Genomic DNA, 57,671 nt, shown 5'->3' on the forward strand with positions numbered 1-57,671 from the left:
TTCTCTTCTTTCACTACTCGACCAGCAGCACACCAAGCAATACAAGATTGTTTCGCTTTTGATTTAAGTTTTATATGTAAAAGTTCAAACTCTACCTCTCCAATTTTGAAAGAGTCTGAATAGGCCGTACCATACATATGTTGATCAAAAAGATCATTTAAATTAATAGTTTCTTCTTGATCTTTAATAAAAATATTAGGTGCCCCATTTTCTCTAACAAAGTACCATAGACAATGTTCAAGTAAGCTTTCAGCGATATTTATACAAGATTTAGGCGCTCTTTTTTCATATTTATCTATAAAATCTTCTAATGTAATCACAGTTTTATTTTCTTCTAAAATAGCTAACTTTTTCTCTTCTAGTCGATATACCCCATTTTTTGCATTAAATAAGAATGTCTTCAATTTCGGATCATGATTTTCATCAATAAATTCACTATAAACAGAAACATTCGTGAAAGCTTTTAGCCACATTAAACGACCAATACCTCTACATCCTTGACTAGCTTTATACTCGCTGTCTAAAGTTTCGAAAGACAACATATTGTTCTTGGTAAAGCCAATACCATTATCAATAATTTTAAAACCGTAAATAGGCGTAGATTTTTCTTCTTGAGGTACAGCAACATTCAATGTATTTTGAATTTTTCTCATAATTTCTATTGTTATTGTACCAGTTGCTAATATTTTAGCTTCATCTATAGCATGAATAGAGTTTACAACGGCTTCAAATAAAGGCATTAAACTTTGACTATAAGGTAAAGTTGTATTACGTAAACGACCTTGTAAAGATGTATTCAGAGCCATGCCTATTCCAAGCGAACATTTATTATTGAGATGAGTATAGGCTATTAAAATTCATCTATTCAATAATAGTAATTCATATAAAGTTAAATCTTTCCTTAAAATTTTGCTGGACATCAGTCATCTAAAACATAATTCAAATAACTCTCAAGTCTTTATAGCGGAAGACTTACTTCAACTTTTCTTAAAAAGAATTTCGTCTAGCTACGTCTAGCAAAAATTAGTCTTATGGCGCTATATCTTTGGATACCAGAAAAATAGGTTCTAACCTATAGATTGCAAGCTTTACGTCTATTTTGACAAATACTGTTTCGTAAGGCTACGTAAGAGTAAATAAGTACAAATTCATTTTTAGATTTTGTATGACTACGTATAACAAAAGTGAAAACTTTAACTCGAAATCACTTCTCATTTCCTTGATGGTCAACTTATAGAAAGATCATTAAATTGCTCTCAAAAGTCCATGAATAATACATCTTATTAATTTTTGATAATCGAAATTTCATCAAGGGACATCAAGGAAACTTCTAATTTTTACTTATACGAAGTGCTTGCAATTTACCTTGACAGACTATTGTACTAAAGCTGACTATTTTTCTTTTAAATCTTTTATATACCAATGGTTACAGACTATTTTTACAAGCTTTAAAAAATTGAATTTCGTCAAGGTACGTCAAGGAAGCTTTTACTTTTTGTGTATATAAAGGGTTTGCAAGTTAGGTTTATATAGAACTCCTAAAAAAAGAAGACCTATCTCAAATTTTTATATAGCAAGGTTTGCAGGCAATTTTAATAGATTAGAAAAGTTGAATTTCATCAACGTACATCAACGTAAAATGGCATCTTAAAATTTAATCTTTAGTTATTTATCTAATAAAGAATTAGCTGTACAGCAATATTTGGAGGAAATAACTTCTATGCTAGGCAGTGCAAAGGTTTCGGCTCTTTTATAATTTTCATTTTGTACAGCTACGTACAACAAAAAACATGATTTATATTCGATTCTGTCTAAGTATGTCTAAGTAATTTTGCTTTACGTCCATTTATATAAAATACGCCGTAAGCTATGTGCCATAAGGGTTCGTAGCTTTTTTCAAATATTCATCTCGTAAAGCTACGTAAAGCAAAAACATGATTTTTATTCAATTCTATCTAAGTACATCTAAGTAATTACTTGGACGGCTTAGCCATCGAAGATAATTTAAAATGCTCTATAAGCTATGTATATCAATGGATGAAGCAGATTTCTAGAAAGTATATTTATCTAAACCTGTCCAAGTACGTCCAAGTAAATTTTGCTTTACAGCGTTTTATGAAAAATACACCGTACGCTATGGGTCAGTAGGGTTTTAGTTTTTCTAAACCTCCATCTAGTAAAGCCACGTAAAGCAAAAAACTTAGCTTTTTGTTTGACGGCGGTTATCTTTAATTTCTTTGAAAAACTAGATATAGAAAGGCCTTGACTGAATTTTGAAGCATTGAATTTGTCAAACTACGTCAAACAAAAAATTATTTTCTTTATTGATTAAAATTTTAATTCTTCAGGAGTCACTTCTTTAATAAAATTCAAATGAGAAAAACTCATAGATAGAATACTTTTACTCACTTTTTATTAAATTATATTTATGAGATTTTAGGGCTTTCCTGAGAAATGGATCATAATTGAAGAAATTCAAACCATTTATGCCGAGAATATCTGGTTTATTCGCTATTAGTATGTTCAAAAGACAATTTTCATAGTAAATAGCGGAATAAAAGAACTCGAATTGGAAAAGAGTTTTTAAGGAAATAGGACAAATTAGGAGTGTCCATGAAAATTAAGCCATTGCCGCCAATGAACAGCTTAATTGTATTCGAGGCAGCCGCACGCCACCTCAGTTTTACAAAAGCTGCAAACGAATTGAATGTTACTCAAGGCGCTATCAGTCGACAAATTCGACAGCTCGAAGAATATTTAGGTAAGGAATTATTCCTAAGAGCTAATCGAAATATTTCCCTAACTCCTACTGGATTGCAATATTATCAAACGATCTATAGTGCTTTATTAGATGTCGCCCAAGCTACTGCTGAAATCAAGAAATGGCAAGGAGAGCATCAAATAACTGTGGCTACGACTAATGCTATGGCTGCTCTTTGGTTACTCCCGAAAGTGGCTGCTTTTCAACAGAATAATGAGGGCGTTGATTTAAGAATTTTAACGACAGACAATATTTCAGATTTGCACAAAATGGACTTCGATCTGGCATTATTTTATTGTCGTGTCCCTCCAGCGGGAATGAGAGTTACTACACTATTTCCTGAAGAGGTTTTTCCTGTTTGTAGTCCAAATTATCTTGCTCAATTTAAAGACGATACCTCTCCCGAAGAGATTTTTGGAAAAGCTCTATTATATTTAGATGACGCTCAAAAAGATTGGATTACTTGGTCTGAGTGGTTTGAAGCGGTAAATTATCCTATTGTAAAACCAAAAAATAGGGTGAATATCAACAACTATCCAATGCTTTTGCAGGCCGCAATTAATGGTCAGGGTGTGGCTTTAGCGTGGGGTTCACTCGTGGATGATTATTTACAAAGTGGTGCTTTAGTTAGACCTGTTGAGACTGTTCTTCGTACTCAAGCAAATTTCAGTATGCTAGAACCAGCAGATAGGGGAGTTATTCCTTCTAGTGTTAAGCATTTCCGCAGTTGGCTGCTAGATCAATTACCAGGGCAAGTTGGACAAAAAGGTCTAAATTAATTTTTTAGTAATAATTTTCTCTTGAAAACTAGGAATTTTGATATTTCTAGTTTTCAAGACCTTCAATTAATTTGATAAAAGCTTAGTTTCAAAAGGATATAATGTTAAAATTTCAGGACCCTTTTCTGTAATTAAGATCTGATTTTCAAGTTTGACACCTGGTCCACCAGCTTTATGACCTACATAACTTTCTACACACATCACCATTCCTGGTTCTAATACGCCATCATAGCCATAGCTATCCCAAGCCTCTTTAAAGTAGATGCCAGGTGCTTCATCACATAATCCAACCCCATGATAAAGGAATGAATAGTGGTTATATTCATTTGGATCATACTGTAGAGCCTTATGAGTAAGTTCTTTATAAGTTATGCCAGCCCGCAATAATTCGGTATTAAAGTGAATTTGATCATATGCCATCTGATAAATTCGTTTTTGCTTATCGGTTGGAGTTTCATCCCCACACAACCAAGTTCGTGAAGTATCAACACAAATACCATAAGCACCGATCATATCCGTATCGAATCCGACCAACTCACCATTCTGAATGATACGGCCGCTGCATTCTTGGTACCATGGATTACAGCGTGGGCCAGATGAGAGTAAACGAGTTTCAATCCATTCACCCCCACGTGCAATATTTTCCGCATGTAAGTATGACCATAGGCGTTGTTCTGAAACACCTGGTTCAAGATGATCATGCATCACTTTTATTGCTGAATCTGTAGCATGTACAGCACAACGCATAGCATTGATTTCATCTTCACCTTTAATTGCACGTGCAAGCTCCATAATAACTTCGCCGTTTTCAATGCTTAAGCCAAGATGTTCAAGTTCTTTGATACCTTCGTCATTACATTTATCAATCGCAATTCGTTTATTGCCTTTACCAAATTGTAAAACAACGTCATAAATTTCGTTTGCCCATTTTTTCACTTGTTCATCAATGCGAGAACCTGCACAAAAATAAAACCATGAAATACAAGGACGAATTTGGGTTACCACCTTAGAATGTTCAGCTAGGAAATCGCAATGGTCAAATTCCCAAAGTACTACCTGTCCCTCTGCAGAAATATAGGTATATCGACCAGCATTATGCAATAACCATACTTGCATATTAGTTGTGCCTGTAGCATAGCGGATATTGATTGGGTCATATAACAATATTCCAGCTAATCCTTGTTGCTTCAGTAGAGCACATATACGGTTTAAACGATATTGATGCATTCGATCAAGGTTAGGAAGAGTGAGGCCTGCTTGCTGCCATTCAGAAATAGCTAAATCACCTGGTCCAATCTGATGCATATTTAAATGTTCAGGGTGACGATTACCAATACGATTTTGATGAAGTTTCATATTTTTCATATTGCTTCCTTGATGAGATTTATCTTCCTATAATTCTTTGTTAGAAATTTATTATGGTTTAACTATTTGTTTTAAATTGAAAATATAAGTTTAGAAGAGAGTTTTAGATTATAACTTTCTTCTAAACTGTGAGATAGAAGTCTAGATTATGCTTCAGGCTCGATCTTCGGATGTTTAGGTACAACGTTAATATTTGCTATATCTTCTTGTCTGAAAGCTTTCATAAGTGCTACAGCCATAATTGTGAGCAAAACAATAATAGGGAACCCAAATAGTGTGACAGCGGCTTGAATCGCTTTGAGACCTCCTACATAAAGCAAACCTAGGCTGATTGCAGTAACAAACACACACCACAAAAGACGAGTACGGATAGGAGTGTCTTTTTCAGATAAGGTATCAAGGAAACATAGAACATGTGTCCCGCCATCTTGTGATGTTACAAGATAAGTAATGAGTAGAAGACAGGTTGCAATACTAAGAATTTGTCCAAAAATACCTCCTCCTCCAACAGCATCAAATAAAGCAAAAACGGCGAGGGTACTGTCTTTTTGTGTCGCTTTTACTATAGGACCACCAGTAAACTCTTCCTGTGGTTCTGCTTTATCTTCAGTTTGAGAAGTAATGGTAGGATGTGTTGTTGCAGTGGTTGATTGCGTATTCTCTACCAAAGCTGATTGCTGTTTTTCAAATGTATGGCGAGAGTCTTGCTCAATTTTTAGAGCTGAACCGCCGAACACTGCAAACCAGAAAAAAGTAACCAAAGTTGGAACAACAAGCACACCTGCAATGAGTTGACGGATAGTACGTCCTTTTGAAATTTTAGCAATGAACATACCTACAAATGGAGCCCAAGTTGACCACCATAACCAATAGAAAGCTGTCCACCAGTTTTGCCACTCAGAGTCTTTTTGAGTATCACTCCACAAACTCATGCCTACAAAATTAGATGTATAGTTACCAATACCTTCTAAGTAAGAATTAGTAATGTATCTAGCAGGTCCAATGAGCATAAGGATTACAATCAAAATGATTGATAGGATAATATTAAGTTCAGAAATACGGCGCATTCCTGTACCAATACCGCGCACTACAGAGAAAGTGGCAATACTGGATAAGGTAATCATGAGAATAAATTGAACAGTTGTGTTGGTTTCTAGGCCAAAAACTTTATGTAATCCGGCATTTATTTGTAAAACACCTAAAGCGAGAGTTTGAGAGATACCAAAAGTTGTGACAACAATTACGACAATATCAATAAAATGTCCGATAGGACCATAAATACGATCGCCAATAAGCGGATGTAAAATTGAACGTAAAGAAAAAGGTAGACCTTTACGATAAGAAAAATAACCAATTGCTAACGCTGCTATACAGTAAACAGACCATGCATGTAATCCCCAGTGAAAGTAGGTAATTTGCATTGCCATACTAGCTGCTTCATCCGTGAAGCCTTTTGTAAATGGATTACTCGCATAATGGTTCATTGGTTCAGCAACGCCCCAAAATACTAAACCGACTCCCATGGCACATGAAAACAACATCGAAATCCATGCAAAATAACTGTATTCAGGTTTATCTGTATCTTTTCCCAGTTTTATTAAACCATAACGGCTGCACATGACATAAATTAAGAAAAAGCAGATCGCTGTAACAGATAGCAAAATGAACCATTTCATATTGCGCAGTAAGGCGCTTGATAAATCAGCAAATATTTTCGCTGCTTCGGTTGCATAAATTGCGCAAAAAAGTACAAATGCGACTACTAATATTTTTGAAATAATTGAAACCGCAGAATTGGATTCAGCAACCCTTGTTGTACGCATAACTCCTCCTTGGATGCGTGGCAAACAGCTAGAATCATTAGCTGTTTTATACGAATAATATAGAGTAGTGAGGAGTACTAATTTTGCTCAACCGATTTATTTTCACTCTTGAGTGAGTTTTTATCATAGGTAGTTGGATAGAAGACAATATGAAAAATTACACATTATAAAATTGGCTAGAAGATTTTACTTCTAGCCAATTGGGGATAATAGTTAATTACTCTACAATCAGTTGATCATTTAATTCTTTATCCTCTTTTTTAGGAGTTTGAACTAATTTTTTCTCCAAGGGGGGAGCATCGGCTTGAATATAAACTATTTCATTTTCCTGAAATTTCGGATCTTGTCGTAAGCTTTTTATTAATGAGAAACCCATAATTCCTAATAGAATCGAGATAGGAAAACCCGCAATAATACAAGCTGTTTTTATAGCCGTTAGACCGCCAGCTAGTAGTAGTCCTCCACCAATTAAAGGAATAATAGCACTCCAAATCAGCCGAATTCCGATTGATGGGTCCGTTGCACCAGAAGAATCTAAGAAACAAAGTACTAATATTCCAGAGTTAACTAAGGTAATCACATGAATGGCTAATAGTAAGCAAAGTAAGGCGCTGAGAATGATTTTAGTATCAGAGTTTGGAGTGAGATGGTCAAAGAACACGAATACCGCTCGTGCTGGATCTTGTTGAGTCGCTTCGGTGATAGTGAGTTCGTGAGCTGGAACTTTATCGACTGATGTACTAGAAGGGATATTCGTAACAATTGTTGAAGATGTTTGTTGGTGGGAAGTTTTCTCTATTTTCAGTGCGGCTCCACCAAATGCGGCTATCCAAAGAAAAGTAAGTAAAGTGGGGGCTGCAAGTGAGCCTAAGATAACTTGGCGAATGGTACGCCCTTTTGATATTCGGGCAATAAATAATCCTACAAATGGTGCCCAAGTCATCCACCACGGCCAATAATAAGCGGTCCATGAGTTTTGCCAGCCAGAATCTTTCTGAGCATCACTCCATAAACTCATCCCAATAATATTCTGTAGATAGTCACCAATACCTTCAAAAAAAGTATTCAAAATGTAACTTGATGAACCAATAAAGATAATAGCAAATACTAGAATGTAGGAAAGAACCATATTACCTTCGGCAATAATTTTAAATCCTTTACTTATTGCAGATAAAAGTGAGAGAGTTGCTAGGGCACAAAGTACTAGTACTAGGATTAATTGGATTTTCACATCCATACTAATACCAAAAGTATGATTAAGGCCTGTATTTAGCTCAAGAATCCCCATACTTAATGATTGGGAAATACCAAAAGCGGTAATGACAATAGTTAATGTATCGACTATATCTCCAATTGGACCATATATTTTTTTCCCAATTAGAGGGTATAAGACTGAGCGCATTGCGAAAGGTAAGTCTTTACGATATGCAAAATACCCTAAAGCAACAGCTACTAAACAAAACAGTCCCCATGGGTGTAGTCCCCAATGGAAAAATGTTAACTGCATTGCCATACGGGCTGATTCATCAGATAGCCCTTGAGTAAAAGGATTACTAGCATAGTGACTGATTGGCTCAGCTACAGACCAAAACATTAGGCCAATTCCCATACCGCATGAGAAAAGCATACATATCCAGGCCAAATTACTATATTCAGGCTTTTCGTTATCTTTTCCTAATTTTATTTGTCCAAAACGACTCATACATAAGTAAAGCAGAAATACTAATAAGCTTGTGGCTAGTAACAAGAGATACCATTTTGCATTTTGTAATAAGGTATTAGATATCAGTTGAAAATATTCACCTGCCTGTTTTTCCTTAAAAATGCAAAAAGCAATAAAAATGAAGAGTAATAACTTCGAGACAATAGTAACAGTTGGATTAAGCCCTTTCATGACTCCTGTTGTTGTACGCATAACTACTCCTTCGATGCGTTTCCAACAGCTAAAAAACGATTAGCTGCTTAATACTAATATTACAGAGTAGTAAGGTGGCAGAAGATAGCTCAACTGATTTATTCTCACCAACTAATGAGTTTTAGTCATGAGTAGCAATTGTTTTTGTAAAAATCGTAGTAACTAAATCTGTTTCATACGTATGAGAAAAACTCATATATGCCTAGCTAAAAAGTCGTTTGTCGGATGAATCGATATTTAACACAATCTCTAAAGAAATAGCAGAGTGTGCAAATCATCTCAACGCAGGGAGTTCTGCGTTAGTTTTAAATATATGGAGATCATCAGATGAATAGTCGAGTTAGCCAGCAATTAATTACGGTTCAGCAAGTCGATAACGTTTTGAATCCTATTACTGAATCAAATGGTATGCCAAATTTAGCATATACCAGTAACGAATATTTTAATTTTGAACGTGACAATATTTTAAGTAAAACTTGGGTGTGTATTGGTTTTGCATCAGATTTACCTAAAAAGAGCTATGTGAAGCCTGTTAATTTTATGGGCATGCCTTTGGTAATGATGCGCAATCGCGAAGGAGAAATCCAAGTTTTCCATAACGTTTGTAGCCATCGCGGTATGATTTTGGTGCAAGAAGAAGGCACTATTGAAGGTGTGATTCGTTGCCAATACCACTCTTGGAGTTATGACCTAAACGGTAACTTAAAAGGTACTCCACATGTTGGCGGAATTAACCAACATAAAGATGAACGGTTTAAATGTGAAAAACATGGTTTAAAAGCTCTCCGTTCAGCAATCTGGATGGATATGGTTTTCGTCAATATCTCTGGTGATGCACCAACTTTTGAAGAGCATATTGCGCCGTTGGTTGAACGTTGGAAGCCTTTCTTGGGTGAAAACGGTTTAGAGCTTATTCGTAGCAGTAAAGTAGGTTCAACTTTTGAGTTACCTGTAAAAAGTAACTGGAAACTTACAGTTGAAAACTATTGCGAAGCTTATCACTTACCATGGGTACACCCAGCATTAAATACGTATTCAAAACTTGAAGATCATTACAACATTATGTTCGAAGATCGTTTTGCTGGTCAGGGTAGTTATAAATATAACTTATCAGCTACGGCGGGTACGCATTTACCAAAATTCCCAAGCTGGCCAGAAGATCAACTTCGTCATGCTGAATATGTAGCAGTGTTCCCGAACGTATTGTTAGGTATTCAAGCGGATCATGCATTTGCAATGATGATTGATCCAATCGCTCCAGAACAAACAATTGAAAAATTACGCTTGTATTACGTTGGTGATGAATCACTAGACGCTAAATATGATGCATGCCGTGAAGCAACTTTAGAATCATGGAAAGTTGTATTTGCTGAAGATGTGTTTGCAGTTGAAACCATGCAAAAAGGTCGTCATTCACCTGGTTTTGGTGGTGGAGTTTTCTCACCTGAAATGGATTTACCAACCCACTTCTTCCAAAAATGGTTAGCAAGCCAAGCTAAAAAAGCATTGGAGGCTTAATATGCAACATTACCTCAACTATGTTGATGGACAATGGCGAGATGCTTCTCGCCAATTGGAAGTTATCAACCCTGCAACTGATAAGGTTTTTGCAACAGTTGCTCGTGCAAGTGTAGAAGATGCAGATGCCGCGATGGCAGCCGCTCGACGTTGTGTGAGTAGTGGTGCTTTAACTGATGTTCGTCCTGCTAAACGTACAGCGTGGATGTTAAAAGCGGCTGAGGCAATTCGTGAAATTGCTGAAGAGGGTGCATTAATCCTGTGTCGTGAAAATGGCAAAAATGTTGATACAGCACGTGAAGAGTTCGATGAGGCAGCACGCTATTTTGAATATTACGCGGGTATGGCAGATAAAGTTGAAGGAATTTCAGTACCTTTAGGTAAAGATTACATTGATTTTACTTCATATATTCCTATGGGTGTATCAGTTCAAATCGTACCTTGGAACTTTCCCGTCTCAATCTGTGCACGCTCATTAGCACCTGCTTTAGCAGCAGGTAATGCAGTTGTAATTAAGTCACCTGAAGTTTCCCCTTTAGGAATGGTTTTACTTATCAAAGCTATTGAGAAAGCTGGTTTCCCACAAGGTGCAGTGAACTTGCTTTGTGGTAAAGGTTCAGAAGTTGGTACTCATCTTGTTAAGCATCAAGATACGAACCAGATTGTATTTACCGGTTCAGTACCAACAGGTCAACGTATTTTGAAAGATGCGGCTGAACGTGCCACACCTTCCGTAATGGAGTTAGGCGGTAAGTCAGCGGCAATTGCTTTTGCTGATGTTGATCTTGAGCAATTACTACGTAGCGTTAAAGTTGGGATCTTCTATAACTCAGGTCAAGTTTGCTCAGCGATGTCTCGCTTATTAGTACACCGCAGTCGCTATGAAGAAGTTAAAGCTGCCGTAGTTAATCTTGCAGAGAGCTTAACTGTAGGTATTGGCGAAAGTAATGCCGAACTTACTCCAGTTGTATCTAAAGATCAGCAACAACAGATTCTTGCCATGATTGATAAGGCACGTGAAGAAGGTGCCAATGTTTTAACAGGTGGGAAGGCTGCAGATCTAGAAGGTTACTTCGTTCTGCCAACCATTATTGAAGCAAAAGATGATATGTCGATTGCTCAAGAAGAAGTGTTTGGTCCTGTAATGGTGATCATGCCTTTTGATAACGAAGACCAAGCAGTTGCAATCGCAAATGGTACGGACTTTGGACTTGTTGCAGGTGTATTTGGTGAAAATCTGAATCAAACACTTCGAGTAGCAAACCGACTTATTGCTGGTCAAGTCTTTATTAACGAATGGTTTGCTGGCGGTATCGAAACACCATTTGGTGGTGTGGGCTTATCTGGTTTTGGTCGCGAAAAAGGGCAGGAAGCCATCTACAGTTATGTTCAAACTCGCAATATCGGTATCCGTTTGAAACATGGCGTGTAATTTGTAAGAAATAAGGGAAATAGACAAGATGAGAAAGTGGTTATGTATTGTCTGTGGCTGGATCTATGATGAAGCTAAAGGCTGGCCTGATGACGGGATAGCTCCAGGAACAAAATGGGAAGATATTCCAGACGACTGGATGTGTCCAGAGTGTCAAGTTGGTAAAGCTGATTTTGAAATGCTCGATATTACTGATATTGAGGATGAGGAAATTCCTGTAGTAGCTGCAGCTCCAGTGATTGAACCAGTCGTTATTATTGGTAGTGGCCATGCCGGCTATCAAGTGGCTTCAACTTTACGTGCACAATCTCCAGACTTGTCTATTACCGTATTTACTGCTGATGATGGCGCTTTATACAGTAAACCAGCTTTATCTAATGCTTTAGCATTAGGTAAAGACGGAGACAGTTTAGTTCGCGAGACTGCTCTTAGTTGGGAACAACGTTTAAATATCCGCGTTTACCCACATACGAAAGTAACTCATATTGACCGTGCCAATAAAAAGCTTCAAACCACTATTGGTGATTATCCTTACGGCAGACTCGTACTCGCAACTGGGGCAACACCAGTTGTAATTCCAATAGATGGTGATTCGACGGCAACACTAAGCGTAAATGATCTAGCGGATTACCGCCGTTTCCGCCAGCAATTATCAAATAAACAGCATGTCACAATTCTTGGTGATGGTTTGATCGGCTGTGAATTTGCCAATGATTTAGCAGCACATGGCATCAAAGTTACGGTTGTTGGTCTTGGTAAATGGGCAATGGAACGTCTTATTCCAGAACCTTTAGGTCATGCTCTACAAAATGCTCTAAGCCAGTTAGGCGTAGAGTGGAAATTACAAAATAGTATTCGTTCTATTCAATCTGTAAACGGTCGTTACCAGTTAACACTCCAAGATGGTCAATCATTTGAAACCGACTTGGTATTAAGTGCAGTTGGCTTGAGACCAAATATTGCACTTGCTCAAGCAGCGGGTCTAGAGACAGCACGCGGTATTTGTACTGGACTTGATCACCGTAGTAGTGATCCAGCAATTTTTGCTTTAGGTGATTGTGCAGAAGTGAACGGCCAGTGGGCACCTTATATCAATCCCATCACGCAAGCATTACCAGCTTTAGTTAATAACCTTTTAGGTCAGTCAACTGCTGCTGATTTGAAATCAACACCAGTTCTAGTAAAAACACCAATTTTGCCACTTTCCGTCTTGCCAGCAATGGGAACAGGTGAGTGGGTAGTGGAACAACATGACGGCGAGTTAGCTGCGGGTTTCTACAATGAACAAGGCAAATTAACAGGCTTTGCCTTACTTGGTCGCCAATTACAGCACCATCGTAGCGAGTGGCTTGAGAAACTAAATTCGTGTCCATCCACAGTTTAAGTTAAGGGAATAACAAAATGATTGCTTTACCAAATGATGATAATACCTGTGGTTGGTATGCGGCATTACCTCCAGCAGGTCCTGCTAAAAAGTTAATCGGTCCACAAAAAGCTGACTATGCCATTATCGGAGCAGGCTTTGCAGGGTTAGCAGCAGCTCGAAGATTAGCTGAACTCAAACCGAATGCGCGTATTATTTTAGTTGATGCACAACGTGTAGCAGAAGGCGCTTCAGGACGTAACTCAGGGTTTGTAATTGATTTACCACATAAATTTGCTTTATCACATCCTGATCCTTCGCATAAGCAAAAATTATTAAGTTTAAACCGCTCAGCAATTGCTCAATTACAAGGTTTAGTCGAGCGCCATAACATTGATTGCCAATGGTCTGCTGCTGGTAAATATCAAGGTGCTGTAGGCGAACGTGGTGAGGCACATCTCAATCATTTTGAGCACCTAATGAAAGATTTGGGTGAGCCATACCGTTGGGTCGAAAAAGCTGAGCTGAAAAAAGTATTAGGTACAGATTTCTATAGCCGTGCAATTTTTACTCCTGGTTCTTATTTGATGCAACCAGCAGCTTTAGTACGCGGTATGGGTGACAATTTACCAAACAGCGTTGAGTTATTAGAGCAATCTCCAATTCGTAGTTTGCAAAAAAGTAATAACCAATGGCTTTTACAAGGCGATGAAGGGTCAATCACAACACCTAAAGTACTACTTGCGACGAGTATTTTTACGCGTGAATTTGGTTACTTGAAGAACCGTTTATTACCAGTCATGACTTTTGCGAGCTGGACACGTCCATTAACTGATCAGGAAATGAAAGTTTATCGTGGTGAATTAGATTGGGGACTTACTCCAGCCGATCATGCAGGAACAACCTTAAGAATGACCGCTGATCGCCGAATCTTAATCCGTAATACTTATAAACACGTGCCTAAATACGGTGCAAACATAAACGATGATAATCGTCGCTGGATACAAGAAGATCATCGCAAAGCATTTTTAGATCGTTATCCAGATTTGGCGAATGTTCCATTTACCCATACATGGGGTGGTGTTTACGCTATTTCTCGTAACTTCACTAACTTCTTTGGTGAATTAGAAGATGGTGTTTATGCGAGTGCTTGTGACAATGGTGTAGGAGCAGCATGGGGCACAATTTCTGGAACGCTATTGGCTGACCTTGTTGTTGGTTCAGATTCTCAAGCTTTAAAAGATATTCAGTATGTCACTGGTATGCCTAGCTTAAATCCACCAGAACCGTTCTTAGGTTTAGGTGTCAGAACACGTATTAGATTTGAAAAATGGCGCAGCCGTAGTGAATTGTAAGCTGGAGAAATAGATGAAAGAAGTAAAGTTAGTTGATAGTGCTCAACTTGATTTTAATTTACGTGGCGAAACACCAGACGGTACAGCTTATGTGGCAAGAGCATTAGGAGCTGACGTTTCCCCAAACATGGGTATTGGTTTTGCACGTTGGGAAGGCGCGGAAGTAAGTTGGAAATTACTTTATGACGAAGTCATTTTTGTAATTGAAGGCTGTTTTGAACTTACTGCTAATGGTCATAAATATGAAGTTCGTCCAGGGCAAATGTTATGGATTCCTGAAGGAACCGAACTGATTTATGGCGGGCATGCGGTATTTGGTTATGTAGTACATCCGGGTAACTGGAAAGAATTGCACGGAATTGCATAACAAAAGCGATCCATATTGTTCAGGAAAAGAATGATATGGGTCGCTTTATTTTTTTGAGTACCTAGCCCTGCCTTAGGGCTAATGCGAATTAACGAAAATTTTAAATTTCGGGAGCTTCTCCTGAACAGGGAAGTGTTGTCTGAAAAAATAAGCAGAGGACAGGAAAGGTTTTCTGAAAATCTTCATTTAAACAAGGATTTGTAAATGAGTAAGGTCTATTTAAAACTTGGATTTGGGTTAATTTCAGTTGGTATGGCATTACCTGCTTTTGCCGGAGCAACTTTTGGAGATCCTAAAAGTGATACAGGTGCTTTAACAATTTCAGGTGCTTTACGTGGGAATTATCAAGATAAGGATTATGGTGAGTCTGCATCAGACCAGAAAATAAAATTTGATGCAGCTATTTTAAGACTAGGTTATGAGTCACCCGACTGGTTTGGAAAAGTCGAATATCGTTGTTATCAATACGATAAATTCTGTGATTTCTCTACTCTGGTTTATGGTTATGTAGGCTACCATTTAAATACAACTGATCATATTACTGTAGGTGTGCAACCCATTCCTTTTGGTCCAGGTCGTTTTTGGGATAGCAGCTTTTATGCTGGTATTAACAACACTATGGGGTTACAGGATGCTTCTAATTTAGGGGCAAACTATCACGTTGAATTACCGTCTGCGACTAAAGTGGATTTGGCTTATTTCGCGACTGATGGCGGTAACTATCACGGGACCAGCAAAGATTCAGCTCGTTATACGGCTAATGTTGTCAACTCATCTGATCCACTCAAAACCAACCTAAATGAAAAAAATATGTGGATGGCACGTGTAGATCAAGAGCTTAAGTTCTTAAGTACAGATGATCTCAAGGTATCAGTAGGTGGAAGTTATTGGTATTCAGACATTGAGAATAAAAAAACTTCTGCTGATGGTACGAGAAATACATGGGCTCTATTTAACCGCATTAACTATAAAAATCTGAATGTGGTACTTACAGGTGGCAGACAGTCGATTAGCAATAAAGATGGGTTAAGCCCAGAAAGTTCTACTTTTGGTTCGTTTGATGGTGAATACGACATAGCCAATAAAGGCTATTTCTACACAGTAGACACGAGTTATACCTTTAAGAATGTACGAGACTCACTCAACGTCACGCCTTATGTAGTGTTTAGTGGTTTCAACAAGAAAGAACAAGGCTTTGATGACTCTCAGCGCAACATTGTGGGTGTGGCATGGGACTACAAAAATATTTCGCTCTATACGGAATATTTGATGAGTAAAAACGACCCATTTGTTGGTGGAACTGGCAGCTCGCTTGCAGCAGGCGATGATGGCAAGTGGAACAAACTCTTAAATCTCATGTTGATTTATAGCTTCTAAAAGTTTGCATGGTTTTTTCATTTATTAATTTTCAGGAAGTTTAAAAGCTTCCTGAAGTCGTTTAGGAATAATAAAAATGTCATCACCATTTATTAGTACATTCATTTTATTTTTCTCACTACTTAATCCCTTCCTCATGAGTATCTATATGATCGGACTAATTCGACATACAGAGACTAAAGTATTTAATAAGGCTTTGATTCAAGGTGGTCTTATTGCATATGTAGTTTTTCTCTTATTTGCATGGGGTGGAGAAGCAATTTTTAATCGGTATTTAAATGTAAGGTTTGAATCATTTCTAATTTTTGGTGGCCTGATTTTTCTGGTAATTGGATATCGATATGTTTTTCAGGGTGCCGATACCATTGGTGAAATGCGAGGAGCGCCTGAACATTTAGCTGGGACGGTCGCTATGCCATTTATGATTGGACCAGGAACAATTAGTGCAGCTGTAGTGACAGGTATGAGTATGTCTCTTGTAGAGGCCGCTATAGTGATCGCCCTAGTACTAATTCTTAGTTGTAGTGTTTTGATAGCAATGAAATTTTCTCATGATCACTTACGTTATAGCCATGCCAAATACATTGATCGTTATTTTGATATTGTAGGCAGGTTAGCTGCTTTATTAATTGGAACAATCGCAGTCGATATGATTGTTAATGGTGTGACACGATTGATTGATAAAGTTTGATAACAGTAAAAAGTCACAGCCAAAATACGATGGCTGTGACTAAAAAATTAAGAAGCTAATTTCGCTTGGTTATGTTGAACATGGTTTTTTCGAATTGAGAACCAGCAGATTAATGACCCGAAAGTAACCGTTAATGCGCCGTACCAAAAATTGATTGTTAAATCGGAATTCAAAACAAATGCTGAAAACGCCGATGAGAAAATTGGAGAAAAATAAGAAAGCATAATCAAAACAGGCATATTGCCTTTGATAATACCAATATTCCACGCTAGATAACCCATCGAGAAAAAAACAGCATTGATAAAGACAAACAGGTAGCTGTTAATTCCATGCGTATGCGGGAGATGGAAACCTTGAGTAGAGAGAGTAAGTATCCATAAAGCTATGGCTGTTAAGATAAAATAAAGCGAAACAGCATTAGTTCCATTACTTTGCTTTTTGGTGTAGATACAATAGACCGCCCAAAGAATAGATGCTAAAAAAATGAGTAGGTAACTAATCGGGTTTTTTAAAAAGTTATCAATAAAGTTTAGGTTTGGATGATAGTTAATTATAACTATGCCTGCAAAACTTACGATCACTCCTAATATTGTCATTAAATTTACTTTTTCTTCTTTTAATACTGCCAACATAATAATAATGAGAGTTGGCCACATATTAAAAATAATATTCATCTCAATCGATTTTTCTGATGAGTTTGCTAGAGTAATTGAAAAGGCAAAACACAATTCAAAAACAACGAAAAGCAAGCTAGATAGAATAAGAAACTTCTTTGAAACCTTTTTTAAATCGGGTAGGCCATATGTTAAGAATAAAATAATAGCACTGATGGTGTATACGTAAGTCACTGTATAGATAGGACCAAAACTTTCTGTAGAAAGCCTGAGTAAGCCAACTAAAGTGGACCAAAGTAATAAAGCTGAAACACCGATTAAGGTTGAGATTTGACGGCTCATACGATAGACCCGATTAAAAAATTAATCATAATTTTTAACTGGGTACTTTAATAGTTATTTGAGCACGATAAATAATCATGAGTTAATGACTTTTTATCATCATTAAAAATAGATAATAAAAATATTTAAAATATATTTTTTATAATTTAATTATTATTTTCTTTTAAGTGTAATAAGCATCACACCAAAAATATTAAGAAAACAACCTAGCCACTGAATTGTATTTAAATACTCGCCTAAAAGGAAGACTGAAAAAAGAATAGTAACAATAGGGCTAATGGATGAAATAATAGCGGACTGTGTTGCTCCTACGTACTCTATACTCAATATCAATAAGAGTGTGGGTAGAACAGTAACGAATAAACCTAAACAGATTCCGTACCAAATAACTTGTACTGGTAAAGAGGTAAGTAGCTGTACAGGATGACTAGTCACAACTATAAAATGTATAAGAGTACCTATACAAGCTGCTGATAAAGATAGTCCCGTTAAGTTCCATGAACCAAATTTTTTGATTAATGGTGGGGTAAGTAAGAGGTAGCAAGCAAAAGCAACCGCACTAGCAAATACTAAGCTTGCTCCAAACCAGAAGTTATGTTGAGCTGAAAGCATTTTCTGCTCTTGAAGCATAACAATGACTGTTCCACCATAGCTTAAGATCAGTGCAAATATCGTTTTTGAACTTAGTTTTTGCTTGAGGATAAAACTCGATGCTAAAACGGTCATGGTCGGATATAAGAATAAAATAATTCGTTCTAGTGACGCCGTAATAAACATGAGTCCATAGAAGTCGAGCCAGCTAGAAATGTAATAGCCTAATAAGCCAACAGAAAGTAAATATAGAATGTCTTTTAGCTTAATATTGCGATTTTGATGTCGACAAAACCAACAGATAACTAAAAAGAAGGGTAGAGCAATTCCCATACGGATAGCCATTAGAGTAATGGCATCTAATGACGGAGTAAGGCTATATGCCTGTTTAATAAAAATTGCTTTACTGCTAAATAGAAATGCAGAGATAAATGCAAACAAGGAACCAAGTTGAATTAAAGAAATATTGAGCTTCATGGAACCTTGCTGCATGAATAAAGAGTATTTTTGGAGATGCTTTAAGGTTCTGAATTTTCTTTAGAAGCTGAGATTTTATAATAGGCAACATCATATTCTGCTTTCTTGTAAGCCTCATAAGATGCTTTGCTAATTACAACAGCAGATTCTCGACCTCTACGAGTAATTTCTACAGGATGCCCAGCGATAGCCTGTTCCATAATCATGGTAAGTTGTGCTCTGGCATTTGAATAATTCCATTGATTCATTTGTAGTTCTCTCTGATTAAATCATGTTCAAGATAGATGAAATGTACGATTCGCTTCAAAGGATTTATTCTCAAGGATGAATGAATTTTTATCATGGATAGATGTGATTTTATTAAGCGTTTCCCTATATGAATTTCACTTTTTATAAAATTGATATGTAACCTCAGAAATCTGTAACCTTATCACTTTTCTAAAAGGTTACGCCCTGAAAGCCTTGTCCCATAAGGCAGTAACCTCAGTAACCTTTGTAACCTCTAAAATTTAACTGATTCTTAAATCAGAGTGAGAAGATAGGTCTTGGTATAAGGCGACAGTAAAGATAGTAGGAATGTTTTTGTATCATGGTTTGTATCATCGATATATTTTCATATGTTAAATCAATAATTATCAATGAATTATAAATTTGTTTGGTATTGGATATACCTACCAAGATATTAAAATCATATAAACTCACATAGCTTTATATGACTTAAAAAGCCCTAAACTATAATGGTTTAGGGCTTTTTTATTGGTCTAAACAACTTATTAAACTTATTAGAAAATCTTTATTAAAATTGGGCAGAACAAATTAGAAATTCCTTTAAATGAACAAGTCTTTAAAAAAATAATATAATTATTTAAAATTTCTTTAAAGACTTTTTACCCAGCCTAATCCATTCATCTATATTTTTTTCTTTTAAGTCTCTTTCAATAATTAATTGTCGCAATTCATTTATTTTTTTTCTTGCAATATCATATTGATGTCGGACTAATTCTATGAATTTTAAATCTTCAATTAGATTGAATACGTCTGGTTGATCTAATTCTGTAAAAATATCAAATATATGGTGTGCATTTCTCTGCTGCGGAAATACAAGTGATACTTTTACAGATTCAATTTTTTCAGCTCCACTATGGGCTGCAAAGTTATGCCTTTGTTTCATAATTTCCATATGAAGTTTAATAAATTTTTCATCAACATTTTTATGACTTAACTGCGCATTACGTCCTTCACATTTTGTGAAGCATTTACCATAGAATATTAGTGAAGCAACATATAAGCCTTTTATAACATTAAATTTTTCTCTATCATTTGAAATACTTCCTCCTTTTACTATCTTAATACCTTCTTGCATTTTTTCTATAGTTTCTAACCATATTATTGTACTTCGAAGATCTTTCTCAATTAATGCATATCCAGCTAATTGCTGTGCTAGTTTGCTATTTAAAGTAATTCTATAAGCAGGTTTGTTTTTATAAAAATATTTTCGAATACCATTACTGTCATTATTAGGATTTATTATTTCATGAACTAAAAAGCCTTTAGAAAATTCAGTTTTTTTCCATTTTTTGGGTTGAGTATTATTTGCCATTTATAAACCAAGTATTATTTAGATTTTAAATTTAATATACAATGTCTTACTTTATAGCCAGAAAGTCCAGAATGAGGATGTATTTGGCTACTATAAAAAATATTTTTACTTTCATCAGGCCATTCAAGAGTTAGCCCTTGTAAGTTTTTATTTCGAGTCGAATCTATAGCAGCTTCTTCTAAGTCTTTATACCAAATTTTTAACATTTGATTAGTATTATAATCTGTATCAACAGCATATATTAAGACACCACCACAGTTTGCATTCTCTTCACCTGTAGAATAATCTTCTAATAATTGCTTAAAACCACCTTCTATTTTGCTAGCACCTTTCCAAATTTTAGATTCACCCAGCCATTTAAACGGAAAGCCTGAAACTTCGACATGTATATCTACATGCCCATTGTCGAACTTATCGTGTACTGCATCATAGTTTAGTAATTTTAAATCACGAACAATTTGAGTATTAATATCATCTTCGAATACTTTAAAAACTGCTTCATCAGAATCGACATCTGGATATTTTTTTACTGTTAATTTACGACTGGCTTGGATTTCTCTTAAAATTCCATCTAAGTCTGAATATAGCAAATTAACAAAATCTTGATAGGATGCAGGATTTAGTCTAGTCATGAATTTAATAACGCGGGGATCTAAAATACCTTGATTAGTGAGCATATAATTTACTCACAAAAAAATCTGATGGAGAGAAGTAAGTTAATACTTGTTGGTTAAAATCTTCGGCACTTAAAATTTCTCCGTTCAGCGGATGAATATAGGCACCGCTAGCTATAGAATTTAATATTTCTCTAATATCTTCGACGTCGATAATAGCTTCATATCTATCTATAACAGAGTTATATGCTTCAAATTTTTGAGTCAAAACATTTATATTATTCTTAGTTAAGTGGAATACAGCACTATAGAATATATCTTCAGAGGTTGATTGATCTACGTGTTTATAGAGATCGACAAAAGTTAGATGTGTTTTCTTTGAGGGAGCAACAGATACATAATCGATCAAATTTAGACACGCACTCAGCATCTCAGTCGAAACCTCTTCTAACTGTGATTTAAGCTCATTTTTAAGCTCTAACAAATATTGAGAGCGTGCCATTCATCTTACCTTAGTGTTAAAAGTTTATTGAGAGCAAACTCAATATCTTCATAAGAACGAGACCCTATTATAAAGGCATTGTATAGATGGCTGCCATTAATATTGCTTAAAGCGTTGTAACTACTATTTAATGAAATTTCTATATCTCTGTCATAGTATTTTTTACTAATTCTATAAGGCGTAATTGTTTCATCAAGTTTAACACCATCAATTTCTGTGTTTTTTAAACCATTTACACCTGATTCATGATATGTGACCTGACGGATATCAACACTGTCTCCACGTAACTTTTCGTGGTGAGCTGTACCTTCGGTTGTTGTGAAGTAGATCTCTGTTACTCCACTCACTTTATCAACTGCTTCATCATAAAACTTCTGAATACAAGGGAACAGGTCCAATGGGGAAGAAAGGAAATCATATTTTTCCATAATATCCAAACCTAACTCCCTTTTTATAAAATGTGAAAAATTACTATGGATAACATTAAGTTCGTTTCTTGGCATTATTCGTGCCAAATCAATTAAAACAATCAATATTTTCCTTTCAATATCAATAATTACAGAGTCAAAACATGTTAATTCGGTGGTTTTGAAACCAAAAACTTGACTGTATAACTCGCTGATATTGTCTTTCAAATCAGAGGAGTCAATTTCCTGTCTAACAGTTAATTCGCGTACTTGAGAAAATTGATAAGAGATTATTAGATCTTCTCTAATATCATTTCTTTGTAAAGGATAAAATGTTCTCTTATTAACTTGAGATTCAATTTCAGGGTTCGGTTGGTAATTCTCAAAAATTGTATCTAATTTTTCTTTAATTTCTTCAATATTTTTAACATCTTGATAAATAGTAAGAAACTTGTCATCAAATAAAATATGTCTATTAACAGTATCTGAAATTTTTTCTTGTAACTTTTCTAACTTATCTAAGTCATAGATTGCTGCTAGCTTCTGTTGTAAATCAGAAAATTTTCTTCCACTTAAATTTCTGCCAAAGCCTTTAAATATTTTTTGAAATTCCTTTAAAGACATTGTTCGCTCTTCAGCTATATCCAAAGAAGAAGCAATAATCTCTCTTACATCATCTGTATCGTAATTTTGGTCGTCTGACATTTAAAAACTCTAATTAGTTTAAATTTAAAGTGGTATTTAAGTTTGTTTAATAATTAAACCATACGATTATTGATTTTAAAATATATACTTTTAGATAATACTTTTTTATTGATTTTTAAATTTTTTATGTTTTAAGAAAAATTAATATAATTTATTAGAAAAACTTAAATTATGTTTATGAATTGATTAAGCACATGTAAGTTTAATTTTACTAGATGACTCTCAATTAATTATTCATCATATTATAATTGGCACATCCATTTTTTAAGAATGCTTTTATCTGGCAGACCAAATAAGAACCTAAAGTTCTATCAATCCTCAAAAAAATTTTATAAACCACTCTTAAACAATAACTTACTCATTATTTAGCTTTACTTTTTTAATGATCTAAATTAGAGCAAATGTCATTTTGTGTGCTTGACTGCTAAAGAGCAGAGCACTATCCTTTGCCTGCTGGCCACATTGCCAGCCGGCTTTGACAGGCTGTTTCACTCACACATCAGAGCTATTCCATCTGAGGAACAGTTTTGTGTGTACTCTCGTTCCCTCCCGTAGCGGTAGGACGGGAGAGGGACACCTATGGTGTGCTAGTTGAGTGACTAGTCTGTCAACCCTCTTTCGTTCTGCCACCATAATTCTTATTAATGTCTGGCAGAACTCCCTATAAAAAGGAGTTGGCTTTGCACATTCTTAATTTCTTGGCAGCCTGTGCCAAAAGCTATAACGACACGACTTAAATCAGATCTATCAGCTTGTTGACCTTTAGGGTTTTCAGGCTTTAAGTCATTACGGCTCAAAAAAACTTGCATCAACAATAAAACTTGAGATGTGCCAAGCACAGTCTTTATGGCTTTGCTATGCCTTTTTTCTCCCAAAAAAGTATCTCGTTTAGAAACAACAAGAATTTATAACGGTAAAAATATGCCACATTCAGATCTCCCGTTTCGTGCTTTAAGTGTGCTTCACACATCCCGATATCTTTTTAATAAATATGGCTTTCACAAAGTCGGGGTGGATCGCATTCTTGAATCTTCAAAAACTTCAAAAGCAACTTTTTATAATTATTTTCATTCAAAAGAGCGGCTTATTGAAATGAGTCTAACCTTTCAAAAAGATGGGCTTAAACATGAGGTGCTTTCAATTATCTATGTTCAAAAAGATTTAATGCTGCTTGAAAAGCTTCGCAAACTTTACTTTTTACATGCAGATTTAGACGGACTCTATCATTTGCCATTTAAAGCTATTTTTGAAATTGCGAAAACCCATCCAAAGGCGTATCAGGTCGTAATTGAATATCGAAACTGGTTCATTAATGAAATCTATAAACTGCTTTTGACCACCAACGAAAATGCTGCAAAACAAGATGCACACATGTTTTTGTTTACGATTGATGGGGCGATGGTACAGCTTTTAGACCCAAACAAACCAGATGAACGGGAGAGATTGCTTGAGTATTTTTTAATCCAGTTTAGTTAGTGCAACGGGGTATTGAGTTAAATCGATTGGAAAATTTATTTGTCTTGGTGGTGATTCATATTAAAGCCCTGATAATTCAGGGCGTTAATATGTTTTTAACTAAATTCGTAAAACTTAAAAAGAGAGTGTTTCACCGTCTAAAGGAATTAAGACTTTATCTTGAATACCTTTTTGTTTTACATATTTTGAAAGCTGGGCACGTGATACAGACATATGGTTAATAGCATCCATATGAACGGCAACAATTTTAGCTTTAGGTGCTTTTTGAGTGGCATGATAAGTATCTTCTTTGCCCATGATAATTGATTCTTTGTATCCCTCCATCAATGCATTCCCTGTATTTAATACAATCACTTCGGGTTTGAATTTTTCTATAGCTTGATCAACTTCTGGACGCCAAACGGTATCACCAGCAACATAAATAGTTTCATGACCTGCTGCTTCAAAAACCATGCCCATAGCTTCGCCTAAAGCAGCTCCTAGCTTAGTGTTGCGGTACATCTCATCAGTACCATGTTGACCACCGATTTTTGTTAGTTTGACACCTTCAAATGTAGTTTGAGTTAAGATGCGTACATCTTTAAAACCTTGAGACTGAATGGTCTTTTGATCTTGTTCGTTTTGTACGAAAACAGGCATATTCTTTGGTATAGCCGCTTGTGCCGCATCATCCCAATGGTCTAAATGAGTGTGCGTTACAATAATGGCATCGACCCCTTCCAAAATTGTTTCAGGTTTAATCGGCAAATCTACCAATGGATTTCGTAAGTAGCTACGGTAAGTATGTGGGAACCCTTCATAAAAACCTTTTTTTGCAAACATCGGATCAACTAAAAAAGTTGTATCTGCATACGTAATTTTTACTGTTGCATTACGAATTTCTTGTATGTGAGTTATCTTTGATGTATCTCTTTGGACACTTTCATTCGCATATAAATTGAATGAAGCCGTTGCTAAAGTCATAGCGATAAGAGAACTATTTAAGATTTTTTTCATATCTAATTCCAAATGATTTACTGATATTGGAATTATGAGCAAAGTGATAAACATAAAAAATTGTCCTTAAGGACAACTATCGAAACTATTGGGACAAAATGCTATATTTATATTTTTCATAGTGGAAGAATTTGTATGGCAATACCAGTGATTGGATTATTTGTTTATCCCAATATAAATCCATTTCACTTCTCTATTCCACATATTATTTTCAATATAAAAATTGAAGATAAGAGCTTATTTAAGTTAAAAATATTTTCAATTGATGGACAACCTGTCAAAACAGAGCAGTCAATGGTGATTATTCCTGATGGAGGAATAGAACTAATCCCAGAATTTGATCTTGTTGTGATTCCTGGTTGGGATGACTTTAATCATAGACCAGAAGATTCTCTGATTAAAAGCCTTCAGTATGCATATAAAAAAGGAAGTAAACTTGTTGGTCTATGCTACGGCACTTATGCATTAGCATATGCAGGTTTATTAAAAGATAAAAAAGCGACTACACACTGGTTGGCGGAACAAGATTTTAACGAAAGATTTCCAGATATTAGGCTGGATTCAGATGCCCTTTATGTGGAAGACCAGAGAATTATTACATCTGCTGGTACAGGAGCCGCTCTTGACTGTTGTCTATACTTAGTTCGTGAAATATATAATGCACAAATTGCGAATAAGGTATCTAGGGTAATGGTCATTCCTCCACACCGAGAAGGGGGACAGGCTCAATTCATTGAACAACCTGTGGCGAGTTCAAGTCAGGATGCACAAATTAATGTCTTACTCGATTTTTTAAGAAAAAATTTAGCTCAGCAGCATAGTATTGAAGCGTTAGCTGAAAAAGCACATATGACACGCAGAACATTTACACGGCATTTTAAAAAAGCGACTGGTATGAGCTTGGTAGAATGGCTTAATGCGGAAAGAATTAGGTATAGCTGTGTGTTATTGGAAACAACAAAATTGTCTATTGAACAAATAACAGAACTTTCTGGTTTCAATAATACGGTTATGTTTAGAAAGAATTTCCGTGAAAAATATGGCACAAGTCCTAATGCGTGGAGAAAAGCTTTCGGCAATATTGATGAAAAATAATTATTCTCTTATTCAGTCACAGGGATACAACCGTTTTCATGATGGATGAGAGCAGAAGATTCAGACTCAGAAATAAATTTCATCAACATCTCCAAAAGTTTATTTAAATTATGACGTGAACAAGTTGGGAGGCTAGCCTATGCAGTGACCATCTATGACGCTTTAACTGCCCTCATAGATAGACAACAACTTTTATTTAGCTGTAAGAAACTTATTGTGGCAGATGAGTGAGAGTTTTTTGATGCGGTCGTGAGCTAAGTAGATATTGTATTTATTGTCATATTTTACTCAGTCTTTAGAAAAATAGTATTTTCATAAAAAAATCAATATATGAGTCAGTAATATTTAGTTGATTTTTACAAACCGATACATTTGACGAACTTAATGCCTAATTAGTTTGAATTCCTTCTTTTTAAGAATCCTTTAAGCTTACCGCTCTTTTTTTCCATTGTTTTAAAGTTGTTTTTAAATATGAAAATTAAATATCTAGTTCTTGCTTTACTTCCACTTTCTTTAATGGCTTGTCACAAAATGCAAAATGAGACTGATAATGTAGTTTCTCAAGTTAATACATCAGCAGAAGAAAATTTGAGTGAATACAACTGGACTTATCAGGGGGCGAAAGCGTCTAAACCTCTAGTTTTATCATTTGCTGCAGACCAAAAACTTTCGATTGAAACTGGTTGTAATAGTCAGGGTGGTACATGGAAAGTTGAAGGGAACACGATTGTAACTTCACCATTAGTATCGACCTTAATGGCCTGTGTAGATAATGATTTAAAGAAACAAGAAGATTTATCTATTGAAGTTTTCAGTGAGAAAAAAGTTCCTTTTGAAATCAGCACTGTAAATGATCAAGCAATTTTGACTGTAACAGACAGTAAAGGTCAAAAGCATGTCTTTGCTGGTACAAAATTGTCAGCTAACAGTTAAGATCTTTGAGTGATTTTCACTCGTATCAATATGATGCGAGTGACTTAACCAAATATATTTCGGCATATAAGAGTTCCGCTAAATGTCTTAAGTGGATATTGTAAAAACAGTATTGCCTTAAGCTATCCAGAACTTCAGAAATATTTATAAAAATAAACGACCCATTGATTAATGGGTCGTTTAGCATTGAAAATTAATAAGAATGTAGTTTGTTAATGACCATGCCCGATTTCATCGCCAATCGCATGCGTTGGCGCTTTTTTGGCAGCGATAGAGAACCAAAGGACATAGACATAGCATAATAACGGAGCAATAAATGCAATTGATTTAGAACCAGTCATTTCTTCAAGCTTTGCAAAAACGATTGGTAAAATTGCACCTCCAGAAATTGCTAAAACAAGAAGTCCTGAAATTGCAGGAGTTGGAGCCGTTGAACGTTGTAATGTCAAAGTAAAAATGGTCGGGAACATAATTGAGTTAAAAAGCCCAATTAAGAGTGCTGCAAATGCTGGAATTAAACCTGTCGTATTTGGAACAGAAGTCAGAAGTACATTGATCATTCCGGTAGGAGCAGATGGGTTCATTCCGTTGGTCAGAATGATGATTGAACATAAAACAATTGCCCCAATCGCGACGACAGTTAACATCACATAATCTTTGAATACTTTCATCAATGCTGAACCAGCAAAGCGACCAATCATTGCAAATAGCATATAAAAGGTAGTGAGATGCCCAGCAGATTGTGCTTCGATATTAAGAATATTCGTTTGTTCTAAGAAAAGAAGTAGATTTAGAGAAATGGCAACTTCAGCACCGACATAAAGAAAGATACCAATTGTGCCGAGTCTTGCCCATTTAGAACCTAAAGCAGAGAATGGCGAAACAAATTGACCAGTTTGCGGGGCAGCAGCTGTAATTTTGTCACGGATGAGCCAAATTGCCCAAATGAATAAAGTAAGCATTAAGCCAATAGCAAGATAAACATTGGTCACAAAGCCCAGAGCTTCTTCTCGCATAATGTCTGTAATTACAATATTCTTTGTAAAGATTGGACCATTTAATAGGAATGATGCACCGAAAAATAAACCGCAGGCTGCGCCCAGTGAATTAAATGATTGTGATAGGTTCAGGCGAAATGCAGAGTCTTCGGGTTTGCCCATAGATGCAATTAATGGATTTGCTGCAACTTGTAGTAGGGTTACGCCCGCTGCCATAATAAATAATGCAATTAAAAACACCATATAAATGTGAACTTTGGCGGCAAGAATTGCGATAAAGCAGCCTGCAACAATGCCTCCTAGTCCGACAACAACCGATTTGGCATAACCAAATTTTGAAAGGAAGGCCGCAGAAGGTAAAGACGCAATAAAATAACCTAAGAAAAATGCAAATCCAGTTAAGCTGGCTTCAACAGGGGTTAATGTGAAAACGGTTTTCATCGTTTTCAATAATGGGTCGAGTAAATTGGTGACCAGAGCCCAAATGAAGAATAGAGCGGTAATATAAATCACGGCGATAGGAAGGCCGGTTTTTCTGCTATCCTTAGACTCGGGTATAGATAAGCTAGTATAACTTTTGGACATAAAAGTACCTACAATCCTTTTTAGAAAAAGCACCATTAATTCCTTGTGCTTTAATTATTTGAATGAAAATCTTATGTTTGTTAAACAAACTAAAATGATTTATAAGGATATGCTAGATAAGAGTTTCAACAAATTCCAATTGCATATTTTCACTATGCAATAACTTCTAGTTATTTAATAAAGACAATGTCGGGTTTTGATGTGCTGAGATATTAGACTTTAGATGGGGTAAAGGGTTTTCAAATATTTATTGATATATCTTGTTTTGATAACTATTAGTTATTGTTTAATCAAAATCTTGCATTAGACAACATCCGATCATGGACTTAGAGTACGGTGATCAGAACTTTCACGATCGTATCAGTTTAAATTAAAGCTAAATCATGATACTAGAACATAAATTCTGAAAAAACTTTAGCTTGTTGCATTGTATAACTTTAATAAAGTTCATTTATATGCCCAGCAAAATCAGGAAGGAAGCCAATTAAAGGCAGAGAGGATTATATGGATTTACAGCCCGCTCATTACCCAAGTTTAGTTAATCAAATTGTTTTTATCACAGGCGGTGGTAGTGGTATTGGTGCAGAGTTGACTCGTGCATTTCATTTGCAAGGGGCTCAGGTTGCATTTATTGATATTGATCAAACTGCAAGTCTGGCGTTAATTGAAAAATTAAAAGCTGAAACAGGACGAGCGCCATGGTTTCAAGTGTGTGATATCCGCGATATTGCAGCGCTGCGTAAAGTCATTGAAGACGTAGGGGAGCAACTTGGCCCGATTAGTGTTTTGGTCAATAATGCTGCGAGTGATGACCGCCACGACTGGCGTACGGTTGAGCCAGAATATTGGGATGATCGGGTAAATATTAATATACGCCCAGCTTTTTTTGCGATCCAAGCTGTTGCTTCTCAAATGATCAAAGCTGGTAAAGGTTCAATTATTAATTTTGGCTCCATTAGCATCCAGTTGGCCGCAGGTGAAATGCCTGCATATGTGACTGCCAAATCGGCTACACATGGTTTAACTAGAGCAATGGCACGAAGCCTAGGTGAGCACGGTATTCGAGTGAACACTATTGTGCCGGGTTGTATTATTACAGAAAGACAGTTGGATAAATGGATTTCACCAGAAGATGAAATCAATATCCAGAAACATCAATGTCTTAAATTTAGATTGGTTGCAGAGCATGTGGCACCAGCCGTCCTGTTCTTGGCATCTGATGCAAGTCAGGCCATTACAGCGACAGAATTACCTGTGAATGGTGGATGGGGCTAATTCACATGGCACATTTAGATGTTGTAGTTAAATTAGAAATGGATTTAGGGGAGAGCCCTTTATGGGATTATCGCCAGCAATGTTTATATTGGATTGATATTCATGTTGGGCGTATTTATGCATGGAAACCCAGTGTAGATAAGCAGCCTGTGAGTATTCAGTTAAATGAGCCTGTAGGGTGTTTGGCTTTAAGTGAACAGCATCATGTGATTGCTGCAATGAAAAGTGGGATATGCCAGCTTGATGCAGAACTTCAACCTGCGTTTGTCTTAGCCAAAAATCCGGAATGGGATGGTGAAAAGGGCAACCGTTTTAATGATGGCTGTGTAGATCCATTAAAAAGATTATGGGTCGGAACATTAGATAGTGAAGAAAAGCATTCAACAGCAGCTTTATATTGCTTATCTGGAACTGAACTTGAGAAGAAAAAATCAGGTATTACCATTTCAAATGGATTAGCGTTTAGCCCTGCCGGTGATTGGCTTTATCATACTGACTCTCCTAAACGACAGGTGGTACGTCATCGGTTTAATCCGCAAACCGGTGAAATTGGTGAGGCAGAATTGTGGATTAATTTAGATACTTATAATTTGCCGGGCGTTGTTGATGGTGCTGCCGTTGATAGTTTAGGGCGCTATTGGTGTGCACTGTATGGCGGCGGTCAGGTCGTATGTTTTTCTCCTGAAGGTGAGTATTTACATAGTTACTTGTTGCCATGTCCGCATCCAACAATGGTGACATTTGGCGGAGATGATTTAAAAACAATGTTTGTCACCACTGCTCGTCAGCATTTAACAAGCGAAGAATATTCGCTTTATCCGGATGCTGGAAGTTTGTTTGCATGTCAGGTTGATGTTCCAGGATTGGCGCAACCTATATTTAAGGGATCTATTTCCTAAACTAACCATTTATTTTTCGTGTGCAATTCTCTCTGTTCAAATAAATAGAGCTAGAGAGTTGCACCCAAAAAAAGATGAATCTTAAAAGGAATTTTATATGAACAAGCCTATATGGATTATGGGTGCAACAACTTTAATTTTGTCAAATGCTGTATCAGCCTTAGACATTAACGGTTATTTCCGTACAGGTATTGGAAGCAGTGACAATGGTCAAACACAAGAATGTTTTCAATTGACTGGAGCGCCGTCTAAATATCGTTTAGGCAACGAATGTGAGCAATATGGTGAATTAACAGCTAAACAGAATTTGATTAGTCTGAAAGACAATTCGACCATTTCAATCAATGGCATGCTACAGCTTTATAACCAATATGGAAAATCGCTGAGTTTCAGTGGTGAAGATGGATTTACCCGTTTAAACCAGATCTATCTGAATTGGGAAAATATTTCTTATTTAAACGGAGCCAATATCTGGGCAGGACGACGTTACTATAATCGTAATGATATTAATATGTCTGACTTTTACTACTGGAACCAAAGTGCTACAGGTTTTGGTATAGATGATTATAAAATTAATGGATTATCTTTGAGTTATGCATTTTCAAGAAAAGATAATGTATTTCAAGAAAAATATATCAATCGTCATGATGTGACGGTGAAAGATATTGATATTAATAAAAATAACAAACTTAATGTTGGGGTGTCTATTGTAGATACCGAACATACGGGTTGGGATTTTACGGTTCAAAATGTGACTACAAATGTATTTAATGGAAAGAATACGTTTGTGGTTCAGTACGGGGAAGGTTCCGGTACGGGCTTAAGTTATACGGGAAGTCCAGATGCTGACCGAGATGATTCATCATTCCGCGTTATTGATGTGATAGATTGGGCTTCTGAAAATAAAAAGTTTAATGGTCAAACAGAACTTTTATATCAAAAGAATAAATTTAAAAATCAGGAAGATACCGAATGGTACTCTGTCGGTTCGCGTTTAGCTTATGTCGTTCAAGATCATTTTAAGATTTCTACCGAGGTTGGTTATGATCAAATTAAAGGTGGTGATCAAAACCGCAATTTGACGAAATTGACCATTGCCCCAACATGGTCTTTAAAAGGTACGGGTTTCTATGACCGACCGGAACTTCGTTTCTATTACACTTATGCTTTTTGGAACTCTGATGAGCAAAAACTACGAGATTCTTTAAATACAGACAGTGCATTTTATCAACTGAGTCACGGATCTAATTTTGGTGTTCAGTTAGAGCATTGGTGGTAATGTTCGTACCTTTTCCATAACTCTTCAATGAGGAGTTTACTTGACCATCATTTTAGCTGAGCGAGTGTGGGTACAATATTGTTATTAAAGTTAAATCAAAAACAGCCTTTCTAGGCTGTTTTATTTCCTTATAAATGCTGAGAGTGCAGAACATCACCTTATTTTATAAATAAAATAAATATATATATTAGAAAACTTGATTAATTTTATTTTTCGTATATAATGAACATAACTAGAAAAAGTCATGTTTGGTAAATCTTCTCTAAGTACCGCAGTATTAGTCATAATCCTTCGTTTTTTTCAGATTTTCAGCTCCATTCTTTATTATTTCGATGTTACTCATAACCAATAAAATGGTTTAAATTTTTTAAAAAAACTAGGATGTATTATGTCTAATTCAAATATCATGAAAGGTACTGTTAAGTGGTTTAACGAAGCTAAAGGTTTCGGTTTTATCCAACCAGAATCAGGACCAGACGTTTTTGCTCATTTTAGCGAAATCGCTAACTCAGGTTTCAGAACGCTTGCTGAAGGTCAACGTGTTGAATTCAGTGTTGCACAAGGCCAAAAAGGCCCAAATGCTGTAAATATTGTTGCTCTATAAATAATTATAAGCACTCATAAATAAAAGCACTCACGAGTGCTTTTTAAATTGATTTTAAAGTTATTTTAAGATTATAAGTAAATTTTAAGTTAGGATATAAATTGTTAAAAATAAATGATTTAATTGCAAAATCTAAAAATGGTACAGAAATTCTAGTGTCTTTAATTCCTCTAAATAGAATACAAAATACACGTGAAGGTTTTAAAACTGTTGAAGTTGGTAAAAGAGTTCTTCTTTCCTCTGGAGTTGAAGTTGATTTAAATCTAGATGGGCGTACCTTTTATGCGTCTGCAAATCAATTATTTAAATTAGATTATAGAGTTAGTTAAAACTCAACTTGCTATTGGATATTTCGGTAGATCCATTATTTCTGCCATAATTTTATTAGGATATCGTCATGCTTAAACAAAATATCAGTGTTAAAGACCAGTTTGGAATTAAATACGTCATTCAGGCAACAGTAGATAATTATTTCGCTAATACTCAATGTTTTTCTAATTTGAAATACATTACAGTCGAAGGTGAAGATATACGCCCGGGTTTTGAAATGTTTTTTCAAAGCACTTTAAGTGGTAAAATTTTTAAAATTGATAAAATAAATTAATCTATCTTAACGCGGCAGGATAGAGTTCTAAGAATTTAATAATAAAGCGCAGGTGGTCAAAACCATACTAGCGCATTGCTAATTTTCAAACCCCTATACCCTTAAAAAAACCAACTTTATAAACCCCTCTTAAACAATCAATTATTGATTATTTATCCTTACTTTTTAATGATCTATTTTAAAGCAAATATCATTTTGTGTGCTTGACTGCAATAAATGTGAAGCTTATCCTTTGCCTGCTGGCCACATTGCCAGCCGGCTTTGACAGGCTGCAAAATAACTCCCGCATCAGAGTCATTCCTTCTGAGGAACAGTCTTGTGTGGTAGCTACTCGTTCCTTTCCCGTAGCGGTAGGACGGGAGAGGGACACCCTCGGGTGTGCTAGTTTGAGTTATTACTAGTCTGTCAACCTTCTTCCGTTCTGCCACCATAATTTTCATGTCTGGCAGAACTCCCAATAAAAAGGAGTTGGCTTTGCACATTCTTAAATTCTTGGCAGCCTTTGCCAAAAGCTATAACGACACAACTTAAATCATGTTTATCAGCTTGATGACCTTTAGGGTTTTCAGGCTTTAAGTCATTACGGCTCAAAAAACTTGCATCAACAATAAAACTTGAGATGTGCCAAGCACAGTCTTACGGCTTTGCTATGCCTTTTTTCTCCCAAAGAAGTATCTCATTTAGAAACAACAAGAATTTATAACGGTAAAAATATGCTACATTCAGATCTTCCGTTTCGTGCTTTAAGTGTGCTTCACACATCCCGATATCTTTTTAATAACTACGGTTTTCATAAAGTCGGAGTGGACCGCATTCTTGAATCTTCAAAAACTTCAAAAGCAACTTTTTATAATTATTTACATTCAAAAGAACGCCTCATTGAAATGAGTCTAACCTTTCAAAAAGATGGGCTTAAACATGAAGTGCTTTCAATTATCTATGTTCAAAAAGATTTAACGCTGTTTGAAAAGCTTCGCAAACTTTACTTTTTACATGCAGATTTAGACGGGCTCTATCATTTGCCATTTAAAGCTATTTTCGAGATAGCGAAAACCCATCCGAAGGCGTATCAGGTCGTAATTGACTATCGAAACTGGTTTATCAATGAAATCTACCATTTGCTTTTAACGAGCCATCCAAATGTTTCAAAACAAGATGCACACATGTTTTTGTTTACGATTGATGGGGCGATGGTACAGCTTTTAGATCCAAACAAACCAGATGAAAGGGAGAGGTTATTAGAGTATTTTTTTATACAGTTTATTTAAAGTATGAGGTGAATAAGTTGGGAAACTAGCGTATGCAGTGCCTATCTATAACGCTTTAACTGACCTCATAGATAGGCTCCAACTTTTATTAAGCAGATAAAAACTCTACATATTTAGAAATATCGACGTTCCCACCACTAATAATGACACCTATACGTTTACCTTTTAACTCATGTTTTAAATTACGTGCAGCAGCAAAGCCGAGACATCCTGTCGGTTCAACGACCATCTTCATTCTCTCTGCAAAGAACTTCATTGAAGTAACAAGGTCTTCGTCAGTTACAGTCAAAATGTCATCTACATTCTTTTGAATAATAGGAAATGTTAATTTGCCTAAATATTGCGTTTGAGCACCATCGGCAATCGTTTGCGGTGTATCAATATGAACAATTTCTCCTTTTCTAAAAGACATCTGTCCATCATTTCCTAGGGCAGGTTCAACACCATATATTTTACAGTTAGGCGAGAGCTGACGAGCAGAGAGGGCAGAACCAGCCAATAAACCGCCACCACCTAAACATACGAATAGGTAATCCAACTCACCTACTTCTTCAAATAATTCTTTTGCAGCCGTTCCTTGACCCGCAATTACATGTGGGTGGTCATAAGATGGAATTAAGGTTAGGCCATTTTTTTCAGCGATTTCTTTTCCAATTTTTTCCCGATCTTCTGTATAACGGTCAAATTCAACAATATCCCCGCCGTATTCTCGCGTTGCTGTCATTTTTGCAGCAGGAGCATCTTTGGGCATGATGATTGTGGCGGGAATACTAAGAATTTTTGCTGAAAGTGCAATCGCTTGTGCATGGTTTCCCGAAGAGAAAGCAACCACGCCCGCTTTTCTTTGAGCCTCATTGAATTGCAAAAGTGCATTCATTGCGCCACGAAATTTGAAAGCACCAACACGTTGAAAATTCTCACATTTAAAGAATACTTCTGCTTTAAATTCATTGTTAACAGTACGTGAAGTTAAAACAGGAGTCTTATTTGCAAAACCTTTTATGCGTTCAGCAGCGGCTGCGACATCTTCATAAGTTGGAAGGGTTAAATTTTTCATAATTAAACCTAATTCTATTCAATGTTTTTGAGTTCAAGATTCCGTATTGCGCAAGGAATACACTAAATATTAACCTTTTTAGATAAAGTATATACTTTTGGATAAAATGTCTAATTTTATTTTCTAATGGGATAACAATGGGATATAAGATTTTGATTTACATTAAGTTTAAAATTAGATAAAAAGTCTAAATTACTATTGCATGCTTTACACTCGAGTTTGAAATAGTAAGCAAGTCATTTGGAGGAAATACATTGGACAATCGTGATAAACATTTACTCACTCAACTCGATACTATCGCGAAGGGGTTAAGTGAAACGCTATTTCCTTTTTGCGAAGTTGTTGTCCATGACTTAACAAATCCTGAGCATGCCATACTCTCAATACACAATAATTTATCAGGCCGAAAAGTTGGTGATCCGGCAACTGAGTTAGGGCTGGCTAGAATCATGTCTCCAGAATTTCCAAATCTTATTTCAAACTATGCAAACCAATTTGCTGATGGTCGCCCTGCAAAAAGTACTTCTATTGGTATTAAAGATGAAGAGGGGCAGTATGTGGCCGCTTTATGTATGAATATTGATTTAACCCTATTTCGGGGAATGCAAAGCGCTTTAGAACAGTTTGCTAAAATTGAAACTGATAACATTGTTGAAAATTTGGAGCCGAAAGGTACTGAAGCAATTCGGAAATATATCGATCAATTTGCTTCAAAACATGCCACTACACCACGCATGTTAAAACTTAATGAGCGGAAACAATTAATACATGAGTTAAAAAATAATGGTTTATTAGATATTAAAAAGGCTGTCGAGACAGTTGCACAACATTTAGGTATATCAAGAGCAAGTGCCTATTTGTATGTGAAGGAAACTTAAAAGTTTTATCTTATTCATCAAAAAACAACTTGTTTATTTAACATGACTCATTTAAATAATTGAATGAATAGGAACGCGCAAGCATCTCTATAGCTTGATCTAGTTTAGGAGGTCGTTATTTGAAGTTATTTATTATTATATTTATTGCGATTTTTTCCAGTATCGGACTGATTTGTTTAATTGCTCTGCTTAGAAATTTAAAAAATTATTCACCATCTGGTGAGCATGATCATTCATCTTCTTCAACGCATCATTTTCACGATAACAGTGCTAGCCATCATCATAGTACTAACCATTCAAATGATTGTTCGTCATCTTCAGACTCAGGTAGCTGTGATAGCGGTGGTGGCGGAGATTAAAAAAAGCCCTTTTATGCAAAGGGCTGTTGGTGATTTAAGGCAAATCAAACCAGATAAATTGACTGTCTTCAGTTGCTTGAATGGTCGCTTTGTCTTCACAAACTAGAGCATCACCGGCTTTAACTTCTTGATCGCCAATGCGAACTACACCTGAAATCACGTGCACATAGTTCACTTTTTTAACCGTATCGACAGTTAACTCATGGCCTTTTTCCAATACAGCGGACTTTACTTCTGCATCTTGGCGAATATGCATTGGTGCATTTGCATCAGGCCCTGCAATTAAATGCCATTTGTTTGGCTCTTTACGTGGGTCCAAATTAATTTGTTGATAATTTGGCTCGGCATCTCTTTCATTTGGAATAATCCAGATCTGTAATAAATGTACAGGCGTATCAGTGTTGTTGATTTCACTGTGGGCAACACCTGTGCCGGCGCTCATAAGTTGCCATTCACCCGCTTTAATCTGGCCTTCATTTCCCATCGTGTCGCGGTGTGAAATGGCACCATCTAACACACAGGTTAAGATTTCCATATTGTCATGTGAGTGCGTACCAAAACCATTATGCGCATCAATCTGGTCGTCATTAATTACGCGTAGAGCGCTTACACCCATATATTTAGGGTCGTACCAGCTACCAAATGAAAAGCTATGATAAGACTCTAACCAGCCTGCTTTTACATGACCTCGATCTTCACTACGATGTAGATAAGCATTCATGACCTAATCTCCCAAATTTTTATTTATCTCTTGAGAAATATCTTAATGTTCTATGAAGGGCGAAAAAATAGGTTAACTGCAACATGTCGTTGCATAATTGATATGATTATAGAGTTCTTTACTCATATATTTTTAAGAATAAAAAAAACCTGCCATGAAGGCAGGTCTTTAATGGAACTATTAATTACTCAAGGAATTTAACAGTTACGCCAGAACGTACTTTACTTCCTAAATCGTTTGCATCCCAGTTAGTTAAACGGATACAACCGTGTGAAGCTGTTTTAGAAATTAAAGACGGGTTTGGTGTTCCGTGGATACCAAAAGATTTTTTACTTAAACCAATCCAGATATTACCTACAGGAGCATTTGGACCTGGTGGTAAAGAAAGTGGTTTTAGGTTTTTACCTTGTACGAAATTTGAAGGTGAGTAGCTGTACCATGGGTTACGTGCTACACCAACTACCTTGTAAGTACCGGTCGGAGAAGGCGTATCAGTACTGCCAATTGTTGCAGGAAATGAGGCAATCATTTGGTTCCGGCTATTGAAGAGGTACAGTTGTTTTGCACCTTTATGCGCAATAATCAAATGAATGTCTTCTGGTAAATCATTGCGTACATTTGGAACAATGATTTTTTCGCCCACTTTTTTGAATGTCGCAGTTGGGTTAATTTTCTTTAAGAAAGCTTCATCAATGTGAAACTTCTCACCCAACATTTCGCTAACACGCGTGTAGTACAAACCTTTCATTTTGGCCTGTAATGCGTAGTCAGAAGGAATCGACTCAGCATATGGACCTTTTAAGTCAGCATCAGAAATTGTGTATTCAATAAATGCTGGCTTTGTTTGTTTAGCAACTAAAGCATCCCAAGTTTCTTTAGTGAGTTCACCAGTAGGTGACAAACCATTCATTTGTTGGAATGAAGAAATTGCTTTTAAAGTATTTTTACCACTCATGCCGTCAATTGCACCTGGTGATGCATGTGCATTATTTAGCATAACGTGAGCACGTGCATAAACTGGAAGCTGGCCTTTACCAATATTTTCAGACCATTCTGCCGAGTTTAAGCTATCTAAAGTCCATGATGCAGCGGTTGTCGCAGTAGTCGTAGACGCAGCAGTGGTTTTAGCAACAGCTGGAGTCGACGCCGCGATGCCTGATACAGCATTTGGGTCTTCAGTTTTCTGTAAATTTTGTAATGTTGTTGACGCTCGATTTAGGTCATTTTGTTCTTGAGCGGTGATTTGTGTCGGAGCTTGAGCTTGTACAGTTGAAGCTGCTTCTACTGCTAAAGGATCAATCGGATCTTCTACAGGAGCTGATACCTTTTTAGGGTTCAGGGGTTGCTCAGTTGTTGAAGCAGCAAAAGCAACATTAGCAATAATACAACTTAAACTCATAGCGAGTAATGAGCGAACAAACATGTAATTCAACCTTAAGAATTTTCATATAAGCAATAGGAAGATTGATTTGATCTCAAAGTGCATAAAACTACCAATAACTCATCTCTATGAGCCCAAGATTGGCAATTTAGTGATTAAAAGAATATCAATAAACCCAATGTAACATGTTGCAAGTATTGCAGAAAAGCCCGCTACTTGCAGTAGACTTTTGTGTAAATATGCATTTTTTAGTAGATTGACGCGTTTTTTGTGTGAAATTGAAATTATAAAATTCTCTATGTTTTTGATATGATGCTGCCACATAAAGAATATAGAGATTGGTAATGACGACTTTGAAAAATGATCGTTTCCTACGAGCTTTGTTACACGAACCTGTAGATACCACACCGGTATGGATGATGCGTCAAGCAGGACGTTATTTGCCTGAATATCGTGAAACACGTTCAAAAGCAGGCGACTTTCTATCTCTATGTAAAAATACAGAATTTGCTTGTGAAGTAACTTTGCAGCCTTTACGCCGCTACGACTTAGATGCAGCGATTTTATTTTCAGATATTTTAACAATTCCTGACGCATTAGGTTTAGGGCTTTATTTTGAAACTGGAGAAGGTCCTAAGTTTCAAAAGACTGTTCGTACTGAACAAGATGTCGCGAATTTACCAAAGTTAAATGCAAAATCAGATCTTGATTATGTGATGAATGCGGTAAGTACAATTCGCTCTGCTTTAGGTGGTCAAGTTCCACTGATTGGTTTTTCTGGTAGTCCTTGGACGCTTGCAACTTATATGGTTGAAGGTGGTTCAAGTAAAGAGTTCCGTTTTACTAAGCAAATGATGTATGCGCAGCCAGAAGTTTTGCATGCTTTACTTGATCATTTAGCAGATTCAGTCATTGATTATTTAAATGCTCAAATTGATGCAGGTGCTCAGGCGATCCAGATCTTTGATAGCTGGGGCGGGGCATTAGCACACCGTGAATATGTCGAATTCTCTTTAAACTACATGAATAAAATCATTGCAGGTTTACAGCGTGAGAAAGACGGCCGACGTATTCCTGTTATTGTGTTCACCAAAGGTGGCGGTCAATGGTTAGAACCGATGATTACCACTGGTGCAGATGCATTAGGTTTGGACTGGACTACTCCGCTCAATACAGCACGTAATGTTGTCTCTGGACGCGTAGCGTTACAGGGTAATCTTGATCCTGCTGTTTTATATGGCTCGGCTGCTTCAATTGAAAAAGCAGTGAAAGCGATGTTAGACGATGCCTACGCAAATGGTGAAAAAACAGGTTACGTTGCTAACTTAGGCCACGGGATTACCCAATGGGTAGACCCTGCACAGCCAAAAATCTTTGTAGATACAGTACATGAGTATAGTGCTAAATATCTAGGATAGTTTTTTGTGCGCCATCTGACTTTACCAATTCATTTTATCGGCAAGGCTGTTTCGGCAGCCTTGTTTGGTATTCTGCTTTTAATTGCTTTTGCTTTAACAGCGCCGATGGGAAGCCATGAATATATGGGTTTTTATCGCTATGATTATTTACTCATCTATGCATTGTTAATCCAGATCTGCTTACTTTATTTAAAGCTTGAATCATGGGCAGAAGCCAAAGTTATTGCTTTATTTCATGTCATGGCGATGGTCATGGAAATATTTTTAACGCATCCCGCGATTGCATCATGGCAATATCCTCAGCCCGCCGTATTTAAAATCTTAACTGTGCCTTTATTTGCAGGCTTTATGTATTCGGCTGTGGGTAGTTTTTTTGCACGTTCAATCCGACTGTTTCAAGTTTCTTTTGAAAAGCTTCCTAGTTTTGGAAGCATGCTTTTATTGGCATTTTTCTCATATATAAACTTTATGAGTAAATTTTTTGTACCTGATATTCGCTATATTTTATTTGCGATCAGTATGTTTATTTTTTGGAAGACTAAGCTTTATTTCCAGCTCAATGTCCATAAATTTAAAATCCCGATGTTACCTGTATTGTTTACACTCGCTTTTCTCATCTGGATTGCTGAAAATATTAGTACTTTTTATAAAATTTGGCTCTATCCAAGTCAGGTAGATGCTTGGCATATGGTGGGCTGGGGTAAACTTGGTTCATGGTATTTATTATTACTCTTAAGTTTAGTACTGGTGCTTAAAATATTAGGTCATCGAGATTATCAAGGTAACTGGAATTTAAGATAAATTTTTCTTTTGCACTTTTTATCATATTGTTTATTTTTTAATTGCTAATTCACAGCCTTCTCGTTATCTTTAATAGCGTGTAATAAAAATTACACATAACAATACAACACATAAGAAACAATCAATAATGATTTTGGAGTTATACATCTATGTTAAAAAAATTAGCTTTAGCTGCCTTATTAGCAGCTGGTTCAAGTGTTGCAATGGCTGACAACGATGTAGGTTGTGGTGTGGGTACACAAGTCTGGGCTGGCAAAAAAGGAGTAGCGCCTAAAATTCTTGCTGCGACAACAAACGGTATTTTTACTAACCAATTACTAGGGATCACTTTCGGTACTTTAGGCTGCCGTCAAGGCGGAACAGTAACTGCTCAAGTGGTTACATTCACAAATGAAAATGCTGAAGCTTTAGCTCGTGATATGGCAGTAGGCCAAGGTGAAAGCCTGAACGTACTTGCTGAGTTAATGCAAATTAAACCTCAAGACAAAGATCGTTTCTTCAAAGTTTCAAAAGCAAACTTTGGTGAAATCTATTCTGCAAACAACCAAAATACGCTTCAAGTATTAGCATCATTACAAACTGTAATGGCTAAAGACGACGTTTTAAAAGCTTACGTATAAGTTTGAAACTGAAAACCCTGTCGTATGGCAGGGTTTTTCTTATATTTAATGATAAAAATTGATGAGCTTAATGAAGTCAGTTGTTTTAGTTTTTGCCTCTTTGGCAGTGAATATTGCGTATTCAGCAGATATAAATCCATCTATTCAAAAATATTGGTCAATCGCAGAACAACAAAATCTAGATCAAGACATTACATGGCAAAGGCTCATGTATGCCAATAAAAACCAGAAAAGTGAGGTCACTTACGGTGGCTATTTCCTATCAAAAAATGGAAAAAATAATCTAAAAGAAGAGCTGAAAGCGGATATCTCGGCATTATTTATGCCCGCTCAAGATAATCAGTCGATTCGTTGTAAGTTCCCTGCACGTAGCCAATGGCTCATACAAAAAGTCGGTATTCAAGAAAATGAATTGCCTCAAGTAAAATGTTCAGAATTTGAAAACTGGATTGGGCAGATTAAGCCCTACAAAGCGACATTAATTTATGCGACCGATTTTATGGGCAATCCTAGCTCCATGTTTGGCCATACGTTATTGCGTTTAGACCCTAAAGATCAGCAACAATTAAATTTAGTTTCCTACGCTGTAAATTATGCAGCAACTGTGGCAGGGAACGACAACTGGTCATATGCATGGAAAGGTTTAACAGGGCAGTATCCGGGTGAATATTCATTGATGCCTTATTATCGTAAGGTAAAAGAGTACGGCGATTTTGAAAGCCGTGATTTATGGGAATATGAGTTAAATCTATCACCTGAAGAAACTCGGTTTTTAGTAAGTCATATTTGGGAAATGCAACATGTGAGCTTCCCTTATTATTTTGTGAGTGATAACTGCGCCTATAGGCTTTTAGGGTTAGTCGATTTAGTAAAACCTGAATCTAACTTACAAGAAAAATTTACTTATGCCTCCATTCCAATGGAAACCATTAAATCGATGCAGCAGCAGGGCCTCACCAAAGCTCCTGTGTATCGACCTGCTTTAGAAACTCAGCTACTAGCCCAAGCTCATCAGCATGGTGCCTCTTTGGCGAAGGTGGCTCATCAAATTACGAGGCTACCTACACAGCAGTCTTCTCAGATTTTAAAATCATTTAGTGAACACGATCAGGCTAAAATCCTCGAGATGGCTTACGATGATTTATATCTCCAATTTATTAGCCGAAAAATAGAAGAAAGTGTTGCTCAACCGCAGTTACGTCAGCTTTTAGCGCTAAGAAGTCAGATTGATTTAGATAAGCAACGTCAAGAACCTAAAAGACCAGCAAAGGAACCAACTCAAGGTCATAACGCTCGTAACTTTTCCGTGAAAGCTGGAGAGGTGCAGGGTGATAAGTTTATTGAACTTGGCCATCGGCAAGCCTACCATGACTTAATAGACCCTCAAGGCGGATATCGTGCAGGTACTCAATTACTCTTTTTAAATGGTAATGCGCAGTGGCGAGATGACCATTTAAAACTAGAACGTCTTGATTTACTCGAAGTAAATTCTTATAACCCGATTCAACCTTTTAAAACACCGCTGAGTTGGGGATTTAACTTAGGCTGGCGTCAGGAAGCCATTCATGATGGAAGCTTTAATGAAGACAAACAACACGGCGTCGCAAGCTTTAATGCACAGGTCGGTTACAGTCTTGCTGACTATGAGCGCAAGCATATTTGCTATGGGCAACTGCAAAGCTACGTACAAACTGGTTCAAATCTAGATAAAGGATGGCGTGTAGGCGTAGGTCCAACTTTAGGTTGTATGAACCAATGGTTTGAGCGCTTCAACTCTGTCGTGCAAATCGAATTGCCCTATTGGGAAGACCAAAATCAATGGAATTTGAGAGTCAATACGCAGTGGCAATATGTGATTAATCGCAATAATGCTGTTCGATTAAATTGGGATTATGAACAACAAAATCATCAAGACTGGATGAAATCAAGTCTAGGATATGTTTGGTTCTTTTAAAGAATAAGCCCATAAAAAAAGAGAAATGAGATTATTCATTTCTCTTTTTTTTTTAGAAAAGCCTATTATTTCTTTATTGCATTTAACACAGCATAAGCTGCTTTAATGCGTTCTTCATTGGGAATACGTTTATTAGTTAACATGACTAAACCAATATTTTCTTTAGGAATGAACACGACATATGTTCCAAAACCGTTAGTCGATCCAGTTTTGTGGAACATCTTAACGGAAGGTTCTTTTGAAATAGCAGTTACTTTATTAGGTTTCATCACGATTTGTTCTGAATTACTGTCTAATAAAGTTTGTAAAGGTGCTGGATAAGAAAACTCTTCCCAACCTAGTGCTTGATACATCGTACCCACTTGGTAGAAACCTTGATGTGTTTCATTAATTGCACGTTGAATATCTGCTGGATATTTCTGCGGGTTCAGGTTGGCATTAATAAAACTCAGCATATCTGGTAGGGTAGATTTAACGCCGTATGCTGGTGCATCGAGCGGACCAGGATTAACGCGAATCGGCTGATTTTCTTGGCTATAGCCAAATGCATAGTTTTGCATTTGAGTTTTAGGCACATTTACATAGCTATGTTTTAAGCCAAGATCTGTAAAAATGGTTTTTTCCAAGACTTGGTCGAAAGGTTTATTCATAGACAAAGCAACAACTTTTCCAAATAAACCAATGCTTGGATTTGAATATTGTCGATATTCACCGATTGGGTTTTTAGGTTTCCATTCTTTGAAAAACGTTAAAACTTGCTGTTCTGTTTTTACTTCATCTGGAAATTGCAAGGCAAGGTTGCCACTGGTATATGTCGCAAGTTGAAGTAAATTCACTTGATCAATCGGTGTATTTTTTAGTTCTTTCCAATATTTTCCGGGCGTGTCATCAAAAGAGATTGTTCCTTTTGTTTTGGCATATCCGCCTGCTGTAGCGGTAAATAATTTACTGACCGAGCCTAGCTCAAAAATGGTACTACTATTAACGGCTTTTTTATCTTGAACGGATTGTAGACCATAATACATTTCATACTTTTTATTATTTTGAATAACACCCACAGCCATACCGGGCACATCATATTTTTCTAATAAAGGCTTAAAATTTTGATCAACCAGTTTTTTGATCTCTTGCTCTTTTGGTGTATTACCCGCATAAATTGAGCTACTAAAAATAAAAAGAGGCGGTAAAAGTAAGCAAGAAATTTTTTTAAATTGCATGATTAACTCATAAATTATTTAAAAATAAAGATGGGTACTTTTATAACAAAAATCACATAATTTAATTGTTATGTTTTATGGAGTTCGCGAAGTATTAAGATGTAAAAAAAGCCCAACTGAGTCGGGCTTTAATTAGTTTACTAAATAAAAATTAGTAACTTTCAGGTACGGCACTTAAGAACTCACGACGTGCTTCTTTATCAGTTTTAAAATCACCAATAAATGACACAGTACGTGTAGTTGATTCTTGCTTACCTACACCACGCATCATCATACACATATGTGCTGAATCGATAACTACGGCTACACCACGAGCACCAGTCACTTCAGCCACAGCTTCTGCGATTTGCTGAGTCAAGTTTTCCTGAATTTGCAAGCGACGTGCAAACATTTCAGTAATACGGGCAAATTTCGACAAGCCGAGAACTTTGCCTTCCGGTAGATAGGCAACATGAACACGACCATAGAATGGAAGGAGATGATGTTCGCAAAGCGAATAAAATTCAATATTCTTCACCAATACCATTTCATGGTTATCTGATGGGAAAACAGCATTATTGGTGACTTCTTCTAAAGTTTTACTATAGCCAGAAGTTAAATATGAAAAAGCTTTAGCCGCACGCACAGGCGTATCTTTAAGGCCGGGACGATCAAGATCTTCACCGACGGCAGTCAGAATATTTGCGTACGATTGCTGCATAGACATAAGAATGTTCACTTACACTGGTTGAACAAAACGGCATTCTATCAGAAAACTATAAAAAGTCTGAATTCTGTAGAAAATGCCGATTATTGTTGGTACTTGGGATTTTTTTCTGCACGTTTAAGCAGTACGAGAACGGCACCTGTGCCACCTTGATTTTCTGGAGCGCTTACAAAGGCTAAAACATCGCGGTGTTGGCGTAACCATCCGTTGACATAGGTTTTTAAGACAGCTTCTGGGCCCTTACCATGTACGATCTTGATCACATTTTGATTTTCATCTTTTGCGATCTGGATAATTTGTAGAACCGCATCACGTGCTTGTTCAATGGTACAGCCGTGTAAATCGACAGCTTCAAACCAACGCATCTTGCCAGCTTTTAAGTCTTCAAAAACTTTATGCTGAAGGGTAGCAATGCGATAGCTTAAGGTTGCTTGGCTTGCGACAGGGTTTAAAGCCGCTTGAGTATCAGATAACTCGGCATGTTCAGTGTCACGCCCGCCTTCGGCAGCTGCACGTTTTGCTAACGTTTGAGCATCAACTTTTTTTACGCGAGGGGGTCTCACATCAGCAATATTACTATTATTGATGGGTTTAACACCTGCTACAGCGCTTTGAAACAGATTTGCATTTTCCAATTCTTCAGACTCAGCCTGAGGTTGTTTGACCTCAGGCTGACTTGCGATTTTGCTTGAATGAGGATTGGAGATTTGCTTTTTAAATTGCTTCAATAACTTTTGTTGCTCTTTAGAAAGCGATGAATCTTTATTACTCATATATCTTCTATTAAACCGTTTGGGGTTGTCCAAAAAGGGCACTAAAGGCTTGATCGGGTCTTGGTTGTTTCATAAAACTTTCACCAACCAAGAAGGTGTGAATATCATGTTCTTGCATCATGCGAACATCATCTGGAGTGGCAATACCGCTTTCAGTCACGAGTAAACGAGAGGCAGGAAGTAAATTTTTCAAACGAATTGATGTGTTTAAATCAACATCAAAGGTTTTTAAATTACGGTTATTCACACCTAATATACATTGCTCAGACAACTTTAAAGCACGTTCAAGTTCTTCTTCGTCATGAACCTCAACCAATACATCGAGTTGATGTTCAAAAGCAGTTTTAGACATTTCTTCGAGCTGCTGGTCTGACAAAGAGGCAACAATCAATAAAATACAGTCAGCATGTAAAGCACGTGCTTCAACTACATTATATGGATCAATCAGAAAGTCTTTACGTAAAGCGGGTAAAGCACAGTGGCTTCTTGCGATTGCGATATTTTCATCTGCACCCTGAAAAAAATCAACATCAGTTAAAACAGATAAACACGCTGCGCCAGCTTGTTCATATTGTTCGGCAATTTCAGCAGGATTAAAATCTGCACGAATAACACCTTTTGATGGAGACGCTTTTTTAATTTCAGCAATCACGGCAGGGCGTTTGTGTTGTAACGCTTTTGCAAATCCTCTTACCGGAGTTGCAGCTTTCGCAAGTTCTTCAACATCCTGTAAATTACGTTGTTTTAAACGCGCAGCAAGTTCCTCATGTTTACGGTCAACAATTTTACCTAAAATGGTATTTTGAATATTAATCATGAGAAATCCTTAATCTGCCTGACATTGTTTTAATGTTTTGGTAAATTCAGCCAAAACACTCATTTTTTCTAAAGCTTGTCCGCCGTAGATAATATCTTGAGCGAATGAAACAGCTTGAGCATAGGTTTTGGTAATACCAGCCACATAAATTCCTGCACCCGCATTAAGTGCAATCATGTTTGCTGCTTTTTCACCAATAGCAGTTTTATTTTTACCTAACGCATCTTTAATTAGCTTTAAGCTGGCAGCGGCATCTGCAACAACTAAACCATTTAAAGTTTGTGATTCAATTCCGACATCTTCTGGGGTAAGCGTCCATTCAGTAATTTCGCCGTCTTTGAGTTCTGCAACAGCAGTAGGAGCAGCAAGGCTGATTTCATCGAGTCCATCTCTTGAATGAACCACCATGACATGTTCAGCACCGAGTTGCTTCATAACTTCTGCAATCGGACGACAAAGCTCATCTGAAAATACCCCAATCACAAAGCGTTTTACGCCGGCCGGATTCGTAAGCGGGCCAAGTAAATTGAAAATGCTGCGAACACCAAGCTCACGACGTGGGCCGACAGCATATTTCATTGCTTTGTGATGATTTGGAGCAAATAAAAACCCTACACCCATCTCACGAATGCAGCGTTCAGTTTGTTGCATGTCTAAATCAAGATTAATTCCTGCTTGCTCAAGTAAGTCTGATGAACCTGATTTACTTGAAACGCCTCGGTTACCATGCTTTGCAATGGTTGCGCCTGCTGCTGCAATGACAAAGCTTGAAGCAGTAGACACATTAAACAAATTTTGACCGTCGCCGCCAGTACCCACAATATCAACTAAATATTTGATATCGCTCACATCAATTTTGATGGCGAATTCACGCATAACACGTGCGGCAGCAGTAATTTCGTCAATACTTTCACCTTTCATGCGAAGGCCCATCATCAAAGCACCAATTTGTGCCTCGGTTGCCTCACCTTGCATGATGCTGCGCATAATGTCTTCCATTTGCGGCTGAGTCAGGTGAATATTTTTTGTTATATGGTTAAGTGCTTGTTGAATATTCATAGTAATCACTTATGCATAAATATCTAAAAAGTTTTTAAAGATTTGATGGCCATGTTGACTCAAAATAGATTCTGGATGGAACTGCACACCTTCGATAGGCAATGTCTTATGTTTAACACCCATAATTTCTTCCATTGAGCCATCTGCTTCATTGGTCCAACACGTGACTTCAAGGCAATCAGGCAGTGTTTGCTGATCAATCACCAAAGAGTGATAACGAGTTGCCGAGAATGGGCTAGGAAGATTACTGAAAATACCTTTGTTACTGTGGTACATATCAGATAAACGTCCATGCATAACCGTTTTGGCTCTTACAATGTTTCCGCCAAAAGCTTGCCCAATACTTTGATGCCCTAAACACACGCCAAGCAAAGGAATTTTTCCGGCAAAGTGATTAATTGCAGGAATGGAAATACCCGCTTCACTTGGAGAGCAAGGACCAGGACCAATAACCAGATATTTAGGTTGCCATCGTTCAATATCCTCTAATGTGACTTGATCATTGCGAACTACTTTTACTTCCTGATTCAACTCGCCAAAATATTGGACGATGTTGTAGGTAAAAGAGTCGTAATTGTCGATCATTAGAAGCATGATGAACTTAACCTCATGATAATTAATATATATTTAATTAAGTGACTAGAGTTTTACTCACAATGTTACTTACTTTTTAAAAAGTACCTTTATTTGATCAAATAAAAAGCCGCTTTCTAAGCGGCTAATATAACAAAAAAAGAAGTAACCAGTTTAACTATTTCATTCGTTAGACATTTGAGAAAAAATTAAGCTTTGATGCATATTAAGTTTGTTTAAAAATAGAGATAAAGACACTAAAGGCAGAATAAGCTTTTCATTAGAAATAAAAAATTATTCTGCCCCCATAAAAAGAGAAGATTAAATCTTACGCGTGTTATAAATCAGCCAGTCTAAGACCTCTCCCGACAAATGTTCAGCGAGTCTTTCTTGGACGGTTTGATGGTAATGATTTAGCCAGTCTTTCTCTTCATTTGTTAGTAGGTCAACTACGATACAGTCTAAATGAATTGGACAAAGTGTGAGCGTTTCAAACTCTAAAAATTCACCGTAAGTTTTTTCAAAGCCTGAGTGAAGTTTGTTTGCAACCAAATTCTCAATACGAATACCATATTGTCCTTCATGGTATAGACCCGGTTCATTAGAGAGAATCATTCCTTCACGCAATTTGCTGTAGGCATGTACAGGCGCATAGTAAGAAAGTACTTGTGGGCCTTCATGTACGTTAAGTGCAAAGCCTACGCCGTGACCTGTTCCGTGTCGATAATCTAAACCATGTTGCCATAAAGTATGTCGACAAATTGAATCGAGTAGCGGTGCAGCTAACCCTTCTGGATAAATAGCTTTTGCCAAAGCAATGTGACATTTTAAAACCAGCGTATAGTCACGTTTTTGTTGCTCCGTTGGTGTTCCCACAGGAACAACACGAGTGATATCAGTTGTTCCATCTACATATTGCCCGCCAGAGTCAATGAGTAATAGACCATCGCCCTCAATGAATGAGTATTGCTCTGGAGTTGCACGGTAGTGAGGTAGAGCACCATTGGCGTTAAAGCCTGCAATCGTTGAAAAACTTGGTCCTATAAATCCGTCTTGCTGAGCGCGGTAGGCAGTAATTTTCTCATCGATAGTTAGTTCTGAAATGCGTTCACCCTGATGAAGTGCTTTTTCTAGCCAATGGAAAAAGTGACAAAGCGCGACTCCATCTTTAAGCATTGCATGGCGGATATGAGCAATTTCGCTTTCATGCTTGCGCGATTTAAAAAGTGTACTTGGGTTGATGTCGTATACAACCTGAATATCTTTTGCGATGGCTTGTTCATGAAAAATCGATACTTTTGCTGGATCTAAAAGCACAGATGGATCAGAAATATTCGTTAAAAACTTAGAGGTATCTTCATAATTACGAATTTCGATGCCATCGGCTGCGAAAGCTTGTTGAATGGTTGAGTCTATTTTACTGCTATCAATAAACAGAACAGCTTGCTCTGCACTAATATAAAAATGAGAAAGAAAAACTGGGTTGTATTCTACGTCTTGTCCACGTGCATTTAAGACCCATGCAATATCATCTAAAGATGAAATGAAATGCCCCGAAATATTCTTGCTATGTAAAGTCTCACGAATAGCCTGAATTTTTTCTTTACGAGAGAGTGCATTTAGCCCTTCAGGCATTAAATGGATTTTTTCAGAGGGTAGTTCTGGGCGGTCTAACCAAATCTCTCCAACTAAATCTTTTTGAGTCTCGAGTTTATAGCTATGAACTCGTGCAGTATGTTCGAGCGCTTTAAATTGTTGAATAGATAAGGTATGTCCATTTACGGCAATGATCGAATTTGCTGCTAAGTTTTGTGTAATCCAAGCTAAATGTGTTGAAGACTCATCACTTGTTAATTTTTGAAGATTAAAGCCAGTTCCAACCAGTTGTTGCTCGGCTTGTACCCAATAGCGGCCATCTGCCCATAGGCCAGCAAACTTTTGTGTCACCACAAGCGTACCAACAGAACCACTAAAACCACTGAGCCATTGTCTTGCCTTCCAATAGTCTGGTAAATATTCTGACATGTGGGGATCGGCACTCATCACAACAAATGCATCAATTTGCTGAATGCGCATGAGTTCGCGAAGTTTTTCAAGTTTTTCTGGAATAGTTAAAACGCTCATATAGTTTCCAAGTCAGGTTGAACTTTACTGGTAGTTTTGTTCATTAATTTATTAATAGGTTTCTTTAATAAAAATAACACGATTGCGCCAATCACTAATGCCAAAACACATCGCATAAACAGGGTGGGTAAATGATCAATACTATCTGCCGATACATGCCCGCCAATAAGACCCGCAATGAGATTACCTAAAGCTGTACCTGTAAACCACAGACCCATAATTTGACCGCGTATAACATCAGGTGCAAGTCTGGTCATGGTTGATAAGCCAATCGGGCTTAAACAAAGTTCACCTATGGTAAGTAAAAATACAGTACTGACTAACCAAAATGGTGAGACTAAACCGCCAGCAATTGCGAAACGACTCGCAAAAGACATGAGTAAAAAGCCGCCTGCTGCGAATAACAATGCAATGATAAATTTGCTGATATAGCTTGGGTCTTTATTTGACTTACCTAGCTTCGCCCATAACCAAGCTGCAACTGGAGCAAAAACAATAATAAATAGGGCATTAATTGATTCAAACCATACCGTTGGTATTTCAAATCCGAAAACAATACGGTCTGTATAATCTTGCGCAAATAAAGTAAAAGTTGTGGGCTTTTGTTCAAAAGCTGACCAGAAGAGGGCAGATGCTGCTAATAAAACGAAACAAATAATAATTTTAAATTTATCATGCTGCTCTAAATTTAGGAAAAGTAGTAAATACGCAAAATAAGCAATAATTCCAATCCCAATTGCAACTGTTAAATAAGTTGCTACTGCGACTGGATTGATATGTATGATGCCAAAGAAGGTAAGAGCACTAATGATTGCGACAGATAGTAAAAAGGAGAAAGCAATTTTGGGCGCATTTTTATTTTCAACAATGGGTTTATTGCAATTGTCATTTTCTTGACGCAACTGATTAAAAGTTTGTAGCTGTGGAATAGCAAAGATACGAAAAATAAGTAATGCAACTAACATCCCAAGGCCGCCGATTCCAAAACCTAAGTGCCAGTTATGATCACGTGCTAATAGACCCGTAAGAAGGGGAGCAATAAACGATCCCATATTAATCCCCATGTAAAAAATGGAGAAACCGGCATCTCGTCTACTATCCTGAGCTTTATATAAGGTTCCGACAATCACTGAAATACAGGTTTTAAATAGACCTGATCCAAGCACAATAAGAACTAAACCGAAATAAAAAAAGAATTGATCAAAAATGGTAGTGAGGGCAATTGATAAATGGCCTAGCGCAATAATAATGGAACCGTACCAGACCGATCGTGCCTGACCTAACCAGTTATCGGCAATCCAACCACCAAAAACAGTCATTAAATACATAGAGCCCGCAAATAACCCAACAATTGCTGCAGCGGTTGGACGGTCAAGGCCTAAACCACCGTCGTTGACCATTGCAATCATATAAAGAACGAGTAAAGGCCGTATACCATAATAAGAAAATCTTTCCCAAAGCTCTGTAAAAAATAAAGTTTTTAGGGGTTTTGGATGGCCGAAAAAAGCTCTGTCATATTGTTCGAGTTCATGCTTCATTTCAAATCCTTTGAACTGATTGGTAGTTTATAGAAAAGCAAACTTTTAGTTTGTTTAATTATAAAAAAAAGTTATGTTTCATTTTTTAGATTTTTTTAACTTGAAAAGCAAGTTTGTCATGTATAAAAAAGGTATATAACAAACGGTAAAAATTAGATCAGAAAAATTATAAGGTGAGGTGGGTTCTATAAAGTTTTTACTGCACCAAAGCTGATCAACTCTTGCTTTAGTACAAAGAACAATAAGATCAAAATTAGATTAATATTTTAAAGCTTTAGAATTTCAATGGATGAGTATGAACTCATAAACTATTCCATTTTTAAAATATCTATTCAGACGAAGTCTTTTTAAAGCCCTTATTAGCAAATCGTGGTGTATATACCATGGGCTCAGCTCTAGCTTAAAAATTTCATATAAAATAGATTATTATTTTCATGCATTGCAGTAGGAAGGTCGGCTTTCTATATAAGAAAGTATTATGATCGTGAATAACTGCTAGATATTGATGCGATGATTCATATTGGCGCAACAATTTTGCACTAAATTAGGGCGATTGCGAGCTATTCTTGTATGCCATAATTTGAAAATGTCTGAATATGGTGCATTTAACTATGCAAACAGTATAATGGGTTCGAGACAAGGGACCTAAATCATCGATAGTTATAAGCAATTCAATGTTTTAGGTAAGTCTTATAAAGTTGGTATGAGAATTGCTATATAAATACCAGCAACTAACACGCACTTAACAAGTGCAACAAAATTTCATTGGAGCAAAATGAGCATGGCGAACAAGGTCCTTCAACTCATACAAGAAAGTGGCGCAAAATGGGTCGATTTTCGCTTTACTGATACTAAGGGTAAAGAGCAGCACGTAACTTACCCAGCTGATTCTATTGATGAAGATACTTTTGAAGACGGTAAAATGTTTGATGGTTCTTCAATCGCTGGTTGGAAAGGCATTGAAGCATCTGACATGATTTTACGTCCAGATGCAGAAACTGGTTTCATCGACCCGTTCTTTGCTGAACCAACTGTAGTTGTGACTTGTGACGTTATTGAACCTTCAACAGGTCAAGGTTATGAGCGTGACCCACGTTCGATTGCTCGCCGTGCAGAAGAATACTTAAAATCTACAGGTATCGGTGATACTGCATTCTTTGGTCCAGAACCAGAATTCTTTGTATTTGACGAAGTGAAATGGGACATCGATATGTCTGGCGCTCGTCATACATTAATCGCTGAAGAAGCTGCTTGGTCTACTGGTAAAGACTACGAGTCTGGTAACTCTGGTCACCGTCCACGTGTTAAAGGCGGTTACTTCCCAGTTCCTCCAGTTGATTCTTCACAAGATATGCGTGCAGAAATGTGTGCGAAAATCGAAGACATCATGGGCCCAGGTCGTGTAGAAGTACATCACCACGAAGTTGCTTCTTGCCAGTTAGAAATTGGTGTGAGCTTCAATACACTTGTACGTAAAGCTGACGAAGTTCAACAGTTCAAATATGCTGTTTGGAACGTTGCACATCAATATGCAAAAACTGCGACCTTTATGCCTAAACCAATGGTAGGTGATAACGGTTCTGGTATGCACGTTCATATGTCTATCTCTAAAGATGGCAAGAACTTGTTTGCTGGTGATGAATATGCAGGCCTTTCAGAAATGGCGTTGTACTTCATCGGTGGTATCATCAAGCACGCTCGTGCATTGAATGCAATCACAAACCCATCTACAAACTCATACAAGCGTTTGGTTCCTCACTTCGAAGCACCAATTATGCTTGCTTACTCAGCGCGTAACCGTTCTGCTTCTATCCGTATTCCATACGTTTCTAGCCCTAAAGGTAAACGTATCGAAGCTCGTTTCCCAGATCCAATGATGAACCCGTACTTAGGTTTCGCTGCATTATTGATGGCTGGTATCGATGGTATCCAAAACAAGATCCATCCGGGCGAAGCTGCTGATAAGAACTTGTATGATCTTCCTCCAGAAGAAGAAGCAAAAATCCCAACAGTTGCTCATAGCTTAGATATGGCTCTTGAAGCACTTCAAGCAGATCACGAATTCTTGTTAAAAGGCGGCGTGTTCACTAAAGAAATGCTTGATGCATACATCGAACTTAAAACTGAAGATGTACGTCGTCTTAACACGACTACTCACCCAGTTGAATTCGATATGTACTACAGCTTGTAATACATATTTTCGTAAAAAAGCCTGCTTATGCAGGCTTTTTTATTGTTCAAAATGTTGATTGAATTCTCTACGTTTTTTATCAAAAAATTGGGGTAAACTAGGTGCGAGTTTTCATGTGAGCAGATTATGCGTAAACGGCAACCAGTACTTAAACAGGAAAAGACTTTAAATCCTGAATTGAAAACATGGTTGTATGCGTCTGGTTCTCTGACTCAACAATTAACTGAGCTTGGTGGTGGCCAGTTCAGTGTAAAACCCTTTAAAGAACACTTTCAGCGTTTAACTTTTGCAGATAGCCAATGGATGAATATGTCTCATGCTCACACTTCATGGGTAAGGGAAACTTATTTATATGGCTGTGGGGCAGAGCCATGGGTGAAGGCAAAAAGTATTTTTCCAATTCAAAGCTTACAAAAAAAAGCCCGTATATTTCAGCATATTGGTTCTAAGCCGATTGGCTTTTTTTTATTTCAAAGAACCACTCCGCTTTGTGACCGCCGTGTCATTCGTTTACCGGAAGGTTGGACACGGCAAAGTTGCTATACTTGGCATGGATGTAAATTTATCGTCCAAGAAACATTCTTACCGGCTTTTGAAGCTTTTTTAAATCAGCAGCACGACAAGGAATTACTATGACGACTGCAACAGGCACAACATGGCGTCAGCGCTTAGAAGCTTATTATTATCTATGTCGATTTGATAAGCCAGTTGGAACAGAACTGGTGTTTTGGCCAACCATGTGGGCACTCTGGGTTGCAGCAGAGGGGATGCCACCTCTACATATTCTTCTGGCGATGGTATTAGGCACAATTTTTATGCGTGCTGCTGGCTGTGCCATTAATGACTTTGCTGATCGTAAAGTCGATGGTCATGTAGAGCGTACAAAGACACGTCCTTTGGCAACTGGTGTAATTAGCCCAAGAGAAGCTATATATGTATTTTTAGCTTTAGTATTTGCGAGTGCTTGTACCTTGTTCTTTTTACCTATAGCGACATTTTACTGTGCGTTAGGAGGTTTGGTTCTAGCATTTATATATCCTTTCATGAAACGTTATACCCATTTACCGCAAGTCGTTTTAGGTATGGCATTTTCTTGGGGTATTCCAATGTCATTTACAGCAATGGGTAAGCCTTTAGATATAACGTGTTGGCTGCTCTATTTTGGTAATTTGGCTTGGACAGTTGCTTACGATACTCAATATGCAATTACTGACCGTGAATATGATTTAAAGATTGGTGTGAAATCTACCGCTATTCTTTTTGGTCGATATGACATCCAGATTATTGCGCTTTTACAGGCAACGAGTCTTGTTTTGATTGGTACTGCACTATATTTAGAAAATATCTTATTTCCATGGGCGATCATCGCTTTAGCGATTGTAGCCTTCGATTTTATATATCAAACAATGAAAACCAGAGACCGCAATCCTCAAGTCTGCTTTTGGGCATTCCGTCACAATCGTTGGGTTGGATTAATCATTTTTCTAGGAATATTTTTAAATTTCATATAGTAAAAATGACCATGAGGTTGAAAAGTGTTCTATGCAGAGCACTTTTTTTATGTCTTAATATTTGTGCATAAAAAATATGCGGAATAAATAACACATAAAAAGGATATTCTATGAAACGGTCAAACATTGCTTTAGCTATAACATTATCAATTTCAGCATTATTTCTTACAGCGTGTAATGACGATGATGATAATTACACCGGAATAGATACAAATAAAGCCTATGTCTCTGAAAGTAATTACGCAATTGATAAAGTTGATAATGCCTCAACGATCAAAGTAATGACTTATAACATGGCAAATGTTCAAGGAAAAACAGCAACTGCTACAGCAATGGTATTGTTTCCAAAAGCTACACAACCGAAAGATGGTTATCGCGTAGTAGTATGGGAACACGGAACTGTTGGGGTGGGTGATGGTTGCGCACCAAGTAAAAATACAATTAATCCGCGATTTAAAATCCTTGCTGAGTCTTTGTTAGCAGCAGGTTATGTGATTGTGGCACCAGATTATGAGGGATTAGGTACACAAGGGGTGCATCCGTACTTAAACTTATCAAGTGAGGCAAAATCAGCCTTAGCTGCAGTTAAAGCAGTAAAAGAACATTATGGCGCTCAATTAAAAGGTGACTGGATGTCGATTGGTCAGTCTCAAGGTGGGCATGCATCTTTGGGAACTGCTGAATTTGCTAATACTGATGCAAGTTATAAAGGTGCTGTAGCTGGTGCACCTGCATCAAGCTTAGGAACAATTATTCAAATTTATATTGATCCCGCAATGAATCAAGATAGTAATTTTGCAGTTAGTAAGCTAGATCAGGCAATTAGAGCGCGTAGACAGATTGATGCAGCGATTGCTGCAGGGCAAATGTCTCCAAATGATCCACTGGCGCTTGCTGTACCTACAATTGATAAAACTGCAGAAGGATATGCCGAATTATTAGCATATGCAGCTTTTGCTAGTGCAGGGATTAAAGCACAGCAACCAGACTATGACTTGAAGGCAATTTTTACTTCAGGAGCGGCTGATATTGCAGAATTGGCTTATGGTCGTACAGGTGATGATGGTGCATGTTTAAGTTATCCTGCACCAGATAGTGCTAATGGCTTACAAGAAAAGTTTAAAGCGGGAATCTTAGCTTTCTTGGCTGACCCTGCACATCAAATTACCCAGTACGGTATTGATCTAAATAAATTTAAAGGAGATCAAGTTGTTCAACGCTTCTTGACGGCGACTCAACCTGCGACGAATGCTACAGCCGAGAAAGTTATTAAAACACCAGTATTCATTATTCAAGGTGAAAAAGATCAAGCTGTATTGCCAGTAGTTACACAAGGCTTATTTGTCAATATGAAAGCTAATGC

General features: G+C 37.0%; 52 protein-coding genes and 2 pseudogenes (2 of these 54 only partly in view). 29 read left to right on the forward strand and 25 right to left on the reverse strand.

Annotated features, from left to right (window positions below; translation table 11 throughout):
• A protein-coding gene (locus F931_RS05280; RefSeq protein WP_016140392.1) for a hypothetical protein crosses the window boundary here: on the reverse strand, positions 1-806 show its start. 1,231 nt of this gene lie to the left of the window's left edge; 806 of the gene's 2,037 nt are visible here — the first part of the coding sequence; it begins with the start codon at positions 804-806; its stop codon lies beyond the left edge, outside the window.
• A gap of 1,807 nt (positions 807-2,613) precedes the next feature.
• Between F931_RS05280 and F931_RS05285 the strand changes: the two genes are divergently transcribed.
• Complete coding sequence (locus F931_RS05285) at positions 2,614-3,540, forward strand: LysR substrate-binding domain-containing protein (protein WP_016140393.1); 927 nt, start codon at positions 2,614-2,616, stop codon at positions 3,538-3,540.
• Positions 3,541-3,606: 66 nt separating this feature from the next.
• Here F931_RS05285 and F931_RS05290 read toward each other — a convergent pair whose 3' ends face one another.
• The 3 genes from F931_RS05290 to F931_RS05300 all read right to left on the reverse strand — a co-directional run bounded on the left by F931_RS05290 (position 3,607) and on the right by F931_RS05300 (position 8,643).
• Positions 3,607-4,905 (reverse strand): M24 family metallopeptidase, encoded by a 1,299-nt coding sequence (locus F931_RS05290; protein WP_016140394.1) that lies wholly within the window; start codon positions 4,903-4,905, stop codon positions 3,607-3,609.
• A 146-nt stretch (positions 4,906-5,051) separates the two neighbouring features.
• Positions 5,052-6,728 carry a BCCT family transporter gene (locus F931_RS05295; RefSeq protein WP_016140395.1) on the reverse strand — a complete coding sequence of 559 codons (1,677 nt, stop codon included), beginning with the start codon at positions 6,726-6,728 and terminating at the stop codon, positions 5,052-5,054.
• A gap of 217 nt (positions 6,729-6,945) precedes the next feature.
• The gene (locus tag F931_RS05300) at positions 6,946-8,643 is read right to left on the reverse strand and encodes a BCCT family transporter (protein WP_016140396.1); all 1,698 of its coding nucleotides are present in this window, start codon (positions 8,641-8,643) and stop codon (positions 6,946-6,948) included.
• A gap of 327 nt (positions 8,644-8,970) precedes the next feature.
• Between F931_RS05300 and F931_RS05305 the strand changes: the two genes are divergently transcribed.
• The 8 genes and pseudogenes from F931_RS05305 (at position 8,971) to F931_RS05335 (ending at position 16,746) form a co-directional block, all read left to right on the forward strand.
• Positions 8,971-10,161, forward strand: a complete 1,191-nt coding sequence (locus tag F931_RS05305; protein ID WP_016140397.1) for an aromatic ring-hydroxylating oxygenase subunit alpha — start codon at positions 8,971-8,973, stop codon at positions 10,159-10,161.
• 1 nt (position 10,162) lies between these two features.
• Entirely contained in the window at positions 10,163-11,593 is a 1,431-nt protein-coding gene (locus tag F931_RS05310; RefSeq protein ID WP_016140398.1) for an aldehyde dehydrogenase family protein, read from the forward strand.
• Between the two features lie 28 nt (positions 11,594-11,621).
• Positions 11,622-11,783 (forward strand): annotated as a pseudogene (locus F931_RS22540) (rubredoxin); the annotation flags it as partial.
• Entirely contained in the window at positions 11,772-12,977 is a 1,206-nt protein-coding gene (locus F931_RS05315; protein WP_228681265.1) for an NAD(P)/FAD-dependent oxidoreductase, read from the forward strand. The pseudogene F931_RS22540 and the gene F931_RS05315, both read left to right, overlap by 12 nt.
• A 17-nt stretch (positions 12,978-12,994) precedes the next feature.
• On the forward strand, positions 12,995-14,311 hold the full coding sequence (locus F931_RS05320; RefSeq protein ID WP_016140400.1) for an NAD(P)/FAD-dependent oxidoreductase: 1,317 nt from the start codon (positions 12,995-12,997) through the stop codon (positions 14,309-14,311).
• A gap of 13 nt (positions 14,312-14,324) precedes the next feature.
• The gene (locus F931_RS05325; RefSeq protein WP_003650499.1) at positions 14,325-14,678 is read left to right on the forward strand and encodes an ethanolamine utilization protein EutQ; all 354 of its coding nucleotides are present in this window, start codon (positions 14,325-14,327) and stop codon (positions 14,676-14,678) included.
• A gap of 204 nt (positions 14,679-14,882) precedes the next feature.
• Complete coding sequence (locus F931_RS05330; RefSeq protein ID WP_016140401.1) at positions 14,883-16,055, forward strand: TonB-dependent receptor; 1,173 nt, start codon at positions 14,883-14,885, stop codon at positions 16,053-16,055.
• A 76-nt stretch (positions 16,056-16,131) separates the two neighbouring features.
• Positions 16,132-16,746 (forward strand): MarC family protein, encoded by a 615-nt coding sequence (locus tag F931_RS05335; protein WP_016140402.1) that lies wholly within the window; start codon positions 16,132-16,134, stop codon positions 16,744-16,746.
• A gap of 47 nt (positions 16,747-16,793) precedes the next feature.
• On the opposite strand, the gene yddG is transcribed toward F931_RS05335, so the two are convergent.
• From yddG to F931_RS05370, 7 genes are all read right to left on the reverse strand, one after another.
• Complete coding sequence (gene yddG, locus F931_RS05340; RefSeq protein ID WP_016140403.1) at positions 16,794-17,702, reverse strand: aromatic amino acid DMT transporter YddG; 909 nt, start codon at positions 17,700-17,702, stop codon at positions 16,794-16,796.
• Positions 17,703-17,855: 153 nt separating this feature from the next.
• The gene (locus F931_RS05345; RefSeq protein ID WP_025470260.1) at positions 17,856-18,770 is read right to left on the reverse strand and encodes a DMT family transporter; all 915 of its coding nucleotides are present in this window, start codon (positions 18,768-18,770) and stop codon (positions 17,856-17,858) included.
• Between the two features lie 41 nt (positions 18,771-18,811).
• A complete protein-coding gene (locus F931_RS05350) occupies positions 18,812-19,018 on the reverse strand; it encodes a type II toxin-antitoxin system Phd/YefM family antitoxin (RefSeq protein WP_016140405.1) in 207 nt (68 codons plus the stop codon).
• Positions 19,019-19,635: 617 nt separating this feature from the next.
• On the reverse strand, positions 19,636-20,370 hold the full coding sequence (locus F931_RS05355; protein WP_016140406.1) for a hypothetical protein: 735 nt from the start codon (positions 20,368-20,370) through the stop codon (positions 19,636-19,638).
• A 14-nt stretch (positions 20,371-20,384) separates the two neighbouring features.
• Positions 20,385-21,047 carry a hypothetical protein gene (locus tag F931_RS05360; RefSeq protein WP_016140407.1) on the reverse strand — a complete coding sequence of 221 codons (663 nt, stop codon included), beginning with the start codon at positions 21,045-21,047 and terminating at the stop codon, positions 20,385-20,387.
• Positions 21,037-21,486 carry a hypothetical protein gene (locus F931_RS05365; RefSeq protein ID WP_016140408.1) on the reverse strand — a complete coding sequence of 150 codons (450 nt, stop codon included), beginning with the start codon at positions 21,484-21,486 and terminating at the stop codon, positions 21,037-21,039. The genes F931_RS05360 and F931_RS05365 overlap by 11 nt, the downstream gene beginning before the upstream one ends.
• Positions 21,487-21,491: 5 nt before the next feature.
• Entirely contained in the window at positions 21,492-22,598 is a 1,107-nt protein-coding gene (locus F931_RS05370) for a hypothetical protein (RefSeq protein WP_016140409.1), read from the reverse strand.
• Between the two features lie 921 nt (positions 22,599-23,519).
• On the opposite strand from F931_RS05370, the gene F931_RS05380 reads away from it, so the two are divergent.
• On the forward strand, positions 23,520-24,074 hold the full coding sequence (locus tag F931_RS05380; protein WP_025470262.1) for a TetR/AcrR family transcriptional regulator: 555 nt from the start codon (positions 23,520-23,522) through the stop codon (positions 24,072-24,074).
• 114 nt (positions 24,075-24,188) lie between these two features.
• On the opposite strand, the gene F931_RS05385 is transcribed toward F931_RS05380, so the two are convergent.
• Positions 24,189-25,070, reverse strand: coding sequence for an MBL fold metallo-hydrolase (locus F931_RS05385; protein WP_025470263.1), 882 nt, complete (start codon positions 25,068-25,070; stop codon positions 24,189-24,191).
• 135 nt (positions 25,071-25,205) lie between these two features.
• Between F931_RS05385 and F931_RS05390 the strand changes: the two genes are divergently transcribed.
• Both F931_RS05390 and F931_RS05395 read left to right on the forward strand, forming a co-directional pair.
• Positions 25,206-26,165 (forward strand): GlxA family transcriptional regulator, encoded by a 960-nt coding sequence (locus F931_RS05390; RefSeq protein ID WP_016140412.1) that lies wholly within the window; start codon positions 25,206-25,208, stop codon positions 26,163-26,165.
• A 471-nt stretch (positions 26,166-26,636) separates the two neighbouring features.
• Positions 26,637-27,086 (forward strand): annotated as a pseudogene (locus tag F931_RS05395) (META domain-containing protein); the annotation flags it as partial.
• A gap of 224 nt (positions 27,087-27,310) precedes the next feature.
• Here the strand turns inward: F931_RS05395 and F931_RS05400 are convergent.
• Positions 27,311-28,681, reverse strand: a complete 1,371-nt coding sequence (locus F931_RS05400) for a sugar MFS transporter (RefSeq protein WP_031945482.1) — start codon at positions 28,679-28,681, stop codon at positions 27,311-27,313.
• 504 nt (positions 28,682-29,185) lie between these two features.
• Here F931_RS05400 and F931_RS05405 point away from each other — a divergent pair.
• The 6 genes from F931_RS05405 (at position 29,186) to F931_RS05430 (ending at position 33,342) form a co-directional block, all read left to right on the forward strand.
• The gene (locus F931_RS05405; protein ID WP_016140415.1) at positions 29,186-29,956 is read left to right on the forward strand and encodes an SDR family NAD(P)-dependent oxidoreductase; all 771 of its coding nucleotides are present in this window, start codon (positions 29,186-29,188) and stop codon (positions 29,954-29,956) included.
• A 5-nt stretch (positions 29,957-29,961) separates the two neighbouring features.
• On the forward strand, positions 29,962-30,855 hold the full coding sequence (locus tag F931_RS05410) for an SMP-30/gluconolactonase/LRE family protein (RefSeq protein WP_016140416.1): 894 nt from the start codon (positions 29,962-29,964) through the stop codon (positions 30,853-30,855).
• A gap of 97 nt (positions 30,856-30,952) precedes the next feature.
• The gene (locus tag F931_RS05415) at positions 30,953-32,134 is read left to right on the forward strand and encodes a maltoporin (protein ID WP_016140417.1); all 1,182 of its coding nucleotides are present in this window, start codon (positions 30,953-30,955) and stop codon (positions 32,132-32,134) included.
• 388 nt (positions 32,135-32,522) lie between these two features.
• Positions 32,523-32,738: a cold-shock protein gene (locus tag F931_RS05420; RefSeq protein WP_003650532.1), complete on the forward strand. Its 216-nt coding sequence runs from the start codon at positions 32,523-32,525 to the stop codon at positions 32,736-32,738.
• A gap of 101 nt (positions 32,739-32,839) precedes the next feature.
• The gene (locus F931_RS05425; RefSeq protein ID WP_016140418.1) at positions 32,840-33,067 is read left to right on the forward strand and encodes a hypothetical protein; all 228 of its coding nucleotides are present in this window, start codon (positions 32,840-32,842) and stop codon (positions 33,065-33,067) included.
• 68 nt (positions 33,068-33,135) lie between these two features.
• A complete protein-coding gene (locus tag F931_RS05430) occupies positions 33,136-33,342 on the forward strand; it encodes a hypothetical protein (RefSeq protein WP_004643550.1) in 207 nt (68 codons plus the stop codon).
• A 405-nt stretch (positions 33,343-33,747) separates the two neighbouring features.
• Here F931_RS05430 and F931_RS21860 read toward each other — a convergent pair whose 3' ends face one another.
• Complete coding sequence (locus F931_RS21860) at positions 33,748-33,933, reverse strand: hypothetical protein (RefSeq protein ID WP_212749810.1); 186 nt, start codon at positions 33,931-33,933, stop codon at positions 33,748-33,750.
• A 122-nt stretch (positions 33,934-34,055) separates the two neighbouring features.
• Between F931_RS21860 and F931_RS05435 the strand changes: the two genes are divergently transcribed.
• On the forward strand, positions 34,056-34,610 hold the full coding sequence (locus tag F931_RS05435) for a TetR/AcrR family transcriptional regulator (protein WP_016140419.1): 555 nt from the start codon (positions 34,056-34,058) through the stop codon (positions 34,608-34,610).
• Positions 34,611-34,698: 88 nt separating this feature from the next.
• Here the strand turns inward: F931_RS05435 and F931_RS05440 are convergent, their stop codons facing one another.
• Entirely contained in the window at positions 34,699-35,667 is a 969-nt protein-coding gene (locus F931_RS05440; RefSeq protein WP_016140420.1) for a threo-3-hydroxy-L-aspartate ammonia-lyase, read from the reverse strand.
• Positions 35,668-35,921: 254 nt separating this feature from the next.
• Between F931_RS05440 and F931_RS05445 the strand changes: the two genes are divergently transcribed.
• Entirely contained in the window at positions 35,922-36,545 is a 624-nt protein-coding gene (locus tag F931_RS05445) for a helix-turn-helix transcriptional regulator (protein WP_016140421.1), read from the forward strand.
• 119 nt (positions 36,546-36,664) lie between these two features.
• Positions 36,665-36,904 carry a hypothetical protein gene (locus tag F931_RS21865; RefSeq protein ID WP_080649434.1) on the forward strand — a complete coding sequence of 80 codons (240 nt, stop codon included), beginning with the start codon at positions 36,665-36,667 and terminating at the stop codon, positions 36,902-36,904.
• A gap of 34 nt (positions 36,905-36,938) precedes the next feature.
• On the opposite strand, the gene F931_RS05450 is transcribed toward F931_RS21865, so the two are convergent.
• Together F931_RS05450 and F931_RS05455 are read right to left on the reverse strand one after the other, a co-directional pair.
• Positions 36,939-37,625: a pirin family protein gene (locus F931_RS05450; protein ID WP_016140422.1), complete on the reverse strand. Its 687-nt coding sequence runs from the start codon at positions 37,623-37,625 to the stop codon at positions 36,939-36,941.
• A 184-nt stretch (positions 37,626-37,809) separates the two neighbouring features.
• A complete protein-coding gene (locus F931_RS05455; RefSeq protein WP_016140423.1) occupies positions 37,810-39,048 on the reverse strand; it encodes a L,D-transpeptidase family protein in 1,239 nt (412 codons plus the stop codon).
• A 302-nt stretch (positions 39,049-39,350) separates the two neighbouring features.
• Here F931_RS05455 and hemE point away from each other — a divergent pair, with 302 nt between their 5' ends.
• The 4 genes from hemE (at position 39,351) to F931_RS05475 (ending at position 43,799) form a co-directional block, all read left to right on the forward strand.
• Entirely contained in the window at positions 39,351-40,424 is a 1,074-nt protein-coding gene (gene hemE, locus F931_RS05460) for a uroporphyrinogen decarboxylase (RefSeq protein ID WP_016140424.1), read from the forward strand.
• Between the two features lie 6 nt (positions 40,425-40,430).
• Positions 40,431-41,225, forward strand: coding sequence for a DUF817 family protein (locus tag F931_RS05465; RefSeq protein WP_016140425.1), 795 nt, complete (start codon positions 40,431-40,433; stop codon positions 41,223-41,225).
• Between the two features lie 149 nt (positions 41,226-41,374).
• Positions 41,375-41,845, forward strand: coding sequence for a DUF3015 family protein (locus F931_RS05470; protein ID WP_003650547.1), 471 nt, complete (start codon positions 41,375-41,377; stop codon positions 41,843-41,845).
• Positions 41,846-41,906: 61 nt separating this feature from the next.
• The gene (locus F931_RS05475) at positions 41,907-43,799 is read left to right on the forward strand and encodes an Lnb N-terminal periplasmic domain-containing protein (RefSeq protein WP_025470266.1); all 1,893 of its coding nucleotides are present in this window, start codon (positions 41,907-41,909) and stop codon (positions 43,797-43,799) included.
• Between the two features lie 65 nt (positions 43,800-43,864).
• Here the strand turns inward: F931_RS05475 and ampC are convergent, their stop codons facing one another.
• From ampC to F931_RS05515, 8 genes are all read right to left on the reverse strand, one after another.
• Positions 43,865-45,016, reverse strand: a complete 1,152-nt coding sequence (gene ampC / locus F931_RS05480; RefSeq protein ID WP_016140427.1) for an extended-spectrum class C beta-lactamase ADC-137 — start codon at positions 45,014-45,016, stop codon at positions 43,865-43,867.
• Between the two features lie 151 nt (positions 45,017-45,167).
• Positions 45,168-45,716, reverse strand: coding sequence for a GTP cyclohydrolase I FolE (gene folE / locus F931_RS05485; RefSeq protein WP_171067934.1), 549 nt, complete (start codon positions 45,714-45,716; stop codon positions 45,168-45,170).
• Positions 45,717-45,805: 89 nt separating this feature from the next.
• On the reverse strand, positions 45,806-46,495 hold the full coding sequence (locus F931_RS05490; protein ID WP_016140429.1) for a Smr/MutS family protein: 690 nt from the start codon (positions 46,493-46,495) through the stop codon (positions 45,806-45,808).
• Between the two features lie 10 nt (positions 46,496-46,505).
• Positions 46,506-47,312, reverse strand: a complete 807-nt coding sequence (trpC, locus tag F931_RS05495; RefSeq protein ID WP_016140430.1) for an indole-3-glycerol phosphate synthase TrpC — start codon at positions 47,310-47,312, stop codon at positions 46,506-46,508.
• Positions 47,313-47,321: 9 nt separating this feature from the next.
• Positions 47,322-48,371 (reverse strand): anthranilate phosphoribosyltransferase, encoded by a 1,050-nt coding sequence (gene trpD / locus F931_RS05500; RefSeq protein ID WP_016140431.1) that lies wholly within the window; start codon positions 48,369-48,371, stop codon positions 47,322-47,324.
• A 9-nt stretch (positions 48,372-48,380) separates the two neighbouring features.
• Positions 48,381-48,965, reverse strand: a complete 585-nt coding sequence (gene trpG / locus F931_RS05505; protein ID WP_016140432.1) for an anthranilate synthase component II — start codon at positions 48,963-48,965, stop codon at positions 48,381-48,383.
• Between the two features lie 300 nt (positions 48,966-49,265).
• Positions 49,266-51,068 (reverse strand): aminopeptidase P family protein, encoded by a 1,803-nt coding sequence (locus F931_RS05510; protein WP_016140433.1) that lies wholly within the window; start codon positions 51,066-51,068, stop codon positions 49,266-49,268.
• Positions 51,065-52,606 (reverse strand): peptide MFS transporter, encoded by a 1,542-nt coding sequence (locus F931_RS05515; RefSeq protein WP_016140434.1) that lies wholly within the window; start codon positions 52,604-52,606, stop codon positions 51,065-51,067. The genes F931_RS05510 and F931_RS05515 overlap by 4 nt, the downstream gene beginning before the upstream one ends.
• A gap of 775 nt (positions 52,607-53,381) precedes the next feature.
• Between F931_RS05515 and glnA the strand changes: the two genes are divergently transcribed.
• From glnA to F931_RS05535, 4 genes are all read left to right on the forward strand, one after another.
• Complete coding sequence (gene glnA, locus F931_RS05520) at positions 53,382-54,797, forward strand: type I glutamate--ammonia ligase (protein ID WP_002052696.1); 1,416 nt, start codon at positions 53,382-53,384, stop codon at positions 54,795-54,797.
• Between the two features lie 126 nt (positions 54,798-54,923).
• Positions 54,924-55,433, forward strand: a complete 510-nt coding sequence (gene ubiC / locus F931_RS05525; RefSeq protein ID WP_016140435.1) for a chorismate--pyruvate lyase family protein — start codon at positions 54,924-54,926, stop codon at positions 55,431-55,433.
• Positions 55,430-56,308 (forward strand): 4-hydroxybenzoate octaprenyltransferase, encoded by an 879-nt coding sequence (gene ubiA, locus F931_RS05530; protein ID WP_016140436.1) that lies wholly within the window; start codon positions 55,430-55,432, stop codon positions 56,306-56,308. Before ubiC ends, ubiA begins: the two co-directional genes overlap by 4 nt.
• A gap of 110 nt (positions 56,309-56,418) precedes the next feature.
• Positions 56,419-57,671 carry the 5' portion of a lipase family protein gene (locus F931_RS05535; protein ID WP_016140437.1) on the forward strand. It continues 205 nt past the right edge of the window, so only the first 1,253 of its 1,458 coding nucleotides appear in the window; the start codon lies at positions 56,419-56,421; its stop codon lies beyond the right edge, outside the window.

The sequence above is a fragment of the Acinetobacter pittii ANC 4050 genome (assembly GCF_000399685.1).
GTDB lineage: Bacteria > Pseudomonadota > Gammaproteobacteria > Pseudomonadales > Moraxellaceae > Acinetobacter > Acinetobacter pittii_E.

Excerpts from the sequence above, each read along its gene's own strand:
- F931_RS05285 (WP_016140393.1), top strand. The coding sequence starts at position 2,614 with ATGAAAATTAAGCCATTGCCGCCAATGAACAGCTTAATTGTATTCGAG.
- F931_RS05290 (WP_016140394.1), bottom strand. The coding sequence starts at position 4,905 with ATGAAAAATATGAAACTTCATCAAAATCGTATTGGTAATCGTCACCCT.
- F931_RS05295 (WP_016140395.1), bottom strand. The coding sequence starts at position 6,728 with ATGCGTACAACAAGGGTTGCTGAATCCAATTCTGCGGTTTCAATTATT.
- F931_RS05300 (WP_016140396.1), bottom strand. The coding sequence starts at position 8,643 with ATGCGTACAACAACAGGAGTCATGAAAGGGCTTAATCCAACTGTTACT.
- F931_RS05305 (WP_016140397.1), top strand. The coding sequence starts at position 8,971 with ATGAATAGTCGAGTTAGCCAGCAATTAATTACGGTTCAGCAAGTCGAT.
- F931_RS05310 (WP_016140398.1), top strand. The coding sequence starts at position 10,163 with ATGCAACATTACCTCAACTATGTTGATGGACAATGGCGAGATGCTTCT.
- F931_RS05315 (WP_228681265.1), top strand. The coding sequence starts at position 11,772 with ATGCTCGATATTACTGATATTGAGGATGAGGAAATTCCTGTAGTAGCT.
- F931_RS05320 (WP_016140400.1), top strand. The coding sequence starts at position 12,995 with ATGATTGCTTTACCAAATGATGATAATACCTGTGGTTGGTATGCGGCA.
- F931_RS05325 (WP_003650499.1), top strand. The coding sequence starts at position 14,325 with ATGAAAGAAGTAAAGTTAGTTGATAGTGCTCAACTTGATTTTAATTTA.
- F931_RS05330 (WP_016140401.1), top strand. The coding sequence starts at position 14,883 with ATGAGTAAGGTCTATTTAAAACTTGGATTTGGGTTAATTTCAGTTGGT.
- F931_RS05335 (WP_016140402.1), top strand. The coding sequence starts at position 16,132 with ATGTCATCACCATTTATTAGTACATTCATTTTATTTTTCTCACTACTT.
- yddG (WP_016140403.1), bottom strand. The coding sequence starts at position 17,702 with ATGAGCCGTCAAATCTCAACCTTAATCGGTGTTTCAGCTTTATTACTT.
- F931_RS05345 (WP_025470260.1), bottom strand. The coding sequence starts at position 18,770 with ATGAAGCTCAATATTTCTTTAATTCAACTTGGTTCCTTGTTTGCATTT.
- F931_RS05350 (WP_016140405.1), bottom strand. The coding sequence starts at position 19,018 with ATGAATCAATGGAATTATTCAAATGCCAGAGCACAACTTACCATGATT.
- F931_RS05355 (WP_016140406.1), bottom strand. The coding sequence starts at position 20,370 with ATGGCAAATAATACTCAACCCAAAAAATGGAAAAAAACTGAATTTTCT.
- F931_RS05360 (WP_016140407.1), bottom strand. The coding sequence starts at position 21,047 with ATGCTCACTAATCAAGGTATTTTAGATCCCCGCGTTATTAAATTCATG.
- F931_RS05365 (WP_016140408.1), bottom strand. The coding sequence starts at position 21,486 with ATGGCACGCTCTCAATATTTGTTAGAGCTTAAAAATGAGCTTAAATCA.
- F931_RS05370 (WP_016140409.1), bottom strand. The coding sequence starts at position 22,598 with ATGTCAGACGACCAAAATTACGATACAGATGATGTAAGAGAGATTATT.
- F931_RS05380 (WP_025470262.1), top strand. The coding sequence starts at position 23,520 with ATGCCACATTCAGATCTCCCGTTTCGTGCTTTAAGTGTGCTTCACACA.
- F931_RS05385 (WP_025470263.1), bottom strand. The coding sequence starts at position 25,070 with ATGAAAAAAATCTTAAATAGTTCTCTTATCGCTATGACTTTAGCAACG.
- F931_RS05390 (WP_016140412.1), top strand. The coding sequence starts at position 25,206 with ATGGCAATACCAGTGATTGGATTATTTGTTTATCCCAATATAAATCCA.
- F931_RS05400 (WP_031945482.1), bottom strand. The coding sequence starts at position 28,681 with ATGTCCAAAAGTTATACTAGCTTATCTATACCCGAGTCTAAGGATAGC.
- F931_RS05405 (WP_016140415.1), top strand. The coding sequence starts at position 29,186 with ATGGATTTACAGCCCGCTCATTACCCAAGTTTAGTTAATCAAATTGTT.
- F931_RS05410 (WP_016140416.1), top strand. The coding sequence starts at position 29,962 with ATGGCACATTTAGATGTTGTAGTTAAATTAGAAATGGATTTAGGGGAG.
- F931_RS05415 (WP_016140417.1), top strand. The coding sequence starts at position 30,953 with ATGAACAAGCCTATATGGATTATGGGTGCAACAACTTTAATTTTGTCA.
- F931_RS05420 (WP_003650532.1), top strand. The coding sequence starts at position 32,523 with ATGTCTAATTCAAATATCATGAAAGGTACTGTTAAGTGGTTTAACGAA.
- F931_RS05430 (WP_004643550.1), top strand. The coding sequence starts at position 33,136 with ATGCTTAAACAAAATATCAGTGTTAAAGACCAGTTTGGAATTAAATAC.
- F931_RS05435 (WP_016140419.1), top strand. The coding sequence starts at position 34,056 with ATGCTACATTCAGATCTTCCGTTTCGTGCTTTAAGTGTGCTTCACACA.
- F931_RS05440 (WP_016140420.1), bottom strand. The coding sequence starts at position 35,667 with ATGAAAAATTTAACCCTTCCAACTTATGAAGATGTCGCAGCCGCTGCT.
- F931_RS05450 (WP_016140422.1), bottom strand. The coding sequence starts at position 37,625 with ATGAATGCTTATCTACATCGTAGTGAAGATCGAGGTCATGTAAAAGCA.
- F931_RS05455 (WP_016140423.1), bottom strand. The coding sequence starts at position 39,048 with ATGTTTGTTCGCTCATTACTCGCTATGAGTTTAAGTTGTATTATTGCT.
- hemE (WP_016140424.1), top strand. The coding sequence starts at position 39,351 with ATGACGACTTTGAAAAATGATCGTTTCCTACGAGCTTTGTTACACGAA.
- F931_RS05470 (WP_003650547.1), top strand. The coding sequence starts at position 41,375 with ATGTTAAAAAAATTAGCTTTAGCTGCCTTATTAGCAGCTGGTTCAAGT.
- F931_RS05475 (WP_025470266.1), top strand. The coding sequence starts at position 41,907 with ATGAGCTTAATGAAGTCAGTTGTTTTAGTTTTTGCCTCTTTGGCAGTG.
- ampC (WP_016140427.1), bottom strand. The coding sequence starts at position 45,016 with ATGCAATTTAAAAAAATTTCTTGCTTACTTTTACCGCCTCTTTTTATT.
- folE (WP_171067934.1), bottom strand. The coding sequence starts at position 45,716 with ATGCAGCAATCGTACGCAAATATTCTGACTGCCGTCGGTGAAGATCTT.
- F931_RS05490 (WP_016140429.1), bottom strand. The coding sequence starts at position 46,495 with ATGAGTAATAAAGATTCATCGCTTTCTAAAGAGCAACAAAAGTTATTG.
- trpC (WP_016140430.1), bottom strand. The coding sequence starts at position 47,312 with ATGATTAATATTCAAAATACCATTTTAGGTAAAATTGTTGACCGTAAA.
- trpD (WP_016140431.1), bottom strand. The coding sequence starts at position 48,371 with ATGAATATTCAACAAGCACTTAACCATATAACAAAAAATATTCACCTG.
- trpG (WP_016140432.1), bottom strand. The coding sequence starts at position 48,965 with ATGCTTCTAATGATCGACAATTACGACTCTTTTACCTACAACATCGTC.
- F931_RS05510 (WP_016140433.1), bottom strand. The coding sequence starts at position 51,068 with ATGAGCGTTTTAACTATTCCAGAAAAACTTGAAAAACTTCGCGAACTC.
- F931_RS05515 (WP_016140434.1), bottom strand. The coding sequence starts at position 52,606 with ATGAAGCATGAACTCGAACAATATGACAGAGCTTTTTTCGGCCATCCA.
- glnA (WP_002052696.1), top strand. The coding sequence starts at position 53,382 with ATGAGCATGGCGAACAAGGTCCTTCAACTCATACAAGAAAGTGGCGCA.
- ubiC (WP_016140435.1), top strand. The coding sequence starts at position 54,924 with ATGCGTAAACGGCAACCAGTACTTAAACAGGAAAAGACTTTAAATCCT.
- ubiA (WP_016140436.1), top strand. The coding sequence starts at position 55,430 with ATGACGACTGCAACAGGCACAACATGGCGTCAGCGCTTAGAAGCTTAT.